Source organism: Cyclobacterium qasimii M12-11B, from assembly GCF_000427295.1.
GTDB classification, from domain to species: domain Bacteria; phylum Bacteroidota; class Bacteroidia; order Cytophagales; family Cyclobacteriaceae; genus Cyclobacterium; species Cyclobacterium qasimii.
Map to the genome: position 1 here is coordinate 1 of NZ_ATNM01000137.1, position 57,671 is coordinate 57,671.

Consider the following 57,671-nt stretch of genomic DNA (forward strand, 5'->3'; position numbering starts at 1 on the left):
AAAAAAAACTAATCAAAGGGTTACCTTTTCAATAGGAGGCATCCCTATGCCCTTTGCGTCTTAGCGCCTTTGCGAGAAACAATAACTAAGTAGAACTTGAAAATTTCACGCAGAGCCGCGGAGTCGCAAAGAAATGATTTCTAAGTCCCAACGAGGGTTAAGAAAAAAACTAATCAAAGGGTAAGCCAAATTATTAACCCAAAACCTTAAAATTGAGAATTACAAATTCAATAGAATATTAAGACGTAGTTGCAAACTCGCCTAGTCAAAGCCAATTCTGGACAAAAAAAATCCGGCAAACTAACATAAAATGTTAATTTGCCGGACATAATCAATTTTATTAAGTTCTTAAATTTAGGTTAAAACCACCTGCTGAAAATATTGGTTCTAAGGCGCTTAGGCTTTTCTTGTTCAGCAGTCATTTCATAAGGCAACTGCCATACTTTGCCCTTACTGTCTCCAAAATAAAGTTGACTTTTACTAAAATCATTTGGATTTCCATCTGCCCAGAAATACAGAAAAGGATCTGTTCCATTCACTACCCTTCTAATGTAATTATGGTTACGCTTGCTCCCTTTGGTAAGTTTTTTAGTTCTGTCCCATGTTTTACCTGCATCTGTGCTTTTCCACATTTCTACTTCTCCACCAGCACCATATTCCTGAGGTGTATTGTTAGTGGGTCCTATTACCATCCAATCTTCACCTTCTACCCAAAGACTACCCATGTCATAATTTTGATCTGATTGGGTGATTATATTGTCTTGCCATTGGCTACCATCCCAGTGGATCACATGCCAGTTTCTAGGGCCATATTTGGGCCCTGGTTGATGCCCTTCTCCTTCTACATACAAAGCGATAGGATTTCCTTTCGCATCAAAATTGACATCCTTAAGGTATACATTGCGTTTTTGGCTAAAATACTCTTTGACCAATCCTGAAGTAGTAGGATCCGTTACGGGTAAAACAACCTTATTGCCATTGATATCAGTCCAGGTTTGGCCAAAATCTTCTGTCTGGTAGTAATATAGATTGGTTCTCAAATCCACATTGCCATTGGGATGCCAGTTGCTAAAGAATACAATTTTATTCTCATACTGGTTACTGATCTGATAATGACCACTGTTTTTATCTTCCGGCCTTTTTATACCCATTAGATGCTGGTCCTGAGACCAATTGGTACCATCAACACTTGTTTCAAAATACAACTGACGCACTCCGGTATATTTTGTAAAAAGATTTAAAAACCCTTTCCCAGCAATGTATTTTGGCTGTGGGTAAGTCATCTCCTCTTCGGAGACCTGCTCAAATGAAGTAATGCTATATGGCAAGGTACTTTTATACTTAAATCCCTTCCTTCGGCTACCTCTTCCACTTACAAATACCCACACATAACCCTCTTCATCCATAGCAAGACTCGGATTGTCATGGGGATCATCAACACCTAATTTATCATAAACGATTACAGGCTTTGAGACCAAGCCTGTATTGTGATCAAACTCACCGATCATGCAAAGAAGGTATCTTTCATCTTCATTTCTTGTACCTCCATAAACAAAAAATGTTCGGTTTACTTCCGGAGAATAAATAGCTAAAGGGATGTGCTTTGCAGTATAGGTGCCAAGGCCACCAGAGTACTTGTCTCCAAATTCAGATTTTTGGCCAAGGGTAAACCAAATTCCTTTGTAACCATCAACGCTAGGGAAGTTTTCCTGTGCAAGCACAGTGTTCGCTGAGGACCAAAAGAGTACTAATAAACTAATTATTAAATAGTTAAAGAAATGCTTCATAGAGGTTCGTTTTTTTAGTCCTAAAAATATACATTAAATGGAAGAAATGAAAACCAAAATGGATGGATGGGAAGGACTTTCAACGCACCTTTATTTAAAAAAATAGTGTCCTACCACCTATAATAGCATAAAAAAGGGATTTCGGTTTGCGAAAGTTTCGAATCCAGCCGCTTACTTGACTTATAATCAAAAAAAAGAAGGCCTTAAAATAGACCTTCTTTTATTGTATGACAACCCAATTTCAATTACATAATATTCATTTTCCTTCTCAGGGGGATATTATGACTTGAATTATAAATTAAATTCAGTTTTTAAATTAGCGAAATCTTGCAAACTGAAAGGTTTCACCCAAAAATCTACTACCCTTTCGTAAGACTTTGCTTTCAAACGATCAGAGTCTTCAATGGATGATGTAATGATAATTACTCTAAGTTCAAACGGTATTTCTATACTCTCTAATTCATCTAAAACTTCCCAACCTGATAAACCAGGCATATTAATATCAAGGAACATAAGATATTTATTCCCACTATCTTTTTTTTCAAAAAATTCTAAAACCTCCTCGCCATTATTAAATGAAATTATTTGATGAGAAATCCCTGCTTTCTCCATCAATTTCTTTTGTAATAAAATTACGATTGGGTCGTCGTCTACCAATAATATATCCACCTTCTGCTTATTTACTTGAACAAATCAAACTTTAACCCAAAATCAATCCTTGCTACCTAACAGTATTCAGACTTAAATCAGAACAATTATTTAATGTACAGTTTTATATATTTAAAATACATTTTTTCAAATGTAAATCAAGAATAACGAATTAAAAAAATATTGTACTCTTTTTTTCTTAAAATCACGCCTATTCCACTTTATGTAATAAAAAATATTTGTTGGATTATAAATTTATATTTTTAAAATTTAAATTTATTAAAAGGTTCAAGCCCCATAATCGCCAAAATCACCTAACCTGCTTGCAGAAGAACTCGATTGCTTTTTAAAATAGAGAATGGTTTTTTAAAATTTGAGTAAAAGTACCAAAACAGGAATGTTTTGGTACTTTTACTACAGATTTCTTATTGTTTATCAGATTTGTTAATGATTCTATAAACGAACCCAGTACCCTAATCGCTGTTAGTGGTCGAACATTTTTTCGTAATGAGGGATAGTTGCCAAGATTCCACCACTCTTCTCGTAGAAAGCTTTACCAGTTGGGTAAACACCATTTTTTGTTTTAACCCATTCTTCATTTGCCATAGGGTGATAGCTAACCATTTTATCCCAATTTTTGTAATATTGGTGCCCATTTGTTTCTTGTAATCCAAGCGGCATGTCAGGAAAGGAATGTAATCTTGCGGCTACATTTTTATTCCAATCTACCAAAATGGGGTTAACAGTTAAATCAGCACAAAAACAAGGGACATTTTTCTCATAAGCCGCCTGCGCAATTTTCATGGTCATGCTCATTGTTTTTGCAATGGCTTTAAGTGCAATGGCAGAATAACCCTGTTCGATTCTTTCAAGTGCATCCTCTACGGTATGCGCACTTTCATCTGCGGCTATTCGAACGCCTAAATCACCAACAAATACCTTATTGTTCTCGCCAAAAGGCTCTTCAATTACAGCAATTTGATCAAATGCTCCAATTTTTTTTGCATGGTCTAAAAAACGCTCCAAGGTTTCTTTTTTCTCATACCTTTCGTTCACATCAAAATAGTAAGGGATCTTACCGTTTTTGGTGTAGGGCGTTTCCCTATCTCCCAAAGTCTTATGGACTTCTGTAAGGAATTCAATGTCCTTGGCCAGCATTTCCTTTTGAGTTCCTGCCGCGCCAGTTTTCAACTTCATAATAAAATGACCCTCGTCAGCTGCCGCTTTAATGTCTTTAATTGAGGCACCAACACTAAATGAAGGGATACTGGCTACTTTGTCGTGTTTTTGAGACAATCCTGGTTGATAAGCTTCAGGTATCATTTCATCAAAAGTCTTCATTCCATTTTCTTCTCCATACAATAACCAGATGGCATTGTCTACAGGAACAAGTGAATTAAGCGCAAAGGTGGTTTTCAAATCTGGATTGCCAGTGATTTTAACGCCATAAGCATATACTTCAGGCAAAACATCATCAAGTAGGCTTATAGGATCTACAAAACTATTCCCTTTAATGATTTGTAAAGCCCTTTCTGTCATTGCATACATCAGTGCATTTCCTCCTGTAGTAGAATGACTTTGAAACACTGCTTTGTCTGACCACAAAGTACCTTGTGTACCAATACCGATTTTATGAATCCCACTATCCGACCCCATTAAAGCAACGGCCTGCCAAGCCTGAGTAATGGCACTGCCCTTAAAACGATAAGGGAATAGTGGTTCTCTTTCAAAGTTTGAATCAGTACGGGTTATTTTTATTTTCTTCATTGCTTTGTTTACTTTTTTAGAATTACCAAAACTTATCGAAGGGCTAAGACCTAATCCACCAGCAGCTAGGGCTATTCCTGACTTGTTCAAAAATTCTCTTCTGCTAAATCCGTTATTTTCGTTCTTATTCATGGTTGTTAGTTATTTGGGGATTTTATTTAAGGTATACCAGGCCTCAGAAGACCATAATGAACTTCCAGTATTACTTTTTAGCTCAATAGGCAAATTAAAATATACGACGTTATTCTCCTTTAATCCAGGGATTTTAAGTTCTATTTTCATGCCATCATCAGCCAATTTAATATCGGTCGGCTTCAAAGTTTCCAAATCCAATTTTGGGCCACCATAAGCAGCTGTAGCCTCATACCTATACTGCTCAATGACAAGCTCGTCTAAAACTGTATTTAACCCCTCCTTCTTGAGTGGTTCTGTAAAAGAAATTTCAAAACCATCCGGTTTGGCCTTGATACTTAACATCTCGAAGGTACTTTTTCCGTTAAATTTAATTTTCTCTAACCCAAACTGGTTCTCCTTCCAGCTCCAGCCCCCAACCATACCAACTTCACCAACATACAAAGCCCCATCAGGACCCCAAACAAGTCTATTGACACCTGCTGTGAAGCCTTGTGAAAATCTAAATACCACACCTTGGTACTGTCCATCGATTTTCTCCAAAAAGTCACGCTTGATTCCACCATTGCTGACATCACCATGTAACATCTGCCCTTTATAAGGGCCATCCTTCATTAGAATAGGTTCGGAAGGTGAATTTCCAATTTCATTGTCCGGTAACCATATCGCCGGTGGACTGGCAACTGGTGGGTTTTGCTCTTGCGCTGCGCTCAAGCCCCATGCCATGCCATTGTAATTGTCTTTTTGGATATGTATTAATTTATTGGCAGGTAGCCATTGGCCCTGGTTGTCTGTAAGAAATAATTCATCGTCTACCCCTACCCCAATTCCATTTGGCGTTCTAAGGCCATAATCTAACCTTTCGATACTTCCATCTTTGCTAATTTTAAGCGTTCTTCCTCTGTCAGGTAGTTGTCTGTCCGTAGACAATAACCGCATGGCCATGGATAAGGTAATATAAAAGTGGTCATCTTTATAAACCAAACCAAAGGCAAATTCATGGAAATCATCCGATGCTCCCCAAGCATCACAAATGACCTTGTATTCATCCATTACCCCATCTCCATCGACGTCTGTCAATTGGGTAAGTTCATGCTTTTGAAGCACATAGATTGATCCGTCCACTACTTCCATTCCAAGTGGTTCAGCCAAACCTGAGGCGATACGTTGTATTTTAATTTTTTAGGATCACCCCCTTCCACTCCTTCTAAAGCATAAATCCCACCTATAGAATCCCAGGTACTTACTAAAAGTCTACCATCTGGCATAAATGCCAAACCTCCTACCCTCGGTTGAAAAGTCTCATTGTGCAAAACAGTCAAGTCATAACTTGGATGGATGCCTTCCAGAGGTGCGCCGAAACCAGGTTTCAACGGAACAGGCTCCTCTTTGGATAGCTTAACCTTTTTTGCTTTGGCAATAGGCTTTTCAGAACTTAATACAGCCTCTTTAGGCCTAAAAGTAAACACATAATCCAGTATGGTTTTAATTTCATTCTCCTTCAAGTCTGGGTGTGGATTCATGGGAGTCGTTCCCCATACTCCTGCACCACCACTTATAATTTTCTTCGTTAGATAAGCTATATTGCTTGGATTCTTCTCATACTTCGTCGCAACCTGCTTGAATGAAGGCCCTACCATTGCGTTTTCTTCCTCATGACAGGTATAGCAATCACTGTTTTCCATCCACAGAATACCCAAGTGATCATATCCTGCACCAATTGCTGGTTTCTCCTGCTTAGGGAAAGGCTCAAAGAAATCAATAATTTTAGATTGGTCAGCCACTATTAAGAATTCTTGGGAATCAGAAGCCTGAAGCAATCTCACCTCCAGGTCAGCTGAAGGACTGTCTACAGTGAAATTCCTTTCAAATCCTGTTTTCCCGTTTTCATTGATTGTGAATTCCGGGTTTTCCTCAATAGAAATAGCTTCCCCGTCAGGTAAAATCAGCTTGTAGCTAAGCGTAATATGATTGTCCAAAATCAAATACCCCTCATATTTCAATTCTATGGGCAAAGATTCGCCATTTCTACTTACTGCCCATTGATTGAAAAGCTTTCCTTCTTCATAATAAGGGGCACCCCAGCTGGTGGGTTGTATGTTTTTTTTATTTGTAAATACCGTCCCTTCTTTGGTAATTCCACCGTTCCAAACTTTATAAAGTTGCCCGACACTCAGGTCATACGCGGCAAAATTAACACTGTCAAAGGCCAGGGATAACATGCGTGGTTTCTTATCCAACACAGATCGAAATGCCCACGGATCCATAGTCCTGATTGCTGGTTCACTTTTTGGAGCCTGGCAACCATTAAAGCCCCAAATGAGAACGATAAGGGCCAAAGGCATTAAACCTTTTTTAAAGTTTAAATGATAAGTTTTAAAATTCATTGTTTATTTATTGACTAAAATGGACCTTTTTCAGTTGTTAATAGCGCATTTGAACCACCAGGCATTTCACCTCTGACCCTTGGAACTTTTAGTGCCGTACCATCTTCTTTATTGTACCAATCCTGTGTTAAATTAGTAGGAACTGAATCATCGGTCTCCATAGACCACTTTTCTAAAGCAAACCTCAGCTGGACCATTGCATTGTTATCATCGGTCATCGTTGCTCTATTCAACAACTGGTATTTGTCATCAGCAATTAAATAGAACTCCTCAAAAGGACGAGGTGATACGAAAACATCTGCTTGTGCGGGGTTAAGCTTACCCTGATCCCTTACCTTTCTAAGGTCTGCATAAGAATCACTGGCATTGGAATCTGCAGGCCCTGGGTTGGCAAATTGAGAACGGTTGTTTTTTATGTATAAATAATCTTTTGTTCTTACCATTCGCGCATGGGCTTCATGATCATGCCAATTGTGCTCAGCAAAAACATAATTCCTAAAGGGTAAATCTGGATTCTTTAGAACAGATAGAAAACTCTTTCCTTGAAAATTACCTGGTGCTTTTACTCCTGCAAGTTGCAGAAAGGTTGGGGCAAGGTCTATACTACTAACCATGGCATCGGCTACTTGACCACCCTTCAAAGCCTTTGGCCATTTCACTAACAAAGGCGATTTAATCCCTGAGTCAATGAGTCGTGTTTTACTTCTGGGAAACGGCCGGCCATTGTCTGATAAAATAAAATAATTGTGTTATCCAGTTGACCTTGACGTTCCAATTCTTCTTCCACCTTACCTATGAAATAATCAAACCTGCTAATTTCATCGTAATAATTCGCCAAGTCTTCTCTAGTAGCTGCTTCATCTGCCAGGTAAGGAGGTACCTCCACCTTGTCCGGATCATGTGCTCCTGTGAAATCATTTTCTCCCCAAGGCCTGTGGGCATCCAAAGCCGCCAACCAAAGGAAAAAGGGCTTGTCAATGGGTCTTTCTTTTAAAAGAGGTACCCAGTAATCCTCCCCTCCATGGCCTATTTCAGGTTTTTTGTCATAAATCAGGTCAAAACCCTTACGAGGGACAACACCCATATGCCATTTCCCAGATTGCCCGGTAAAATAACCTGACTCCTTCAGTAACTCGGGAAAGGTGAGTATATTCTCTGGCATTGCGGTATGTAACTCAGCAGCTCCTGTATTATGAGGATATCTGCCCGAAATAATACTGCTCCTACTAGGGCTACAGGAGCTTGTCGTTAAATAAAAATTATCAAACTTGATTCCCTGAGAGGCGATCCTGTCTGTCACAGGCGTGGAAGCAATCGCATTCCCATAGCTACCCAAATCTTCATAGCCTATATCGTCAGCGATGATCATTATGATATTGGGTCGATTGTCTTGAGCCCAGGTCAAAGTATTAGTGGCCAGAAAAGCCAACATCACAAACAGCAAACTACCTTTCTTTATCATTTCTCGTTAAAGTCTACTTCGTAATCGCTTTCGTTGACCCAGCGTGTATTAAATTTTTCCCCTTCCATAAATCGATTGTAAAAATTTCTTAGAATGTCTTGAGAATATTCGTAATTATCAAAAACAGGACCATTGCCAAACATCCTTGGGTCTTCTTGTGCCTTCAATTGTTTGAATAATTCATCTTTTAGGGCATCCTTGACGTTTTTATATTCTGGATGCAAAGCGAGATTATTCAAACCATAGGGATCTTTTTTTCTATCGTAAAGCTCCTCTTGAGGTCTTTTACCGAAAGAGAGGTTCCAATACTTTAATTCACCTGAAACCCTTCTTTGATTAAGGATCACTGTTTTGGTAGGACTTCCATCAGTATTGAGGTAACCAGTTTCTGGGTTTCCCCCTGGCCATCTATCCGTTTCAAAATTATGGATATAGGTATACTCCTCATTGACCATTCCACGAATAGGATATCCTTGATCATCTGGCCTACCTATATCATGTCTTTCTTTCCCAATCAACACCGCATTTCTGGAAGGATCCGTTTTCCCTCCCTCTTCGGCTTCAAAAATTGGTTGAAGACTTTTCCCTGCAAAAGCAGCCATTCCGGAACTGTCAAAATCCACCTTACCAACTTCCAGAAAAGTCGGTGAAAAATCTACAAAACTTACAAAATCATCAATTACCCTACCTGGATTCTTTATTCCTTTCCCCCATCTTATGGCCAATGGAAGGTGGTTTGAATATTCATATCCTTGCCCCTTTACTCTTGGGAAAGGCATGCCATTGTCTGCTGTAACTACAATCAAGGTATTCTCTAGCAACCCTCTTTTTTCCAGAGAAGCTAACATCTTTACCAAATGCTGGTCAAAGTATTCTGTTTCAAAGGCATAATCCAGCAGGTCGTTTCGGACAGAATCATTGTCTGGCCAAAATGGTGGCACCTTGTCAATCATGTCTATGGTTTTACCTCCCAGCGCTGCTCCAGACCCGTAAGTATAAGCACGATGTGGTTCAAAAGAGCCGTACCAAAAATAGAAAGGCTCTTCTTCTGGTTTCTGGTCCAAAAACACTTCAAAATTACCAGCATAATCAATTGGACTAATATAAGGGGTCGGGGCATCCATTTTTAAATCACTGAATCGCTTTCCTGTCAGCTCTCTTTGTCCTGCATCCCCCGGTGCCCATCCTTTGCCAGTAAACCCTGTAAAATATCCATTGTCACCCAAAACTTCTACATGTGACAAGAATTTCTCGGGAAAAAATGGCACATGATTGGCCGCTTCTTCCAATTGCCAGGAATTCCGTCCTGTTATAATGATAGACCTTGAAGGCGAACATTTTGCATTTGGTGTATAGGCTCTGGTAAATAAAAGCCCTTCTTTTGCCACCCTATCAAATCCTGGCGTTTTGATCCAATCTGTTCCATAAGCTCCTGTATGTGGGAAAGACAAATCATCTGCTATTACAAATAAAATATTGGGAACTACTGGCACTTCCTCCTTTTGCTTACAGGAAACAAGGGAAACATAAACAGCCACCAACAATCCTCCCCAAACACCGAATCTCATAGACATAAAATTTAAGTTAAATTAATTGGAGGAAACGGTTCTAAAACCAGTGTGTTCCAAACCAGTATCGGCAGAAGATTTCATTTTACCACTTACTCTATAGCCTTCACAGTAAGACACATTGCACAAGAAAGACCCACCTTTTACTACTCTTTTGGGAACAGTAGGTTCTTGAGGATCATAACTGTCTTTTGGGCCTTGAGGATTCACGGAAACTTCATCCGTTATCTTGCTATAATAATCTTCACGGTACCAGTCATTGGTCCACTCCCAAACATTTCCGGCCATGTCATACAATCCATATGGATTAGGGTCAAAGGATTTAGCTGGAGCCAAACCTGTAAATCCATCTACACCTTTATCCGTCACTGGAAAATCTCCTTGCCAGATATTCGCCATAAATCCACTTTTTTCTACAGGATCATCTCCCCAAGGGAAAGATTTTTCTTCAAGCCCACCTCTGGCGGCATATTCCCATTCAGCTTCTGTCGGCAATCTTTTCCCTGCCCATTTTGCATAGGCCATGGCATCGTCCCATGCCACTTGTACCACCGGGTAATTTTCTTTACCTTCTATACTACTTCCTGGGCCTTGAGGCATTCTCCAACTTGCTCCTGGCGTCCACTCCCACCACTGCGCAGCATTGTTTAGCGGAATGGGTTGATTTGGCGAATGAAAGGTAAGAGAAGCAGCTACAAGTACGTCATCTGGTGGCCTAGGCGTTCCGGGAGGCAATTGTTTTTTATTTCTTCCCAATCTGGTTTCTTTTCTGCTATCGTTACATATCCGGTAGCTTCTACAAATGCTGCAAATTGGGCATTGGTCACTTCTGTTTCGTCTATCCAAAAACCATCTACCTTGGCTTTATGAGCAGGAAGCTCATCAGCTCTACCGCGATCATCCGTAGATCCTCGGGTAAATTCGCCACCTTCAATCCAAACCATCCCATCGTGTGTAATGGGTGCATCCCGCTCTTCGATAGCTCCTGAGGCAGCATTAGCAGAAGGGTTAAACCTATCTGGAATAGTACCATGACAATTTTCTATTTCTCCACTTTCTACTTCAACTTCTTCTTTATTATTCGAAGAAGAACAAGAAAATAGCGTAAAGGCCAAAAGGCCTATTAGAGGCATAAATTTTAATCTATTGATCATTTCTAGGTAATTAAATTAAATCAACTTACAATTTAAAGAAGTTAAGGGCAAACACCTATACTTCCATCTATTTTTTGATGAACGCACAAATTATACATTTTGGATACGCTTACCATGTTCCATCCAAGTAAGCTAACCTACGCTTGACTTCGTCGTTTACTACTTTTAGCTCCAAAGACGCTGAAGAAAATCTTTTACCATATGGACTATGGTCTTTAAAGTAAACCAATGTATTCAAGCCTATCAAACTCGCTACAGGGTCGGTTGATTCATTAAGCCATCGGGTCAGTGCTGGCATCGGGTTTCTTAGCCCTATCCTCCCAGAAAGTTCAATGGCCTTTAATTGTACGATAGCAGATGTTTCATTTTTAAAGTCAGGAAGCCGGGCATAATCAACCCCCATTTTTTTACCAAAGGTACAAGCCACTGTATAAGCCCAGTACCTTTCCAACTCGTCTCCACTATTTATGCTTTCAATAACCTTGTCATTGACTTCATCCCAGTCCCTGGTGGCCCAGTCAGAAATAGCTATTAATTCCTTAAGTTTTTCGTGATGCTTCTCTCCAAATTCAACAGGATTTTCCATGGCACTATTGACCAAAATGTTTTCAGGGAAAAATCCCAAGTCATTTTTTTCAAGCATCCATTTATCAAGTCGTCTCCGCAGGTCTTTTAAAACTATCTTTTGATTTGCTGCCAGGTTTTTTGTTTCGAAGGGATCTTCCTCCAGATTATAAAGCCTTTCTACCGGTTTGCCTTTGAAGAATGCTGCCTCTTGTGGATTCAATTCTCCTTCATTGAAAAGCGTTCTCCAGGAGGCAAAAGCCATCATCTTATAACGGTAATTGTTTTGCAAACCATCTGGATAATAGGGTTGGTAGCTTCGGATGTACTTCCATTTCCCTTTCCTTACAGACCTCACCATTTCATACTTTTCATCAAATCGATCTGCATGCCCATAGGTTTCATCCCTTTTTTCAAGCGTTGTCTTATTCAAGCCACCACCCAAAAACGGTTGGCCATCCATTTGTTCTGGCACTTCCAATCCTGCAAGCTGTAAGACGGTAGGTGCGAAATCAATAAAACTCACAAATGCCTGTGGTTTTTCTTGTACCGCATAAGGCACTAGCTCTTTGAAGTTTTCAGGGATTCGGACAACCAAAGGAACGTTAAGGCCCGTCTCGTTCAAATAGCCTTTACTACCGGGCAAAACTCCACCATGGTCTCCGAAATAGAAAACAAAAGTATTTTCAAGTTCCCCTGCTTCAGCTAATTCTTCGATTTTCTTTCCAACCCATTCATCTATCTCTCTTATTTTATCTCTATGATAAGCAACAGTGTACCTAAACAAGGGTGTATCTGGGAATTGAGGAAATAAAAACACTTGTGCAGGATCATCCTGGACCTTGTGCTCCATCATCACATCGTTTGTAAAGTGCAACCTGCTTTCATGGGTTTCATGAAAGGTTTCCTGATGGAAAAACGGCTGATTTTCTTCCGGCCTTTTTTGCCAGGTGGCTTTTAATGAAGAGTTGTCCCAAACATTGTCCTTCTCCACCGCATTGTAATCCTTCTTCGCATTGTTTGTGGTATAATATCCCGCCTTTCTAAGGTAGGCTGGAAACATTTCCAATCCCTCAGGCATAGGTGCAATTTTGATTTTCCGGTGCAGGTGCATACCTGTTCTCGTAGTAAGTGTACCTGTGATAAGCGTACTTCTGGCCACTGAACATACCGGTGCATTCGAAAATGCATTGGGGTAAAGCAGGCCAGACTCCAGCATTTTCTCAATATTTGGAGTTTCCACACCATTGGGATCAAAAAGCTTCATAAAGTGCTTTGAGTTGTCTTCAGAAATTAGAAAGACAATGTTCGGAGTGGCGGGTACTGGTTTATCTATTTCATTGGCTTTCACGCTTTCACTATCCATAAATGCCATGGACAATAACAAGCCTAGGGTGAACTGAAATCTGTTTTTTGACAAAAGTTTTAGTGAAACCATTTTTGAATTATTATGAGATCTTTATGCTGTGTTGAAAAGGCGTGAAACCTGTAAGAAACACGGTAGGCGATTCCATTTTAGGCAATGCTCCTCTAATGGCGATCCATTTGTGCTGGTATAATCCAGGTCCAAAATTAATGGTAGAACCATTTCCTGTATACTTACCCATTCCTTCTTTTAGAAACACAGCATCCTCCACGCCTTCATGAGGAACCGTTCCTGAAAATGTGCCTCCTTGCCTGAATATCAATTCCAGGGCAACCGGAACCTTGTCTGTCCCAGTAATTTCAATGTCAATTAAAAACCCATCCCCTTCTTCCTGTATGGTGACCGTATTGGTCAATTCCTGAATTTCAGATTGTCTACGCTGACTCCTAGGCATATTTGACCAAACCCCATCCCCAGGGATATCTTCTTTTGGGAATGGTTGATAGTAAGGACCTGTCAATTTACTAGTGAGAATATATTTGCCATTCTCCACTTTATAAGAGTCAGCTGAGAACTGCCCCTTCCCAAAGAAGGCACTTGCAAACCTCATGCCCTGAAGCATAAGCTCCTTTTTGTGAAAAGTAAAGAAAACAGAACTACCGGAAAGAATTGAGGCATCATAAGGCCCTCTCCTAACCCTCATTAAATTGGAATTGCTAAATTCTTTGGCATAATTTATAGGCAAAGCTTTTGCTGGTGGCAATTCCTTCCAAAGAGAGGGGTCTTCCAGGAAATAGTATAGAAAACCAGTGGCTCTTTTAAAAGAAGTTTCCTCAATCAACCTACAAGCTGCCGCAAACTGACCGTCTCCGGTTTTCAAAGCCATATAACGAAAAGGATAATAATAATTCTGCAAGAAGCCAATGATAGAATTGTCCTGTCTTCCTGAAGCTTCTGTTACAATCTCTCCATTAGGATGAATGAAATACAGGTTCATTTTCAGGTTTTTGAACACATAATCTAAAAGCTCCGGTTTATCAAAGCCTCTGGCAATGCTTATCAATACCCTATCGCTTAATGAAGAATAAATATAACTACTTTTCTCCTGAAATTGTCCATCTTCATCCAGGTCTATCTGCTCAGCAAGCCATTCTTCAGCCCTTAAACGATAGCCTGGATCTGGGTTGATTTTATATAATTCTGTCAGTCCCGAGCTCACCACCCAACGGTGATTGGGCGTATGGATGCCACCAACTTTTAATGCTTCTCCAGCATTCATAAGAAATTGCTTCAGTGGTGTCAATACACTTTGCTTTTCTACAACTTCAGATTTGTCCAGAAGTCGCCAAACAGGTGCTAGCCACTTTACTATAAAACCTGTATCAGGCGTGGAGTGAAAATTAGTAGACACCAGGTCAATTGTTCCATCCTCATGCTGTAATGTCAAAAAATAATCACAGGATAAAGCCAATTTTTTCCGCAATTCCTGGTCATTGTAAAAGGCGGATTCCGGGCTAACCAAAGCGCAAATACCGGCTCTCAGGAAAGAGGTGATAGAATGGGCAGTAGCCATCTCATAGCCGTCTAATACGGCCCCATAGTGAGGAGAACTTTGGTCATTAATGTATCTTTCCAAGATACTTCGAACTCCAAGATCATTGTTGGAGATCATCTGAAGTAACCAATCAGGCTTACTGTTTTCTGGATTTTGAGAAGAGGAATTAAATGGATTTATGGACAAAGAGGCAAATGGAGCCAAAAGTGTTAATGTTCCATTTTTCCTAATGAAAGCTCTGCGCTTCATAAATTATCGTGGATTTTGGTTGATTTTGGGAAACAATAAAGGCTAAATATACATTATTTTTAGAATAGGAAAAGCCTAAAAAGTTTCTTTTTAAAGTGCTGCCTATTACTAGAAATAAGCATAAACCAGTCTTTTGAATATTGCTTTCAAGCAAAAAAAATATCCTTCGCTACTTTTCAACTAAAGCCATTCGTGCTGATCCACCGCCAACGCTCAACCTAACTATCTATGAAAATTTATAAAAATCAGGATCCTAAACTTATCCCTTATTAAAGAATTAATAACCCACAGGCCCTGAGCTCATCTCTCATTGTAGCAGTGAAGAACTGATCAAAATGCTCAAATTTCTCTTCATAGCTATTTATAAACTGTCCGTAGGTAATTGGTCTACCCGATTTTTCCATCTCACCGAGAATTCTAAGCAGCCAATCAGCCACATTTTGCACTAGGGTAAAGTCTACAATGGCTGATGTAGTATGAAAAGTAAGCAAAACCCTGGTGTAGGTTTTCTTTTTCTTTCGAATAAGTTTTTCTGAAACAATTGGCATATTCCCTAACCAGACCATCTTCGCGCCATTTTTCGGAGAATTACTGTCCTCTTTTTCAAGACAGGTCACTATGTATTCTGGCCCTATCGTTGGTCTTGGGACATTGAAGTCAAACCAATCCTGTAAAGGAAAATCAAAACCAATTCCGTGCATGAAGTTGAACAAAGACTTCTTCAATCCATAACTAAATTTGGAATGGTCGATCCCAGTTTTGTCTTTGAATGCAATGTCATTGTTGGCAAAAGAAACCGGGTTTTGATTTGGAATTATGTGGTACTTCTCTGGTTCCAATCCAATTGGGCTGTGGGCCGTCAAAGCAAATTGATGCCAAAACCCAGACCTCAATACCCCTTCTTCAAAAAGTTGCCTAACCATTTCCAGGCTGTCAACGGTCTCCTGAATAGTCTGTGTAGGGTATCCGTACATTAAATAGGCATGCACCATTATTCCAGCTTCGGTGAAATTCCTCGTCACCTGAGCCACCTGCTCTACTGTAACCCCTTTGTCAATCAATTTCAACAGCCGGTCAGAAGCCACTTCCAAACCTCCTGATATGGCAATACATCCTGAAGCGCTTAACAAAAGACATAGATCAAGCGAAAAACTCTTTTCGAACCGAATGTTTGTCCACCAGGTAAGTGTAAGTTTTCGCTTAATAATCTCCAATGCCACCGCCCGCATCAACGCTGGTGGTGCGGCTTCATCCACAAAATGAAACCCACTTTCACCGGTTTCTTTTACCAATTGCTCCATGCGATCAACCAGTATATTTGCTGTCAGTGGTTCGTACAATTTAATATAGTCAAGAGATATATCGCAAAAAGTACACTTGCCCCAATAGCAGCCATGCGCCATGGTGAGCTTATTCCACCTGCCATCGCTCCACAAGCTATGCATGGGATTGGCAATCTCTATAACAGAGATATAATGGTCTAAGGGTAAATCACTATAATCGGGTGTACCCAATTCACTTTGCTTGTAATCACTTTCAACGGATTTGTTGTTGTAGATTACTTTCTCTCCATCAAAATAAAAAGTACGTTTTAACTTAGTGCCCGCCTTTAAAGGAAATGCATCATTCTCGATGAGTCTCAAAAGTATTTCTATTGGTCTTTCGCCATCATCCAGGCAAATGAAATCAATAAAGTCAAAGACCCTGGGATCAGAAATTGTTCTTAATTCGGTATTTGGAAAACCCCCACCCATTATAATTTTCACCGATGGGTACTGCTTTTTAATGTATTGTCCACAGCGAAAAGCACTGTACAGGTTGCCAGGAAAAGGAACAGAGATACCAACCAGCTTTGGCTGCACCTCTTTCATTTTGCTATCTAATATGGATAAACTTATTTGATCAATATAGGTTAACTCCGCATTCAATTGTTCATGAAGACCATCGAAATTATTGGCACTTTGACCCAAGGACTCGGCATAACGGCTAAATCCAAATTTAGGATCCACACACTCCACGATAAAGTCTGACAAATCCTCCAAATATAGGGTAGCGAGGTGCTTCGCTCTATCTTGCATCCCCATGTTCCCAAAGGCATAATCAAGGTCATCCAATTGCTCAAACCTGGATGCTTTGGGTAGAAAATTATCCGTGCAAATCTTCCTGGCCAAAGTGGCGTTATTTCCCTGAAGGAACAGTATCACTGCATCTATAGACTGAATGTAAGTTTCTTTAAGGGCAAAGATCCTGTGGGCATTTTCAGAGTCTATTTTCTTGTTTTGATTGGCTAATGTGAAGATTTCACCCAGTCCTTTTTTACAAAAAACAGCCTGAATAACATCTATACCAAGATCCATCTGGTAACTGCTAATCCCTTTGGTATTCAAAAAACCTTTAAGGTAAGCAGTGCCCGGGTAAGGGGTATTTAATTGTGTAAATGGAGGGGTAATTAAAAGCAATTCTTTCAATGGGTTTGTTTTTTAGCAAATACAAAAGTAAGTGAAAACAATTTACTCGGCTATATTTATAGAAATAAAGGTAGCAATTCCAAAGCGGAAGCCTCCTGAGCTGTATTTTCTATTCTCAAACCCTGCTCCCACCTCAAGTCGAAATATCCTGAATAGATTGTCTAGAGAGTAACCCAGCTCCCAATAATGGGGCGAACTGTCTGTTTTCAGGTAATTAAAAAATAGGTTTTCCCTAACTCCTGAAAACCTCAAACCTGGCAATTGGGTAAACAAAAACTTTCTAAACTGGTAGTGAAACAAACCTCCAACATATGAATCGGTAGTACTAAAAGTATAATAGTCTAAAAACCTATAATTGCTGGCTGCCCCCATATTGCTAAAGATCGTTCGGTTTCCTCCAAAATGCTTGTAATCCATAAAATAGACCTTGTCTTTATTTAAAAAAGTACCTGCATTTAAGTTAAAGGCCAATTTCCCACTCACTCCAAAGGAAATAGCATGTTTTAAGCCCAATTCGACTTGCTGAAAATCGGCGACCTCGGCCCCTTTATAAATGATGGGAAAAGCTTGCTTATAGTTCATGAAAATTAATGGGGTTGAATCCATTATTGGGATTTTACGGCCATTTCTTACCTGGTACTTTAAGCCTGGCCTCCAATCAATGTTCAAATCAAATAACAGTCCATTGTTGGCTAGAAAACTGGCTTCTTCATCCCCTTTAAGATTGGGCTGATTTGCGCTGTATTCTTTTTTCTCGGAATAGAAAAAACTGTAATCACTGTGATTGGTCAATGGGCTTCTCTCTTCAATACTGAAACTTGTCCTGTAGGTAAACTTGTCACCCATCCTATGCGCCCAGTAAAGTTTTGCAAAAGTTTTCTCATACATCTTCATGTAATTCTCTCTTAGGAAAAGAGAATAAACAGCATTTACCTGTTCGCTAATAGGTTCATTGGCGTTGTACTGGTATATGTATTTTCCACCATCTACCCCCCAACTGTACCCTTCCCTACCTTTGGTTACTGACCTACGGAAATCCAAAGTCATGTAGGCTATTTCACTGGCAAAACCATACCTAAATGCTGGCCTGAAATTCAAGGACTTCACATGGTTTGTGACACTATCCGCGAGCTTAGTCACTTCCTCTTTGCGATAGAAACCTGAAAAACCGACTTTAAAGCCCTCCACAGTATTAAAGGACATCTTTGTCCAATTCGTATGAAAACCTGCTGATCTTCCTCTGCCAAAATTGTACCTCCCTCCAGTCAAAAAATCAAAAGGCTTAAACCTCCTTTTGGCTTTTTGAGCAATGCTATCCACTTCGCTATTCCTTGCTACCTCTACCAAGGCCAAACTATCATCTCTAACATAACCCAGGATTTCTTTATCGGTCAAGGGTGCTGGTCGAATACTATCCCAATAAGCACTGTTTCTTTTGGTAGCCAGTGAATCGATGATGTGTGACCTTACAGATAATATATCTTTATCTTCTCGTTCCTTGTTTGCTTCTTTTTCATAAGTAGCGAGCAACTTCCGATACTGCTTTCTACTCAGTTGGTCGGCCTCTTCCAATTGCTCGATTGGTGATTGCTTAGTAGATAGGATTCTAATTTCTTCAGGGATCTCAGTGATTTTTTCGTCAAGGATTTCGGTTTCGAAGATCAGGTCTTGATTGAGTTGTAATTCATAGTCTCTGGTAGAAGCCAAGTATTGAAATTCGCCGGCAAAGCCAAAGAATTTCCCTCCAAAATTATAGGTATGGGTAATGGGCATCCAAACGTTTTCCATTACTGGTGCATATTGCTGCCTGACGCGAATGTCAAAGCCCAAAAGAGAGGTTTTAAGGTCCAGACTGTGGATAGTCCATAAATCCTCTATGATATAAATATAACCATCAAAAACCCTTTCCCCTTTTGATCGCGGAATAACCCTGATTTTATTGACAAGGACCTCGTTTTCAAGAAAAGTACCTTCAAGGCGAAACTTGTAATAGGCAAACGCTGACCTTGCCAGGGGAGAGATAATTTCATTTACCTTGTCATCATAAAAACTGGCACCTATATAGGGAGCAGGAGATGTTTGGTTATTGTCTCCACTGGAGCGAATGCTAATAACTGTCTCCTTGATTTCATTTGGTTGTTTGAAATCGATTTTAGAAACTGACTCTGAGGTATAGGCCTCATTTAGACCGATGCCTTCCTTGGCCAACTTCTTCTTTAGAAAAAACGGCGCATCAGTAAGCTCTCCTGTACCTTTAATATACACCATCATGCTATAGGCATCCACCTGAAGCTTATGGTATTTGGCCTTGGCAATGGCTTTTCGGATGACCGTTAAAGCAGGATCCTCCGCTCCTTCTCGCACTTCCACTACATTAAGCCCGTAAGTTTGCATCTCCAAACGCACATTGACTTCTACCCAGTCGTCTTTAACTTCAAAGGTTTGTAGTTGAGCAGTATAGCCTAAATATTGAAATAGGATGTCGTAGTGGCCATTTGGTAGCTTCCATTCAAAATAGCCATCTTGATTGGTGGGAATACCATCATTCAGGTTTCTTGCAAATACAGTCGCAAAGGCCAAAGGTTGACCATCTTCGCTAGAGACGAATCCTTTTATCCCTTGCGCATTTGAAGGAGGGCTTGCAATGACTAAAACCAATGTCATAAGCGCTATCCTAAAAATACATATTGAAGCTTTTTTCATTCCTTTATAGCTAACCGAGGAAACCCTTCTTAAACGAAAAATTCACCAACCTGCAACAAGCATAAGACTACCTGAATAATAGGTCAAGGATAAACTTAGCATTTATTCATCAAATAACCTTCGTAACTAAAAATAGGTGAAAATGGTTAAATAATTAACGGATAAGCGCAAGCACTATTGTGCTTCGTAAGCCCATTCAACCTGCGGCCATACTTCAGGTCCATCATTTTTAAGTTTTGGCCCAGCCGTACTTCTACCGTTTTTTATTAGGCTGATCATTTCCTTCTTTAATAACGAGGCCACCTCTGGGAAATCATTGATTAGGTTAGTCTGCTCACCTGGATCTTTAGATAGATCAAAAAGCTGCATATCTGGTAAACCAACAAGTTCTTTGGCCGATCTTGGAGCCGTCCATCCACCAGAACCTGGCCAGGCAATTAGTTTCCAATTGCTTTTTCTAATGGCAAACCTGCCTTCAATGGAATGGTGGATTACCGAAGGTCTTACCTCTGCCTCCATATCACCATTGAGTACTTTCAAAAAACTAAAACTATCTTCTCCCGCATTTTCAGGCATTTCCTGATCCAAAATAGCTGCAACAGTAGACATAAAATCTGTTGTACAGATAATTTGGTCTGTGGTTTTCCCTCCTGCAATTTTAGCTGGCCATTGAACAATAAAAGGAACACGGTGTCCACCTTCATAAATGTCTGCTTTATGCCCTCTAAAACCATCACTAGGATCATGCCCAACCTTGGCCAATTCAGCAAAATTGGCTTTGGGAGAACAACCATTGTCTGAAGTGAAAATCAAAAGTGTATTTTCCAATACGCCTTTTCGTTCTAATTCAGCTACAATTTTACCCACCACATCATCTACTTGCAAAACAAAATCACCATACATATTGGTATTGCTCTTTCCCATAAACTCGGTAGTTGGTAATATAGGGGTGTGGGGTGCTGGAAGAGGGAAATATAAAAAAAACGGTTGCTCTTTATTTGCGTTTTCATCTATAAAATTCACAGCTTTTTCAGTCAAATGAGATAAAACCTGAACATGTTCAAAATCAGGCGCTGTAGGACCTTTTCTCCAGAAGCCCTTGTCATCAACATTCACTGTCATTTTCTCCGGTAATGCGGTAACCCTATCATTTTCAATATAGACATATGGTGGAATGTCCAGAGAACTGCTAAAACCATAAGCATAAGTAAAACCTACTTGATTGGGCCCATTCTTTATTGGTTGCGAATAATCAACCTCCAGAATGGTATTCAGGTTATCAATGTTTTCATATTCTTGCTTAAATGCCCAGTCCCAGCCCAAGTGCCATTTACCTATAAATCCAGTATGGTATCCTGCACCTTGAAGAAGCTTCCCAACTGTAAAACGTTCTGAATCTATCAAAGGCGCCGAAAACCCTCCCAAAACACTGCTTTTAAGTGTAGACCTCCAATTGTACCTACCGGTAAGAATGCCATAGCGTGTGGGCGTGCAAACCGCTGAACTGGTATGTGCATCTGTAAACTTTATTCCTTTGTTTGCCATTTTATCGATATGAATGGTTTCAAGTTTGCCTTCAGGATTGTAACAAGAGGCATCCCCTATCCCCATATCATCGGCCAGGATATAGATAATATTTGGAGTTGAATCTCCCTGCGAAAAGCCATTACTTAAGTTAAAAATCAATAAAAATACTGGAAGGATATAGGTTTTCATAAAGTAGTACATTATCAAAAGATTTCGCTTAATGATGTTTGCTCTGAGTCAAAATCATTTTGTTGGGTTAATTATTAATGTCAAACTATTAAAGCGTCAACAAAGGTATTATTGATCAAAATAAACTGAAGGCATTGATCATATTATCAAGTCAGGCAATTTATTCAAAAATGTTTTAGATAAGGAATAAATTCAAATATTTAGATTATTTTTTATCCACTCAATTTACGAATTCCCCGATAGCTTCAGTCTTCGACCCTAATAGACCACTTTAATTATCACATTGAATCAAATCCAAAGATTCAGCCTTCATTTCTACCAACAAAGACTTAAATCCAGGGTATATCAATCAAGAAGCGTCCGAATTTCTAGCAAAAAATAATTTTACGGAATCCAAATACTTTTAATTCTTCGTAAATGCCTAAAATCATCGGTTTATATTAAAAAAACTTTTATCGTACAAATTAGTTAGAAGAATAATTCATATTTAAATAATATTATTTTTAGTGCACTATTAAATTATTTATATTAATGTTGTTTCATATCTAATTGAAACATAAAGGAAAAGTCAATTTTCGCATAGTAATTTAATAGATGTATGAATGATCATATTATAATTCGATGAGTAACTCTTTAACCCTACAGGTACTTGAAAACATGTATTTATGATCAATCCACAAAAAAATGGGAAAAACATACCACACTAAGCCTAAAATAACCAAAAATAAAAACGACTCTAATACTACAACTTCAAAAAATATACCTGCACCTTTTGTTTCTTCGGTAAGTTACCCAAGAAACAAGACTGTTGTTGCACAATTAGAGGAAGTAGTTGCCAAGTATCCTGAAAAAATCGCCTTTGTATTTGAAGAGGACAGTTTGACTTTTGGTGAACTAAATGAAAAGTCAAATCAAATAGCAGCCTATTTGGTTAATAAAGGCATTTCTCCCGAAAGCCTTGTTCCTTTTTGCATGGAGAAATCCATTGATATGCTGGTCACAATCTTTGGTATTTTAAAAGCTGGAGGTGCTTATGTTCCCATAGACCCAAACTATCCTTTAGAAAGAATTCAGTATATTCTTGAAGATACTGGTGCAAGCCTGTTATTGGTGAACAATTCTTTAGACAAAAAATTAAATTTGTCCGACACAATTGACCTAGTGGATTATGCCTCTTTTCCAATGGAGTCAATTGAAAATTTTATTTCAAAAGTCAAGCCTACTCCCGAAAACCTTGCTTATGTAATCTACACTTCCGGTTCGACTGGCCGTCCAAAAGGTGTAATGGTGCCACACAGAGGATTGATGGATCATTGTTTTGGTTTGATAGAAAGTGCTAACCTTAAAGATTGTGAATCTTATGCTGTCACAGCGCCAATTGTTTTTGATGCAGGGCACTCCCTTATTCATACTGCAGTAATTCAGGCAGCTACTATCCACCTTTTGTCCGACCGAATAATTTTAGACAGCGAGAAAATAACTGCTTACCTGGAGCATCAGAAAATAGATTGTCTGAAAATTGTCCCTTCCCTTTGGTTGAGTCATACAGAGAGTGGTTTAACTCCTGTTCCTCAGAGAAAGTTAATCTTTGGAGGGGAAAATTTTCCGAAATCGATAATTCCAATTCTAAGAAAAAGTGGTTTTAAAGGCGATGTTTTTAACCATTACGGTCCTACTGAAGCATCAATTGGGAAATGTATCTACCAAATAGACCTAAATCGAACTTATAGTCGGGTGCCAATTGGGAAGCCATTCTCTAACACCTTCATATTACTCTTGAATAGCAAGCATGAAAAGGTGGGCAAAGGGGAAGTAGGTGAAATATACATCGGTGGAGACGGCATTGCCAGAGGTTACCTTAATTTACCATTGGTTACTGCCAAAAACTTTATTCCAGATTTCATTTCAGGGAAAAATGGAGGCTTTTTATATCGAACTGGTGATTTAGGAAAGACTTCTGAGGATGGAAACCTCCTTTATCAGGGCAGGGTTGATGATCAGGTAAAAATTAATGGATACCGCATTGAACCCGGAGAAATTGAGGCTTGTATTTACCAATTTGAAAGCATTAAACAAATTGCTGTAGTGCCCAAATGCTACAATCAAAAGTTTTTCTTGATCGCTTATTTCGTATTTGAAAAAGGCAGAACCGAAGAGGGAATTAAAGATAAACTTAAAACAAAGCTTCCGGCACATATGATCCCTCAATACTGGATTCAAATGGAGGAAATGCCTTTGACAAGCAATGGTAAAATTGATAAAAAAGCCTTGCCTGAACCAGAATGGACAGCCTCCCAAACTAGTAAAAACCCTCCGCAGACTGAAACAGAAAAAATACTCTTTGGGATATGGCAAAAATTATTGAGCTGGAATAATATTGGTATAAATGATAATTTTTTTGATCTGGGGGGAGATTCGTTACTTGCTATCCGATCTATTGCCGCAATTAAGAATTCATTAGGAAAGCGGCTTATGATGAAGGATTTTTTCGATTTCCCAACCATTTCCGCTTTAAGCGAGGTGATCGATAAAAAGAAGAATGACTTGGATGTAATCGCACCTTCAAAAGAAGTAGGGTTTATTCCACTTTCCTTTAATCAGGAAGCCCTATGGATCATCCACAATGCAGCTGGAAGCTTACAGTACCATTTACCTATGGTTTTCAATATTTCGGGAGATTTAGACATTCAATCCTTAAAAGCTTCATTAAAGGAAATTGTCAAAAGACATTTACCTCTTCGAACAATAATACACCCTTCAAATAAAGGATTAGAACAAAAATTTCTTACCCCAGAATCCTGGACAATTCAAGAATTTATTACCCAACAAACAACTGAAGAGACAATAAATGATTGGCCTTTTAAATCCATGATTGAAAGGCCTTTTGACCTTACAAAAGATTTCATGATCAGGGCTGCTTTATTTCATATTGAGCCAAAAGAACACCTTTTTTGCATTTTGGTTCACCACATTGCCTGGGATGGCTGGTCTACTGTGCTTTTTAAAAATGAACTAGCCCTTCTTTACGATCAATTTAAGCAAGGAGTGGCAATTCCAGATAAGTCATCTATATTGGAATATTCAGACTTTTCTATATACCAAAGAAGCCTATTAAGAGGTGATCTTTTAAAACAATCCTTATCCCAATGGCGAAAGAATCTCGAAGGGGTTATTCCTAGCCAGCTTAGAACAGATTTCCCAAGAACCTTAGAGGTAAATACTGCAGGCTCCAGCCATTCATTTACCATATCCCGGGATACCACAGCGAAATTAAAAAGCCTGGCTAAAAAGCATAATGCAACTTTATTCATGGTCCTTTTAGCTGGATTCTATGCCTTGCTAAAGAGGCACAGTAGCCAGGAAGATATCTGTATAGGCATACCAACAACTGGTAGAGAACATGAGGGATTAGATGCATTGATTGGTTATTTTGTAAATACTTTGCCCGTCCGAACAATGGTTAATGGTACATCCAGCTTTGAGGATTTGCTTAAGCAGGTAAAATCCAATACCCTTGAAGCTTTTGATCATGGTGATGTTCCTTTTAGTGAAATAGTAAAATTATCCGAGGATTTTAGATTTTCCGGGAGGAACCCAATTTTTCAGGTGCTATTTGTCATGCAAAACAATCTCCCTACTGAACTCATATTAAATGGACTAAAAACCACACCTTTAAAAATATTCAATGATGTTTCAAGTTTTGAGCTGACATTAGAAATCAAAGAAGCTGATGATCAGCTGCATGCAGTAATGAATTATCAATCTGCTTTGTTTAGTGCTTCTACCATTGCCAGAATGTCGGATCATTTGGTTGAGCTATTAAAATCAGCAGTGTTAACTCCTCAAGAAACGATAGACAATATTAATCTCCTAAACGCAAAAGAAAGAGATTTTATATTAAATCCTGATACTGATTTCGCGCTTTCAGATGATTTGGAAAAAGCAACGGTTTTAAATCTAATTGACGAACAAGTCAAGCTATTTCCTCAAAAAACCGCCATCCGTTTTAACGAAAATGAGGTATCCTACGCTGAGCTAGATAAACAATCCAACAAAGTAGCCAATTATTTAATCAATCAGGGAGTAAAAATTGGTGCTTTGGTTCCAATCTGCTTGGACAATTCCCCCCAAATGATACTTGGAATTTTAGGTATTTTAAAAGCTGGTGCAGCATATATCCCTATAGACCCAACATTCCCAAAAGACAGAATTAAATTTATTCTCGAAGATGCCAATGCTACCTGGGTCATAACTGATCAAGACAAGGAACTGCTTTTTAGAGAGAATTTTATCAATTTATCCATTTTAACCCTTGATACTGAACTGAGTGTTCTATCTGAAGAAAATGCTGATAAACCGAATAAAGTTAACTCTTCTGAAAATACTGCCTATCTGATTTACACGTCAGGCACTACTGGAAAGCCAAAAGGAGTAATGATTAGCCATAAAAGCCTGTTCCTTTCTACCCATTCAAGAAACACCTATTACCCAGACAAAACAGCTGTCTTACTTATCCAATCCTTTTCTTTTGACTCCTCCATAGCTGTTATTTTTGGTGCTTTGACGACTGGTAGTGAATTGGTTTTAGGTAGGGCGCAACAATTGAAAAATCCGAAAGAACTCAAAAAATTATTGACCTTTTCAGAATCAATTCTATGTGTACCGTCATTTTATAGATTTTTACTTTCTGAAAATTTGATTTCAGGCAGTCAGATAAAAAGGGTTATTTTAGGAGGAGAAAGATTGGAACCTTCATTGGTTGCTTCACACTTTGAAAAAAACGAAGGGGCGAAATTATACAATGAATATGGCCCAACAGAAGGCACTGTTTGGACAACAGTTTGTGAATTAACTTCTCCTAACGATCCAATAAGTATAGGAAAGCCTATTCCTCATGCCAAAGTATATGTAATTGATCCATCTGGTAATATTTGTCCAATAGGCATTCAAGGAGAACTTTGTATCGGTGGACAGAGCTTGGCCAAAGGCTATTTAAACCTGTCCGATTTAACTGCTGCAAGTTTTGTTTCAGATCCCTATTCGAAAATTCCAGGAAGCAGAATGTATAAAACCGGAGATAAGGCCCGATTACTGCATAATGGAAACCTTGAGTTTTTGGGCAGGTTAGACAACCAGGTGAAATTAAGAGGTTATAGAATTGAATTAGAAGAAATTGAAGCCCTAGTTGAACAACTAGATTTCGTTAATCGAGCAATTGTCTCCATAAATGGGGAGTCCTCCGATAACCAAAGGCTTGTTGGTAATTTGACAACTGGCAGCAACTTTAACCATCTTTCTGAAGAGCAAAAAACACGGGAACTTAACGCCCACCTAGCTGTTTATTTACCTGTTTACATGATTCCTAACCATTGGGTATTTTTAAAGGAAATGCCTCTTACGGCTATAGGGAAAATAGATAGAAAAAAACTTTCAAAGCTTGTCCCTCAACCAAGCTACAAGACACCTACTCCACAAAGTGAAAGCCCTACAGAAAAGAAGTTAATTAATATCTGGAAAGCCTTACTAAAAATTGATCAGGTTGAAGTTCATGATAATTTCTTTAAAATAGGCGGTCATTCCCTCCTCGCCATTCGATTGATCAATGCCATTAGAGAGCATTTTAAATATGAAATAAAGTTCAACCAAATATTTCATCAACCAACAATCCATGAACTGGCATTATTGATAAATGAGCAAACCTCCACTCCGCCTCTTTCCAATCCCATTACAAATGCTTCGCGGGCTAAAGTATTTCCACTTTCATTTGGCCAGGAAAGCTTATGGCTAACAGATAGACTAGAAGGATCACAGCATTACCATATTCCTTTGGTTTTAAAACTAAAAGGGAACCTGTATATCCCTTCACTAGAGGCTACCTTGAAGGCAATTTTAACCAGGCACGAGGTATTGCGTTCTACCTATCGTTACGATGGTGAACACGTTTACCAGGAAGTTCAGGAATTTGCAGACTGGCATTTGGAGGTAAATGATTTATTAATGGAAAAACAGTCCCTACCTGACATCATCCAAGAGCAAACTGACCTACCTTTTGACCTGACTAAAGAAGCAATGTTCAGGGCATTACTAATTCGTCAAAGTGATGCAGTCAATGTCCTCATCATGACATTCCATCACATTGCTTTTGACGGGTGGTCTGTAGGGCTATTGATGAATGAACTTAAATCGTTTTACCTACAACATAAAAATCAAAACAAAATAGAGGGAGCTCCTCTTCCAATTCAGTTTGGCGATTATGCCATTTGGCAAAGAGAACAATTCCAAGGCAATGCATTTGAAACCAAAATTGATTTTTGGAAAACAAAGCTTAGAGGTGTCCAACCAACAAATATATCAAAATCAAATAATGATTCTGATGCGATAGCCGGGCAAACCAAGACATTTATAATACCTTTAAATGTCGCCAAAAAATTAACAGAAATGGCCAATAGTACAGGTACTACCTTGTACATGGTTTTAATGGCCACATTTAAAACTTTGCTGTATCAGTTGTCGGAAAAGACTGATCTGTGTATCGGAACTGTTGTTGCAGATCGACAAAACCAGCATACGGATAGGTTACTAGGTTATTTCATCAACACACTACCTATTCGATCCAGGTTAAACCCTGAAACTAGTTTCCTTGATTTTTTAAGTGAGGTAAAATTCAACTGCCTTGAGGCATTTGAATATCAGGATGTACCTTTTGAAAAAATTGTAGCGGCAGCAAAACCTGAAAGGAAGCTAGGCAATAACCCTATCTTCCAGGTAATGTTCTTAATCCAAAACACCCTTGACGATAATGAATGGCAAATTGATGATTTACGGGTAGAGAAAATTGATAACAATCCCCAAATTGCAAAGTTTGACCTCACCTACACAGTGAAGCAAACTGAAAATGAACTTAAGGGATTATTTGAGTACAAGACTTCTTTATTTGGGGAAGATGAGATGGCTAAAATCATTAAAGACTATCTCCATTTGTTGGAAACTATTTGTCAACAACCTTCAGTACCAATCAGTCAATTCTCAAAAGTAAAACAGCAAATCGAACCCTATCAACCCCTAGTAAAACCTAATAAGTTTAAAGAAGAATTCAAATCTGTGCAACTCCTTATAGAAGCCGCAGCCTTACAATTCAGTGGAAAAGCGGCAATAATTTCAAAGGATGAATCCTGCACCTATAAAACATTGAATGAAACTTCCAATCAATTGGCCGACCTGCTAGTCCAAAATGGCATTGGAAGAAATGATATCGTTGGAATTGTCATGGATCGATCAATTAACATGATCCTATCCATAATGGCTGTTTTAAAAGCAGGAGCTGCCTATCTGCCAATTGATACCGACTTTCCAGAAGAAAGAATCAATTACATGCTTAAAGATGCTGCAAAAGTTCATATAACGCATCGCAAGTATAATGGAAAATTCAAATCTCAATCCAAGGAAATCCTTTGGGAGGAATTTATAAACGTTCAGGAAAGTTTTTCGAAAGAAAACCCATCCCCAAATAACGAAGCCCACGATCCCGGTTACATCATCTATACCTCAGGATCAACAGGAAAGCCAAAAGGAGTTATTCTTACCCATGGAAACTTGTATAATTTCCTTAAAACGGTAAGTGATCAACCAGGGATTGTTTCCGAGAATAAATTCCTAGCTGTAAGCTCAGCCTCTTTCGATATTGCACTTCTTGAATTAATTTTACCTTTTGTTCATGGCGCTCAAATAGTAATTCTGGATCAATATGAAAGAAAAGACCCGCGAGTAATCCTAAAATATTTGACACAAAAGAAGGCAGACATTATGTTTGCCACCCCTACCCATTGGAAAATGCTTCTGGAAAGTGGTTGGGATGCAACAGTAGAAAATCTGCAAATAATCAGTGGTGGTGAAGCTTTAAGCAAAGAATTAGCCAAGCAATTATTGCCTTTATGTCATAGTCTGTGGAATATTTATGGACCTACAGAAACCACGGTTTTCTCCACAATAAAAAAGGTTGAGGCAGATCAGTCTCAAATTACAATAGGCCGAGAAGTACTGAATACTAAAATTTATTTGCTGGATGAAAACAAAAAGCCTGTACCAAAAGGAACAGAGGGAGAAATTTACATTTCCGGTAAAGGAGTAGCAAAAGGATACCTCAACCAGCCAGAATTAACAAGTCAAAAATTCACTAGAGACCCGTTTAAAACGGAAACCAGTGAAATCATGTACAAAACTGGTGATCGGGCAAAATTATTGGCCAATGGAGAGATTCAAATTCTAGGTAGGATAGACAATCAAATCAAACTCAGAGGGCATAGAATTGAACTTGAGGAGATAGAACAGGCCTTAAACATGCTATACGCTGTCAAGCAAAGTATAGTGCTTTTTAGAAACACTTCAAGTGATGACAAAGGACTGGTTGCCTACCTTTTACTCAAAAACGATTTTAAGGAGGAGGATATAACAAGCATAGGAGTAACAAGCGCTCAGGTCAGAAGCTGGAAAAAGGAATTGTCCAAAACCTTGCCAGGCTATATGTTGCCTTATGACTTTGTTATTGTTGATCATTTCCCTCATACGGCAAGTGGAAAAATAGATCGCCTAAAATTACCTGATCCTATCGCTTTGGATCAAAATGCTATTGTGCCTCCTCAAACAGATGAGGAAAAGAAAATAGCTGAAATATGGAAAGAAGCTTTGCGCTTAAAAGAAATCGATATTACAGATAATTTTTTCGAAATAGGTGGCCATTCTTTAATCGCCGTCAAGGTCATGACCTTGATTGAAAAAGAGATGGGTAAACTGTTACCGCTTTCCATACTATTTAAATATCCTACGATAGAACAGTTAGCTGCATTTTTAAAAACAAAAGTGGTTTTAAACAAAGAATGGAAGTCTCTTGTCCCTATTCAGCCAAAAGGAAAAAAAGCCCCTATATACCTGGTTCATGGAGCGGGTTTGAACGTACTGCCTTTTCAAGCCCTTGCAAAACACTTTGAACATGACCAGCCTATCTATGGCATTCAGTCAAAAGGAATGAATGCTGAAAGCATTAAATACGAATCCATTGAAGAGATAGCAGCATCTTATATAGCCGAAATAGTGCAAAACAATCCGTCAGGGAAAATAATTCTTGGAGGTTATTCCCTGGGAGGGATTATTGCATTTGAAATGGCCAAACAATTAAAGGGAACCGATATAGCTGTGGACCTCCTTTTATTACTTGACAGTTTTGCGACTTTTTCAAAAGGTAAACATTCACCCCAAAATAGGCTCTTTGCAAAATTGCATCGTGAATTCAATAAAAAATCCTTCGATCTAAAATTATTAACCCAGCATCCAGGGATCTTAAGAGATATAAAATCCAGGTCTATAAGCAAAAAAATAGATGCCCTGCTCCTTAAGCTAAGGTTAAAAATTAAAGAGCCGGAAAGCCCAATTATCGAAAGAATTAATAATATCAAGGCCATGCATGTAGCGGCCTGCAAAAATTATAGCCCAGGATTATATGAGGGAGAGATCGTAATGCTACGGGCCAAAATCCGAACAAAATATTTCCATGATCCACAAAATTTGGGATGGAAAGGTTTGTCAAAATCCATGCGGATCATAGAAGTCGAAGGGATTCACTCAGACCTATTTTCAGAACCTTATGATGGCGAATTGGCGTCTAGGATAAAGGAAGTGATTGATGGAACTGGGGTAAGTGATCAGTGATCGGGTGATATGTGATGGGGCGATGGGGTGAGCACGTTCTTAATTACCTTCATATGGAATAGTTCATTTGATCATCACAGATCACTAAATCACAGATCACAACATCACTAAATGACGGATCACAGATCATTGTTATGAATTGCCTTCATGTTGGTATTTTCATAAGATAACCACGGATGAGGGGTAATGGTAGCATGTGGTGCTCGGGTGAGCGAGTTCTGAATTGCATTTATGTTAGGATTTTCATAGATCACAGATCGCAACATCACTAAATCACACATCACAGATCATTGTTATGAATTGATTTCAATTTGTTATCTTCATCTGATAATCACAGCTTCATTTCCTGACAAATAAACCCTATATAACATGCTTCGAGTATCTTCTTTTTTATTTAGCTTGGCCATCTTGTTTTGTACAAGCATGCTAACCATTGCTCAAACCGACCCTATAGACGAATCCATTTCCCAACATCGAAAAGGAAAGTTAATAGTCAAGGCCAAGCCAGGAGCAAAGGTTTCTATCAAGCAGCTTTCTCACGAGTTCTGGTTTGGAGCAGCCATTGCCAATGGGCTGGGATCTGGGAACATGGCCCCTGAAGACCTAAGCCAGTATAAGAAATATTTCCTGGAGAATTTTAACAGTGCCGTTACAGAAAATGCGCTGAAATGGGCCAGTATGGAAAGGGAAAAAGGAAAAGTCAACCACCTGACAATAGAAGGAATTCTGGATTGGACGGAAGAGAACCAAATCCCCCTGCGAGGACATAACTTATACTGGGGCATAGAAAAATTTGTACAGCCCTGGATAATGGAGTTAAGCGATACTGAACTGGAAGCCACCATAAAAGAGCGGGCTATTTCCATTGGCCAACGTTATAAAGACCGTTTTGTAGAATACGACCTGAACAATGAAATGATCCATGGAAATTATTATGCAGATCGTTTAGGTTCAGATATAACCGCCAAAATGGCCAAATGGGTACTAGAAGGTGATCCGGGTGCCAAACTTTACCTCAATGATTATGATATCCTAACAGGCAATCGGCTTACTGATTACCTGGCCCAAATCAGGGAATTGCTGGCACAGGATGTACCCCTTGCGGGAATAGGTGTACAAGGTCACTTGCATGCAAGTACTTTTGACAGGCAGGAACTGAAACGCAGTCTTGACTCCCTTGCCCAGTTTAGGTTACCCATTCGTATCACTGAATTCAATATGCCCGGACAGCGCTCCAAATTTCATAAAGACACCCAGTTAAAAATGAGTCCGGAAGAAGAACAGCAGAATGCCAAAGAATTGGTAGATTACTATAGAATCTGCTTTGCCCATCCAGCAGTAGAAGGAATCCTGATGTGGGGATTTTGGGAAGGTGCCAATTGGATCCCTGCCTCTTCGCTATATACCCGAGATTGGCAACCTAAACCAGCAGCGCATGCTTACCAAGACTTGATTTTTGATACTTGGTGGACGGAAACAACAGTTACCATTGACGCTGAAGGCTATTTTATTACTTCTGCATTTTATGGGAATTATCAAATAACCGTTGATGGGAAAACGAGAAAAATTTTACATAAAAAAGTGCCTGGAGAAACCACAGTTGATTTCTCCAAGCCCTAATTCATTTAAGGATAGTCATTCCCTATCAAACTTTCCAATACGGATTGTTGCCAATTTTTAAGCGTCTTTTCCATGTCTCCGGCAATTTCTGGTTGATCGGATAGAATGTTATTTTCCTCTGCCGGATCTAAATTGATATCAAACAATTCCTTTCTGGTATCTCCATTCTTTCCATCGTGTATAACCAATTTATATTGGTTGCCCAGCAATGCCCTTGCACCGGAAAAATCTTGTTCCTGAATGTCCGGATGATGAAAGTTTTTGAAATTTCTGGTGGGAATACCATTCGCCAATTTCACCAAGGGAGTGGTCCCTTTTTGCAATTCAGGATCTATATAATCCACCAAACCTTCACCGTTATTTCTTGGCCTTCCATTCCAAAAAGCAATGGGTTCCCGTCTACTGTCCATTTTCCCTTCCAACATAGGCAGAAGACTTATACCATCTATAGGTCGATTGGGCAATGGTTGACCTGTAATCTCACAAAGGGTAGGAAAGACATCACTGGAAACACCATGCATAGCTGTAATAAAAGGAGTTTTGATCCTTTCTGGCCATTCTAAAACAGAAGGAACACGAACACCCCCTTCATAAACCAAGGCTTTTTGCCCTCTAAAGGGAACAGTAGCATTTCCTTCTTGGGGAGTACCATTGTCACCAAAGTACCATAGCAAAGTATTGTCCCGTACACCCTCCTCTTCAAGAAATGATCTTAATTGGCCAATGGACCTGTCCATGGCAGTGATTTCGGCGAATCTTTCTCTCAATACATCCCTTTGAAGTCGTTCTACCTGGCTGCCGGTTTCATTTGAAGTCAACCTTACCATGCGATTGCCGAAATCTTCAGGTAAGCTATCATACAATGCCAAATCTTCGGGTTTTGCACTATAAGGCTCATGGGGCGAACCATACCAAATAACGATGAAAAAAGGTTCTTCCTTTTCCTTTGATCTCTGGATGAAATCTATGGCTTCAGCAATCAATATTTCAGAGCTTTCTCCTTTAAAAACGACGGGATCTGCACCATTTCTAGAAAGATGAGGATTCATTTCAAAAAAATTGTCGTGAGACAAGTACTCATCAAACCCAAAATGGCGAGGGTTAGTGGGAGATGCTTCTTTGACTGGACCAAGGTGCCATTTTCCTAAATGAGAGGTAACATACCCCGCATCTTTCATGATCTCAGCAATACTAATTTCCTCAGGTCGAATGGAAAAACCTGGGGTGAAGGTTCCATATCGATTGGGATGCCTTCCTGTAATAATACTCCCTCTAGTAGGAGAACAAACAGGAGAAGCTGAATAAAAGCGATCCATGCGAACCCCATTTGCTGCCATTTCATCCAGTACAGGGGTATGGAGAAAAGGATGACCATTGTAACCCGTTTCATCCCAGCCATGATCATCCCCCAAGAGAAGCACCACATTGGGAAGGACATCGGTTATTACTTCCACTTTCTTTTCCTTACAAGAAATTGTAAGCGCAAAAGCCAGTATTACGATACAATAGCTTTTATAGCTGAAATTCTTTAGGTTATCCATCGTTAAATTATTTATTTTTGCACTTGTTTCTCTGGCAAATCATTGTTTCTGATGACCGCTAATTTCTTTTCGACCTCCCCCTTAAGTTGGGCAACAATGTTCTGGTAAGCGGGGTAATCTGCGAGATTATTGTATTGTTTGGGATCATGCTGCATATCGAACAATTCTATACCATCACTTCCATCTTCATTGTAAAGTGTAAAAGCCCATTTGTCATTTCTCAAAAGAAAGGCATGCTTTCCTCTCCACCTATTGACTGAAAAAGCCATGTCTCTGATTTTTATGGTTGGATCCTCTAAAGTAGGTACAAAGCTAATCCCTTGAATAGCATCTTTAACCTCCACACCTGCCAATTCAGCAATTGTCGGGTACAAATCAATTAACTCCACAAAACTATCAGAAATCTGGGCTTTCTTACCAGGAATTTTCACAATCAAAGGGACTCTGACAGATTCCTCTTTAAGACTTACTTTCATCCAAAAATCATGTTCCCCCAAATGAAAACCATGGTCAGATGTGAAAATTACGATGGTATTGTCTTCAAGCCCTTCTTCCTTTAAAGTAGCCAAAATCTTGCCTACCTGGGCATCCATATAGCTGACAGAAGCATAATAAGCCGCAATGGCTTTCTTCTGCTGGTCTTCTGTCATTTTCGCATTGAGAGTAGTCACGTAATTAATACCACGAGCAGGAATATCGTCCCAATCTCCTTTGACTTTTGGTGGGAGGACTACTTGCTCAAATGGAAACCTGTCGAAATAAGGTTTTGGTGCAACAAATGGCACATGGGGCCTTACCAAGCCAACTGCTAAAAAGAAAGGTTCGTCTTTATGTTCCCGAATCATGGCGGAAGCTTTTTCTGCTGTTTTACCATCAGAATGAACCAAATCATCGCCATCTGCCTTCACGATAGTCATCACGTTCCCTCCTTTTCTTGGTAATAAGCCAAAGGGATTGTTTTGAACCAATTCAGCTTCCCCATCTGCAGTCCATTCCGGGCCCTGACTATTATACCTTTCGTTCCAGGAGGCCTCATCATCTGTCCCATTGGATCCCTTTTCGATATCTATAGGAACTCCCATATGAAAAATCTTACTTACCCTTGCGGTAAACCAACCATTTTCCTTAAACAGCTGAGGCCACATCTTCTTGTCAGGCCCAATATTCTCCCTCCCACTTACATAGCCAAAGGTGCCAGTAGCATGGGGATAATATCCAGACATCATGGAAGCTCTGGATGGCCCACAAACTGGATACTGACAATAAGCTCGGGTAAACCTTGTACCCTCTTTGGCCAACTGGTCAATATTTGGCGTATACCCAGCAGCATTTTCATAAGATGAGACAGCTGTTGTTGTGAGGTCATCAGAAATAATAAAGAGAATATTGGGCTTCTTTGTTTGCTGCGCAAAGGATACCATTGGGACTAAAATCCCAATGAAATAGATTCCAAAAGCTAAAAGAAGTTTATATATCATTTTCATAAGGTCAATTTAAATTTTAATTGCCGAGTTTAGCGTTGCTTTTTTCTCGTTCTAAATCACTATTAATCTCTTCTTCCGTTAATTTGAATGGTTGTTCTAATTTTTTAACTAAATCTGGTCTCTTTTCAGCAAGGTCATTTGATTCAGAGATATCTTCACTCAGGTTAAATAACTTCCAAGGTTCCAGATTACTTTCCCTAAAAATTTTATAGTCACCCCAAATCAAAGCCTCTTGTCCCTTGTATTTAAAAAACATGGAAGCATGAGGTGAATGAGTCGTTTCACCTGTCAACACAGGTAAAGGGTTTTTGCCATCATAATACCTGTCTTGTGGCAACTCAGCCTCTGCGAGATCAGCAGCACCCACCAACAAGTCCAAAGACCATAGGCGTGTGTTGATGGTAGAATTGGCTTTTACTTTACCTGGCCATCTAACCAATGCAGGCACGCGTATTCCACCTTCCCATAGGGTCACTCCTGCTCCATTCAGTGGTGCGTTGGATTGTATGTCCAGGTAAGGGTAAAAAGCACCGTTGTCTGAATAGAAAAACACAAAGGTATTGTCTGCAATCCCAAGTTCATCCAACGAAGTCATCAATCTCCCTACGGCCATGTCTATTGCGGTAACTATAGCATTGAACCTTTTTTTAGGGTCTTTCTCATCTGGTTTTAGGCCATAAGGTTTAAAAGCATAATCTGGCGCTTTCCAAATGTTCTCTTCCCCTGGCTCAATATTTCTATCTCCAGGATGATGTGGCGCATCAAATGGGAGGTAGACCATCCATGGTTTTTCTTCTGCCGTATTCTTATTAATGAAATCAATGGCTGCATTGGCAAATAGGTCCGTACTGAACTCCCCATGTCTATTGATAGAAGTGGTATTATGGTAAAGGTCGTGTCTCCCCGCATAAACATGTGAAAAATGATCCACATTTCCAGAAGCAATGCCCAGAAATTCGTCAAAACCTCTTTCAGTAGGTCTGGAACCAGGTGCAAAACCAATGTTCCATTTACCAAAGGCCCCTGTTGCATAACCATGAGGACTGCTTTTTAATACCCTTGGAATGATGATTTCTGTTTGAGGAAGTCCTATTCCATAGTTACCAGCCAAACCACCAAGTTGGTAATCCAATTTGTTTCTTTGAGGTATTCTTCCCGTAAGCAAACTAGCCCTGGAGGCTGTGCATGTTGGGGATCCCGTATAGAAATCTGTCAAAATCGCACCTTGTTTGGCCAATTTATTCAAGTTAGGTGTCAATATTGGAGAAGCCTCATTCATAAAACTAAAATCCCCATAGCCTACATTGTCAACGGTTATGATAAGGATATTAGGAGGCGCTTGGGTGTTGTTTTTTTGCCTGCCAAAGGAGGGAATAACAATGAGGTTAGCACAAATAATAAGGAGCGCAATTCCTTTAAAGGATTTCAATAATTTTGTCATGGGGTTGTTTGATGATTAATTGATCTTGATAAAACAACAAAAATCTAACTCGTTCGATGTCTCTTTCCGCTTCAAATTAAATAGTTGTTCCACAAAATTTTAAATGGTCTTTAGACAGTGCAACTATTAACAATTGCTGAATTGGCAAAATCCCGAATGTAAAAGCCAATTATTTTCTTTTGAAGCTGATATTAATCAAATTTCAATTGTCCCACAAGGCATATCTATATGAGGCTTCAATTTCATACCGTAATAGGATTTGACAGGTACTAAAGGTCTTTTACTAATAAGCCACTAAATCCAAAAGTTTGGTGTATTGCCCTACAGAGTATAATCATAACACCCCACTTTTCATAGTCCATAATTTAAATAAAAGAGGTAAACTCTCCCGGGAATTTCCAGGAGAGTTTACCATTACCAACCTGGATTTTGGGTCAATTGGGTGTTCAATTCTCTTTCTCTATTAGGAATAGGCCATAAATAATCTCTCCCTGTGTCAAAAGATCTATCAAATCCTTCAAGGCTGATTTGGACAAGATTATCGTTATCCAAATAAGTCATCCCAAATGGAACTCCTGGCATTACTTCTTCAGCTATTTCCCATCTTCTTATATCAAATAACCTAAAACCTTCGAATGCAAGTTCAACTGTCCGTTCATTCCTAACAATTGATCTTAAACTCGCTTGAGTATTCGCTACTTCAGAGGTAAAAGGTGGAAGCATTACACTTTCTCTTTGTCTAACAAGGTTAATTGCAGCATAAACCGATTCGTCAATTTCACCTAATTCTATTTTCGCTTCGGCATAGGTCAATAGCACTTCAGCATACCTAATTAGAATAATATTAAGACCAGAGTTTGAAGGATTACTATAATCTTCATCTGCAACATACTTCCTAACATTGTATCCAGTAGCCGTAGAGTAAACGGTAATTTGAACCGCATCAGAACCATCCGTTTCAGGTGTGGAACCATAAATTCCGCCATCTGGAAGAGGTGTTATTTCTGTTAAAAAAACCGATTGAGCCAACCTCGGATCTCTATTTTCATAAGGATTTAATGGGTCAAAGCCACTTTGAGGATCAGAAATAGCTAACCCATTGGACATTGGGTAGGCATCTATAATCGATTTGGTAGGCACATACAAACTTCCATTACTTCCAGAAATCTGACTCCAAGGGGCTACACTTGAATAAATATTATGGGAATTAACATCCGGGGCATATTCCCTTGCAAGCATCACCTCCGCATTGTTTTCACCTTCGTATTGAAACAAATTAAAGTAATCAGGATACAAACTGTAAACATTGCTATCTATTACTTCTTTTGCTGCTTCGGCTGCTTCGCTATATCTTCCAGCATACAGCATCGCTCTGGCTTTTAAACCCAAGGCTGCCCCTTTTCCTATCCTTCCATTGTTTTCATACGGCAACCAAACTGCAGCCTGAGTAAGATCATCTTCTATAAAATCCCATATTTGTGAAACCGGAGTTCTAGTGACTGTTCTTCCTTGCGGAATATCAATTCCTGTTGTAAGCAATGGAACATCACCAAATAGCATTACCAGCTTAATGTATTGGTAAGCCCTCAAGGTCATTACCTCTGCTTTGTATTTATTGATAGCCTCCTGGTCACTCTCTTCTACCTGATCCACGTTGTCCATGAAATCATTGGCTCTTCGAATACCTTGATAAGCATCTTCCCACTCAGAAAAATACCTACCGGAAGCAATGGTTCCAAACCCACGTTGTAATTCTACATTGGCATTAAAAGGATGATTCGTCATTAACTGATCCGTCAATCCATCATACGAGAAAATACTTGTGCCATCCAAGGAGGGATATACTGCATTGGCAGCAAACTCTACATCATCCAAAGTTATCCAAAAGATTTCTTTTGAAATTCTATCATTAGGAATGGTTTCCAATAAATCACTTTGGCAAGAAACCATTATGATGACAGCTACTTGCAGAAATATATATTTTAAATTCTTCATGTTTTCAGCTATAATTTATTAAAACCTAATGTTTGCTCCGAGAGAATACATACTTACCTGAGGGTAATATTGTCCTCTTCCTGAAGGAATCTCAGGGTCCAAATCCCATCTATTGAGTTCTGAAAAGGTCAATAAGTTGGTCGCTCCAAGAAATACGCGAATACTACCAACCGAAATCTTTTCGATTACTGAAGCGGGTAGCGTATATCCCAACACTACGTTTTTAAGCCTCAAATATGAAGCATCAATTAACTGTTCATCAGAAGTTTGGAAATTTCTCGGATCTCCTTTGATTGGCCTAGGGAATTCTGCATTAGGATTTTCAGGTGTCCAATAATTATCCGTATAAATGGCATGTGTAAATGTTTCATAGGTGGCTATTTGTTGAAATGCACCATCTAACCTTGTTTTATGACCTGCGGCTCCTTGAAATTGCAGAAACAGGTCAAAATTGCCGTAATTAAGTGTTCCATTTAAGCCGAAATCAAATTTAGGAAATGACAATCCCAAGTTCTGGTGATCATTTTCATTTATAATTCCATCTTCGTTAACATCTACATACTTGACATCACCAGGGGCACTATTGGGTCTGAGAGTAGGGTAATTGTCAACCTCCTCTTGGGTCTGAAAGACGCCATCGGTGATATATCCCCAGTGGGAATTAATAGGCATTCCTTCTTGAATGATAAATCGAGGAGCGGTGGTACTTCCAGAAATATATGGGCCAGAATTCACCAGGTCTATCACTTCATTCTTGTTCTGGCTAAAATTAAGCCCCAGATCATAGGTTAGTTTATTACCTCCACGGTAATTCAACCCAATTTCATAGCCTCTATTATTAATTATTCCAGCATTTTGAACAGGAGCTCCCAGACCTATTAGTGCTGGTATGGGTAACTGCAACAAAATTCCATCAGTCGTTTTATTGTAGTAATCAAAAGTCATTGAAACCCTGTCTTCCAATAAAGCCATGTCAAAACCAATATTTGTTTGATAGGTAGTTTCCCAAGTCAGGTTTTGGTTGGCAAGATTTGATTGGGAAAATCCTTGCACAGGGGAATCGTTGAAGGAGTAATTAATAGCACTAAGTGTTTCATAGAAGGAATATAAACCCACAGCTTGGTTTCCGGTGGCACCATATGAACCTCTCAACTTAAATTCATTTACCACTCCTTTCCAGTCAGCCCAAAATTCCTCTTCAGATAGCCTCCACCCAGCTGAGAATGAAGGGAAAAAACTGTATCTGTTATCCTGATTAAACCTGGAAGAACCATCATATCTGCCGTTCAATTCAAGGAAATAACGGTTATTGTAATTATAATTTAGCCTGGCAAAATAAGACCGTAGTCCCCATTCCGCATCCACTCCTGTAGCATCACGATTCTCATTTGACCCCTGACTTAAAGATTGAACATCATTGTTGTAAAACTCTTGTCGAAACCCTGTGATGATATTGTTTTGATTTTCAACGGTAGAATATCCCAAAAGACCAATAAATTTATGGGCACCAAAATCCTTGGTATAGGTCAATAGACTATTTAAAGTCAACTCCCTAATATTTCTCCTGGATTCTGTTAGCGTATTAACAAATCGTTGAGTCACTCTACCATTGATTGGATCTTCATTGGAATACCTGTCTGAAAACGTTTTTATTTGAATATGGGTATTTCTAAGCGCATACTGGGTGGAAAAATTTAATCCAGGCAGTATTTCGTAATCAAATTTCACACTTCCAGTAAGGTAATCATCGATGGTTCTACTGTCACCTGTAAGTTCTGCAAATAGAAGTGGGTTATTTACCTGAGGGCCTAAGCCATATTCTCCTGTTTCGTATTTCGGCCATGAGAATTTACTTGCGTGTAACATGTATTGGAAAACAAGTGATTCCCCATTACCTGAGGCAGATGAACCTGCAGGTTGATGTGACTCTTTGGTTCTGTAATTCAAATCTCCTGAAAACTTGATTTTCTCTGAAGCTTTCAGATCAAGGTTCATTCTAAATTCATTCAGTTTATCACTGAAATTCGGTGCAACACCGTCAATAGATTGGTGCCTTACACTGAATCTGCCTGTGAAATTTTCACTCCCTCCACTTACAGAAAGTGTATGGTTTTGCTGTGGAGCTGTTTTCAACATGCCCAAATCATCTTTTCTCCAGTAGGGAAATGGAAGTGGATACTCAGGGCTAGGGGCATTGGCCACATAATTCTGAATGAAATCATCAGTGTAAGGGATACTCCTCCCAGCATTGGCATATGCATCATTCTCTAAACGAAAATAATTTTCGAGATCCATGTGTTCGGGTCTGTTTGTAACTTCCTGAAGAGCAAAATAACCATCATAGCTAACTGAAATTTCACCTTTTTTACCTCTTTTTGTGGTTACCAGAATAACTCCATTTGCTGCTCTAGAACCGTAAATTGCTGATGATGAAGCATCCTTTAATACAGTAACAGAGGCGATGTCATTTGGGTTAATGTCATTGATCCTTTGCTCTATTCCATCTACAATTACCAGTGGATTATTATTCCCGAGTGTAGTAATACCTCTAATTCTAATATTAATATTATTGTTTCCTGGTCTTCCTCCCTGATCTACAACGGTCACGCCTGGTGCTAGACCTTGCAAGGATTGTTGAAAATCTGCAACAGGCCTTCTTTCCAATTTATCCCCAGATACTTGTGCAAGAGAATTGGTGACAGAAAGCTTCTCTTGCACCCCATAACCAACCACAACAACCTCATCGAGGGAAGTTTGGTCTTCTTTAAGAACAACAGAAATCTGACCTTGATTATTAGGAACAATTCGCTGAGACTCGTAACCAATAAATGAGATTACTATTGCTTTACCAGTAGGAACATCCAAACTGAAATTCCCATCAAGGTCTGTCACTGTGCCAGTATTAATTCCTTCAACAACAACCGTTGCACCAGGAATAGGAAGTCCATTAATGTCTCTAACAATTCCAGTTACAACAGCAAAAGAATTATCTATGTTAGGTATATTCTTTGTCCCAGATAGGGTACCTACATAAATAGTATTGTTTACTTGTTTAAATTTCAGCACAGTATGCGTTGAAATCTCATACAAGATGTCATAAACGGATCTATTGCCCTGCTTTAATTTAACTTTAGTCTGTGCAATTAATTGATCATCAGCAAAAACCACCTTGTACTCGGTCTGTTTTTCAAGAAGTTGAATGACATTGCTTATTTGCCATTCGGATTGTTCTATGTGGATGAAGGTTTCGTCTATAGGCTTTATTTGCGCATTTGTATCATTGGCAAGCAAAGTACTTAAGAAGATCACCTGCAACACTAATCCATATAAGATATGACGTGATACCATTTTGATTAGGTGAAGTATTTTTGTTTTCATATTTTCGTATGTTTTTATAAAATTAAAATGTTATAGGAACGGTCAGGATGAACCCGGTCATTTGGCGATGGAGGGTTTGTCCTGCATTTTTTGTTACATAGGCTACAATGATTTCAGTTTGACACTTTTATTTTGGATAGAATGTTTGAAGTTTAATGTAAAACCTAAACCTGTAAGTACATTATCTAGGTTATCATTATTGAATGTCCCCGTCACAGTTCTATTAATTTTAATTCACTGTCCAGAATAAAAGTTACCCCATACCATTGCTCCAATTTTTGAAGTATTTTCTGAAGACTTTCATTCTGAAACTTTATTTGCCCTTCTTTCCAAGCCATTTCGTTTTGGTAAATAAATGGGTGAACATGTAGGTGTATATTGTTGTCGAACACATACTCAACCATCTCTCCTGGAGAGAGAAAGGTGTTTTCACTTGCACTACTAATTTTTACTTTCCCTTCAAATAAAGCCACCCTATTGTTGTGAAATCTTGAAACGATATTAAAACTCGTCCCAAGAACCTCTGCCGTCATTTCACCCGCATGGACTTTAAATGGGCGCCCCTTCTCTTTTTTCACTTCAAAAAATGCTTCCCCCTCCAAATAAACTTCTCGAGACTTTTGGCCAAAAGAAGAAGGAAACCTAATTTTCGAATCACTATTTACCAGAACTTGGCTTTTATCAGGTAAAATTAAACGAAGTTTCTCGCCGGGTAGAACGATCCGTTCAATCCAGTTGATTTCGGCTATTAACTCTTTCTCAATAGGCTTATTGTCCCAAATAACTTTAAGCGTAACCGCAAGGAAACCTATTAATATCAACCAAACAGCTGCAACTTTTAATTGTAAAAAAATTGATTTTTTAGCCTGAGTTGGCCTGCTTTTATCTTTAATCTTTTGGTTGATCTTTACCAATAGATTTTTTTTCCTTATATCAGTTTGAGGGGTGGTATTTGATAATTCCCAAACTTCTTCGAAAAGTTGGTCTAGTTCTTCACCTGCCTCATGCCGATTAAGCCAATTTAACACGGCTAATTCTTCTTCTTTCGAAGATCGACCATTTAAGTACCTTACTAATTTACTCTTATCCAATTTGCTTTGCCTTTTTTTATAATACACAGGCAAAGCAATATTTACTTACAAGATTCTGAGAAAAAAAATGCAGAAACTAGAATCACCTAATTTGTGACAATTTATGACAGAATATTATTCATGATTATTGTGAAAAATACAATTCTGTCGAAATTTTTAATTACAAAACACTTTTTAGCTTGATAAATATGATGCTCCACGGTTCGGATTGAAATACTTAGTTTTTTGGCTATTTCAGGATTAGAAAACCCATCTACTCTGCTAAGTAAAAATACTTTTTGTTGGGTTTTTGGCATTTTCTTGATAGTTGCCATGGTTTCAAGAGTGATTTCCTTTAAACAAAGTTGCCTTTCGATATCATTTTTATCCAATGAATTATCACCTGAAACATCCGAAAGATCGCACATTCGCTTAGCATCTCTAATTTTATTCAGCATCCGATTTTTGATGGATTGGTAAAGATAGGCACCAAAACTTTTAGTAGGATCTAAAGACTTTCTGTGTTCCCAAACACTAATGAAAACTATTTGAACAATCTCCTCCGCCTCTTCAGGATTTAATAAAAAAGCACCTGCAAACCCAAGCATCCTGTCTATATACTGGTGGTATAGCTCTTCAAATGCAGATTTGTCTCCTTGCTTTAATAGCAGGACTATATCAGCTTCTGTATGTTGACATAGTTTTCTCACTCCAATCCGCTGTTTTATAAAGAAATTTCTATTTCAAATATAGCAGAAATTAAAAGAGATTGCTCATATATCCACTATCCAATAAAAGATTGCTCATTCACAACCTTCCCAAAAACATCTCTATGGTTGAATCTGATTTTTGGTTCACCTGATTCCCGGTCTACTTTAATAGATAAAAAGCCACCTATCAAATTGAGGTATTGGTGTTCTGGACGAACATCGCCTTCATCCCAACCCTGTACATGATAATCACTCACAGGACCGGAACCAAATTCCACCAACCCAGTTTCAGCATCTTTGGAAACGTATTGCCAATGTCGATCTCCATTGACTACAAACATGTTTTCCTGACTGGAAAGATAACCTCTTAACCAATCTCCTTCATTCTGAAAATTACTATTAGAGTGATTGTCTTTCTTTCTTTCTCTATCTGGACCGACTATAGGTGTAGCTGTGAAAAGAAGTTTGAAGGTGGCGTCTGATTCATCCACGGACTTGGTAAACCAATCAATTTGCTCCTTTCCCCAAATGCTTTTTTCACTGCCATCTTCCATGTCATTTGGAGACCTGTATTCTCTACCTTCTACCATCCAAAATTGCAAGTCTTTTCCCCATCGAACGGTACGGTAGGGTTTGTCTTCGATTGGCACATTTTCATACCATATTTTCACACCATCCTGAAAGGTTAAATCTCCATAAGGTCCTTTCCCAAGATAAGCATCGTCCTTCAATACATCGTGATCATCCTTGATCATGTATATTGGGACTTTCTTGAAAAAATCCCTCAAAGATGGCCAGCCATTCATCGCATGCCATTTATGACGTGCTTTCTCGAAATTTTTAGCCAAAGGTCCAGGTTTATCATAATAAATGTAATCACCCGTATGTACAAAAAAGTCGGGATTGAGCTTGGCCATACTGTCATAGGTATGAAAGCCCCTTGTCTTGTCATCAAAACTCCAAAAATACTGACAGGTAGAAGTGGTCAATAACACGGGAACCTTGTCTTTTTTTCCAGGGGCGGTTGAGAAAGAACCTTGTTCAATATTCACTTCACCGGAATCCGTCTTTTTTGCTTCCAAAATGATTTGATAAGCATGCCCTGATTTAAGGTCCTTGATTGGAATTTGAGAAGTAAAATCATTTGCAGGTGTAGCTTTCTTCCATGACGAAGTGTAAACCGTTCTCCCACGCTTATCTTTCACCGTGGCCCTTACCATGCCCTCAGTTCCAGCTACTGCCCCATCCATTTTACTTACCTCCTGGTTTTCATCAAAATTTATAGGATGCCTAAAAACCTTTTCTATTCGCTCATGCCTAACGGGGTTGGGTTCTGCCTGGGAACAAAGCCTTGTCCAAAGCATGGTAGTGTTTGTGTCCACTTCTGCTATCTTAAAGCCATTCGTGAAATAGGGAACTTCAGCTCTTCTTTTCATTTTCAATGCAGTTGCCTCAGAGGCAATCTTAGGGACGATTGAAAAGGAAACAAGTCCTGCAATGACCTTCTTAAAAAACTTTCTCCTATTGTTTAAATTCATCTTAATTTTATTTTGGGTAAAGGTTTTGGAAGTTATTGGAGTCCTAACCAGGGATCCCATTGCTTTATTCGAACTAAATTTAGCTTAAATTCTAAAAAAGAAAAATAGCCTCCCGTAATAATTGGGAGGCTACCGTATTCTTTAAATTTAATACCCAGGATTTTGCTTGAATTCAGCGGGATTACTCGCCCTATCTATTTGCGTCTGTGGTATGGGTCTCACCAGGTGCATTTCCTTGATATTGGGGCTCGCATCCAGGTTGTATTCTTTAACCCTTTCCAATAGCGTACCCGTTCTTTTTAGATCGTACCATCTATGCTTCTCTCCTACCAATTCTCTGGCCCTTTCTTCCAAAATAAAATCCAGGTCAATATCCGAAGCATCAACTAGCATTTGAGCTTCCATTCCAGGAATAGCAGCACGTGACCTCAATACATTCATATAAGTAGCAGCTGCATTGGCATCTCCCTGGCGCCATGCTGCTTCACTTGCTATCAAATACATTTCAGCAAGCCTAACTACCGGGAAATCCCTACGTCCAGCTGTTTCGTTTGTACTCGGGCGCAAAGGATCCAGAAATTTTAACAAAGAGGGATAATTTCTTCGCTGGTTGGTACCAATTTCCTGGTAGGCATTTACATCACCTATCCAGTTTCCTTTGTAATCAATGATCCAGTAAGGTGCTGCTTGTTTCACTTCATCTGCTACAGGTTCCATGACTATATGTATGGCAGTGTCACCAGGATTGACTTGCTGTCCATTTATTTCACCAGGAATATTTGCATACCACACTGTTTTAAAAGAGCCATTCCAACGCGCATCTACTTCCCTGTCATAAAGACTGAATAAATAATTGGTTGGCAAAAATCGCTGAAAAGGCCGGCCATTTTCTGTATCTCTAACCATTGCTGGGTTGAAAGTATAGTCAAATATAAAATACAGGTGACCTGAATTGCCCGGACCATTCAATATTGGGTCATCGGTAAATTGTACTGTCCAAATAAATTCCTTATTGGTGTCATTGTTGACGTCCCAAAGGTCAGCATAGGGTGTAATCAACTCGAAATCATAATTATTGATTACATTGGTTGCGAGCTTTTCTGCCGCTTCCCAGTTTCCTAACGTCAATTGAACCCTTGCTAGAATGGCTTCAGCAGCCCCTTTAAAAGCCCGCCCAGCATCTGGGGAACTAGTAGGTAAATTGGCAACCGCAAATTCCAAGTCAGGAAGAATTCCATTGTTATAAATGGTGGTTACCGGAGTCTTGTTTGCTTCTGTCTCCACCCCTTTGGTTTCTTCAAGTGAAAAGTGAACATCCCCCCACTGCTGCACCAAATGAAAATAATAGAGGGCACGTAAAAACCTTGCTTCAGCTTCAACTTCTTTTCTTCGAGTTTCAGAAATCCCCTCTACATCAGGAATTTTACTAACCACTGTATTGCACTGGTTTATGCCTACATACAAGGCATTCCATATATTGGTTACCGTAGAACTTGTACCTAGAAAATTTGAAGAATAATTGTTAATGTCTGGGTTGTTAGCGATCCCTCCAAATCCATTGGTGAAGATATCCGTCCCTGTTACGGTCAGGAAAAAGCCATCTTGTTGGCCGTAAAAATCTCTAAGGGTTGTATAAGATGCCTTGAGGCCATCTTCAATTCCTCTTTCTGTGGTATAGTAGCCATCAGATGTGGCCAAACTCAACGGGTCTTCTGTTAAAATTTCGCTACATGCACTCAATACAAAGCCCAGGACGAAACAAATAATTATATTATAGCCTTTCATGTTATCGACAGGTTAAAATTTCAAATTAATTCCAAAAATATAAGAAGCGGTAGTAAGCGGGCTTCCACCACCGACACTGCCATTTGATGTTTCAGGATCCACTGTAGAATAGGGAGAGAAAATAAATGCATTATTGACAGTAGAATAGATTCTGGCAGACGTTAAGCCTAATTTCTGAATCAGTCCTGCATTAATATTATATCCCAAAGCTATATTTCTGATTTTAATATAAGAACCATCAAAATAGCGAACCGCATCTGAATACAAAGGCGCCTCACCGGCATTGGGTCTTGGGATGGCATTTGTAGGATTATCCACAGTCCAGTAATCCATTGTTATGGCATTGAGCCTACCTTGCCAATTGTTACCTCCAAGGTTATGGTAACCGCTGTTTAGCATTTGTCCCATGCGCGCATGAACCAATACCGATAAATCAAAACCTTTATAGCTAAGCCTATTTGTCAGGCCACCGGACCAACTTGGAACCGTTGATCCTAAAACTTTTCTATCTTCTGAATTGATATTTCCATCAGGTTGCTTGGTGAGTTCACCATCAGCTCCTCTACCATTCACATCATTGATACGAATATCACCTGGTAGCTGTCCATTGTTTGCTGCAAGGTCAGCCTCATTTGTTTGCCATATACCACCTTGTTCAAAACTATAGAACACATTTATCGGCTCACCTATAAACCAGTTGTTTCCCACATCATCACTTTCTCCATCAAATAGCTCGGTGATTTGTTCCTTATTGGAAAATACATTCATGTCAACATCCCACTTCAAACCATTTGGTCGATTGATAATATTGGCATTTAAGGACAATTCCCAACCTGAGTTTCTAGTGCTGCCAATATTTTGAAGTACAGAATTGTAGCCTGAAGTAATTGGCAATAATCTATTTAACAACAAGTTGCTCGTATTGGTAATGTAATACTCCAAACTACCGTTGATACGGTCAGCAAACAAACCATAATCAACACCGATATTAATCGTTTTGGAAATTTCCCATTTCAGATCCGGATTTGGAATTAAGCTGTTGGCATAACCAAAAGCAGCAGTAGATCCAAACAGATAAGTCGTTCTTTCCAGTCCTCCTAAAGTCTGATAGGCAGAAATTGCCGTATTGCCTACTTCTCCATATCCTCCCCTAACCTTTAAAAAGGATATTTTAGAGTCTTGCATTAATTCTTCCTCAGACAATATATATCCAGCCGAAAAGGCAGGGAAAAATGCCCACTTGTTACCTTCTGCTAGCCTTGAAGAGCCATCTGCTCTACCTGTTAACGTAAATAGAAACTTGTCATCGTAACGGTAATTGGCCCTTCCCATATAAGAAGTAAGGCCCCATTCACCTAGAGAACTTCCTATCCCAGTAATAGTAGAGGAACTACCCAGATCATAAAACAATGATTTCTCTATAGGAATGTCTTGTCCCGAAAGTGAGGAAGTTTCAAACCTACTTGACTGTACTGAAAACAGACCCACCAAGTTAAGAGCATGTTTCCCAAAGATTTTATCATAAGAAAGGATATTTTCTTGGGTATAAGCAAAATCCATTTGGTTGTTGATGGCCCCTTGATTAATATTTCCATCCAACATCCCTCCATAAGTTCCTCTTCTTGATAAGTTAAAGTCAGGTCCATAATTTACCCTGAGTTTTAAATTGTCATTGAATTGATATTCGGCGTAAAGATTGGCAAAAATCCTATGTCCTCTTGTCTCATCTACATACTGGTTAGGTTGATAATTCAATAAGGGATTGGAAAGCAAGCCTTCTCTTGGATTTGGAAACGCAAGGAAATTACCCTCTTCATCTGTTGGACCTACCAGTGGAGAATATCCAATGGAGTTCGAAAAGGGTGTACTCGCCATTTGGTTTCTTTCACTTAAACTAACGGTAGCACTCAATCCTAATTTAAGTTTTTCAGTAAGCTTGGATTCGAGGTTTACACGAACCGCTGTTCTTTCAAAATCAGTTCCAGGGATGTAACCGTCTTCCTTAAAAAAAGAGCCTGAAACGTAATAATTGATTTTATCGGTTCCTCCACTGACAGAAACCTGATGGTCTTGCTGGCTACCAGTCTGCAAGGCCAAATCGAGCCAATTAGTGAACCTACCCGCTTGAAGGTTTTCTATTTCAAGAGGAGCTAGAAAATTACCATCGAAGGATGGATCATCTCCATCATGCCCCCTGGCAATCCGGGAATAAGCAGCAAAAGCGTCCCCATCCATAAGGTTAAGGTTTTCAATAGGCTGTTTCACCCCATAATAGCCATCATAGCTAATAACCGCTTTACCAGTTTTACCTCTTTTGGTGGTAATTAAAACAACTCCATTGGCCCCTCGGGAACCATAAATGGCTACTGAGCTCGCATCTTTTAAGACCTCCATTGATTCTATATCATTGGGGTTAAAATCATTGATATTTGCATTGGTAGGAATACCATCAATTACATAAAGTGGCTCATTACTGGCGTTTATAGATCGATTTCCACGGATCCTGATTTGTACAGGTGATCCAGGAGAGCCATTGGCTCTAACTATATCAACACCTGCAAGCCTTCCTTGTGATTGCTCCAGGAAATTACCGGCAGGCGTTTCTTTGAGGTCTTCGCTTGTTACAGAGGAAATGGCCCCTGTCAAATCACTTTTACGCTGGGTACCATACCCCACAACGACTACTTCTTCAAGTGAAGAGGTGTCTTCCTGCAAGGAAATGTTTAAAGTGGTTTGATTGCCTACGGTTACTTCGGTAGATTGAAAGCCAATGAAGGAAACCCTTATAACCTGTCCTGAAGTAGCATCAATATTAAATTTCCCATCAATATCGGTAACGGTTCCTGTAGTCGTGCCCACTACCACAACGGTAGCACCTGGGATGGGTAAATTATTCTGATCTACCACTGTGCCACTAATTGCAGCGGGGAGTTTGTTAGTAGGATTGCTCTTTTCAATTTCCGAATGGAAAGTGAAAGGAGAATTTGCTGTATTTGCCCTTCCCTGTGTATAGGTGCAAAATAGCAGCATAGAAAATGCCACCAGCCTAACCAGCCGGTTTGTTGTAAAGTTTGTTATCATGGGTTTATTGATTAAGGTTATTAAATGAATGCTATGTTTTACTGCCAAAATCTACATTTATTTTTGGCAGTAAAACCAAAATTTTGATTGCTACATTTTAAGTCAGGATTTAAATATTTAGTTACTTAAGATAAATTACTGCCCAACAATCTATAAAAAATTACATAATTGTTTTACTTTAAAGATGCAAGCGGTTAAAAAAATTGCATAATTGGAATTAAAAATTCTTAAACAAAGTCCCTTACTTTTCCAACTGATATTAAGCTGTAAATTAAGTTTCAAAGTTTGCTTTTATTAATTCATCCCACTCCTTGATATTTATATAATAGTGAATTCATGGCGTCAATTCACTTTTTCTGACGGTTTTTTCAAAGAGGTTTTGACCATCTTCTCCCACCAAACGAAAAACAACCGCCGGATCTTTATCGGAAGGGAGAAAAGTGAACTCTCCAAAAGCAATTTTTACTTCCTCGCTTTGATTGTCTTCTGGTAAAGTCATTATTGTTTGTTCAACCTCTGGTGAAATGGTTTTTCCATTAACAATCACTTTATAAGCATATTTTATAGCTGGCTTTAATCCATCAACCTCAACAACTGCCGACAAATCAGTTTCCTCTGTGGTATAGACTGGTCCGAAAACTAAATTTCCTTCCTCATTATCTATCCTTACCTCAACTTTAGAAGGAGCTAAGGTTCTTACCCAAACTGATGCTCCGTTAGCTTTAATCTGGCCTGGCATAGGACCTGCAAGGATGCCACGTTTTTGTTAATTTATCAGGTCTTTAAAAAACGAGGATTTCATTGAATCAGCGAAGCATCAACCCTAATAAATATTCAACCTTACCATTTGACATTGATGCCTATTTTTCGAGCGTAGCGGGAATTTTTAAGTCGTATTTTTTGGTCAGGCTATTTTCGACTGAAATTTATAAATTCTTTATTAAAATTTTCAAAGGTTCGGTCCCCTTCATAAATGGTTACTCTGAATTTGAACTTTGCTTCTTCCCCTGGTTGTAATGTTAAGGTACGCTTTTCAGGTTGTTCTATATGGCGACCTTTCTGGAAATCAAACTGCCCAATGGGGTTTGCTGCAAAACATCCATAACCTCTTGCATGCCAAAAGGTTGGGTAATTCGTGCTTTCGGGATGGTGATAAATAGCGATTCCTATTCTTTTGCCATCATTTTCTCCTTCTAGTCTTACCCAGCTTGAACGTTTTCCCCAGATGTTTTTTTCTGTTCGATCTCCTTCTGCATTCAAGTATTCACCCGTGTTTTGAATTTCGGATTGGTTGGATTTTTCTGCCAGCCAATCTGCTACCCGGACAGCAAACATCCCCTCTTTGGTGTCTTCAAAAGTTACCGGTAGGTTCAAGGCCTTCAAAACAATGTCAAAATCAAAAATGTACCTGTCTTTTATAAAGGAAAATTCCATTTTACGGGTTTCAGAAAGTAGCGCTTTGTGGTCCTTACCTATCCAATGGCTTAAGGTGGTCAAATACCCTTTATTTTTCCCTCCTTCATTTCCAACACCTCCATATGTTTGATTTGAGGGGGGATATCATGGAGATTCCAAAAACTGTTGCCATTGACCTCTTCGTTACTTCCATAGGTAAAATAAAGTCCGGTATGGTGAGGATGGTCTTTGCTCTCTCCCTTCCTTTCCTCAATTGGAAAACCTCTCGTTACCACTACACCTGAAGGAGATAAAATTGGAAAAAGATAGGGCTTCAGTAAATTTTCTCCGATTTTATAACTGGTAACCATTTTATCGCCCAGAAATAGGTCGATTTGATCTTCGGTTTGTACAAAGTTTACTTGTTGGGAGAAGCCCCTTTGTATTGTCAGGGTGCAAACCAACATCACTAATAAAAGAAAATTTTTAGGGTTCATCATTTGTACTTTTAAGTATTGAAATTTACGGCCGTCCCAGTAATTTAAGAAAACAGAATTAAAGTACCTCCTATAGGTAGATAAAGTTTTTTATGGGTTCCGAAAGCTACCCCCAAAAGGTCCAAAACAGGCGCTATTGAATGTTTCCCACCCTTCAGATGTGATTTATAGGCTTCGATTCCGCTGACTTCCGCTCTGCTAAGTCACCTTTAAGGAAATTGGAACTGGCCTTTACATAAAAAAAGCAATACCCGAAAAAGGTATTGCTTTTTAGAAATCGGCCATATTACTGCCAAAATCGTGTCGTAATCGTTATTTTATGGAGGCTCACTGCCATGGTTAGAAACACTTCAACCTGCCTAGGCTTCTTGAGATTTATTAGATAGTCTACAACTGACAAGAAACTACCTAATTGGTTTAACAGGTACAATCCCAAACTCCTCGGCATGTTCCATTGCTGTTACAATATCATTGACCAAGGGGAATTCTATTCCCAAGTCAAACAATTGTTTAAACATGACAGGATCATCTGTACCGAAAAAATTGATACCAATGCCTTTTTCATGAAGGCTTTTAACATAATTTTTAAAGTCAGGAGTTACGGGCCCTTTTAATTGAATAAAATCTGCATCCATGGCAATGGTTCCTTCCACATAGTCTAAAACACCGGATTGCCTTTCCATATTGCAGATCAAAATTTTATCTGAGACTGACCTTGCCCCATTTGCTGCCTCTTCCTTTACGGCCATTACTGCCTGATGGGTTTTTCCCATTTCCAGAATAACTTCAGCCACTTTTTTACCCAGCTCAAACCCACCTTTCAAATGAACATTTAACCATATATTGGCTGGCATCATCTCCAAAACTTCGCTCAAAACAGGTACCTGTGTACCAGAAAAAGATTTGTCTTTCCAACTCCCGGCATCCAGGCTTCTTATCACTTTTGAATCCATCATGGCAACTTCTCCACTCCCATTGGTAGTCCTGTCCACAGTACCATCGTGCATAATGATAAGTGCAGAATCCTTGCTAAACTGAACGTCAAATTCTATCATTTGAGCTCCAGATAAAATGGACTGTTCAAATGCTGGAAGGGTATTTTCAGGGTGACTGGTCATGGCTCCCCTGTGGGCACAAAAGCCTTTACCAGGCATTTCAATGCTTTGGGCAATGGTGCTTTGAAGAAAGGTTGTGTTCACCAAAAATAATAGAATAATAAGGGCTGGGATAGCTTTTCCACTAAATGCCTTAAGGGAAATTTTGTTTTATTTGAATGTTGAATGGGCATGTTTTCTTCTGATGAATTTAATCAAATTTCTAATTTGCGATGAATTGACAAGGTAATCCCCTTTTTTGAAAATTTCAAAGGATTAGTTCAAGGACTAAACCCTAAAACCAAATTGGTAACAAGGACTTGATAATTATATAAACTTGGTTTCTAGGGTTTCTACAGCTTTTGTAAAAAGTTGAAATTTCAGAAATGGTTTAATTAGGTTAAGTTACCTATCCAATCCTATTTCCAGCCCCCTGAGCTCAGCCAAACCTTTTAATCTCCCTATTGCAGAATAGCCTGGATTGGTTTGCTTATCGAGGTCATCTAAAAGTTGATGACCATGGTCAGGCCTATAAAGGATAGGCCTTTTTCGGTTCTTATTCAACTTGATTAGCTGCTGCATAATGGTCACCATGTCTACATCACCATTCAAATGTTCCGCTTCATAAAAGTCTCCCCTATTGTTCTTTTTAACATTTCTAAGGTGGGCAAAATGCACCCTCTCTCCAATCTTAGCTAGAATTTCAGGTAGGTCGTTGTGTCCGCCGGCACCCAGTGACCCTGTACAAAAACAGACACCATTGAAAAATTCTGGGACTTTGTCCATAATGTATTTTAAATCCTCAACATTTGAAGCAATTCTGGGCAAACCTAAAATTGGAAATGGGGGGTCATCAGGATGAATGGTCATCGTAATCCCTTCCTCTTCACAAGTCTGCTGTATGGACTTAAGAAAGTATACCAGGTTGTCTCTAAGTCCAGCTTTTCCTATTTCCCTATAGATAGCAATGCTATTTATAAGGTCTTCTTTGGTCATGCTTTTTTCAGTGGGCACTCCCATAAGGATGATATCAGAAAGCTCCTTTTTCCTTTCTTCAGTCATGTCGGCCCACCTTAGCTTTGCTAATTCGACTACTTCATCGGAATAGTAGGAAAAAGCTTTCTCTCTTTGCAATATATAATGGTCAAAACTCGCCAAATCTGCCCAATCAAAATAAAGTGCTTTGGCTCCATTCTGTAAGCGATAAGAAAGGTCTGTCCTGGTCCAATCCAAAACAGGCATAAAATTATAGCATACAAGATTAAGACCGGCTTTCGATAGGTTTCTTAAAGTTGTTTTGTAATTATCCAGGTATTTTTCATTTGCATTGCCCCTTGTTTTAATGGCTTCATGAACAGGAACAGACTCAACTATTGACCATTTTAACCCTGCAGCTTCTATCAGCGCCTTCCTTTCTAAAATATCTTCCAGTGGCCATACTTCTCCATGAGGAATATAATGCAAGGCAGAAACTACATCTGTAGCTCCTGCCTGTAAAATATCCTGAAGACTTACTGAATCATTGGGGCCAAACCAACGCCAGCTTTGAATTAATGACATAAACTCTTAATGCGAAGATTTAAAGAACATTTGAAGTACCATAAGGGAATCTTTGTGGGCGCGACAACATCGCATTGGCCTCATCGTCATTTTTGAATTTTTCTCTGACAGGATCCCAATACAGTTTCCTCGGAAGTTTCATGGCTATATGCGAAACCAAACAAGCACTGCAGGAACGATGCGCCACTTCTACTGGAGCGATGGTTTGCTCCCTGGAGATGATACAGTCCAGCCAGTTCTTGTGCTGTTCTTCACTTTCATAAAGGTGTACCTCGTCAGGCCCTATTACTGAACCTAAGATTTTTTGATCACTGGCTTTAAAAGCATCGCTGGCCTTTCCACCAGGAACAGGATCACTGGCTGTTACGCCAACGTTTCCACGTGCAACGAAAATCCAACCTTCTGTACCTTCAAAGCGAACACCATTGGGATAATCCCCACTTACTTCCATGATGACATCATTGTCGTATTTGGCTTTCACTTTAAAATCACCGTGAACAGACCAAAGCCCTTCTGTTGGAAAGGAAGCTGTTGCTTCAACTTCAATTGGACCTGAATATTCTTTACCCATGGCCCAATGTGCAATGTCTAAATGGTGAGCTCCCCATCCGGTAATCATTCCTGCACCAAACTGCTCACAACGCAACCAACCAGGTCTGGAGCTAATATCATCCTGAGAATGCACCCTGTCCAAAGTATATGGAACCCAAGGGGTAGATCCTAACCACATTTCATAATTAAGATTTTTAGGAATTGGCATCTCTGTAGCTGTTCCACCTGCTGGATCTCCCGGCAAACCGATAAATATTTTTTCAACCTTCCCTATTCGTCCATTTCGAACCAACTCACAAGCCCTTTTAAATTGTGGCCAGGGATTTTGAGACCTTTGCTGACTTCCCATTTGAAAAACTGCGCCTGTCCTATGAATCGTATCACTCATCATCCTACCTTCCTCTATTGTTAAAGAGGTAGGTTTTTGAAGGTAAACGTCTTTACCAGCTAAAGCGGCTTCCATTGCTGGTTGTGCGTGCCAGTGGTCAGGAGTACTTACGATAACCGCATCGATATCTTTGCGGCTTATCATTTCCCGAAAATCATCGTAAATGCTAACATTTACATAGTTAGATTTGCCAGTTTTTTTCTCATAAAAACTTTCTATCCCCTGTGTGCCTTGTGCTCCACGGTTACTGTCCACATCTGCTACAGCAATCACTCTAGCGATATCATTCTTTAATGTTTCAGGTAAATCATGCGTCATGGCTATTCTACCAAAACCTACTTGACCAATATTGATCTTATTACTTGGGGCATTTTTCCCCAAAACAGAAGCAGGAACAATGGTAGGAAAACCAGTTACGGCCAAAGAAGCAGCTAATGCCCCCTTCCCCGTTGATTTTATAAATTTCCTTCTTGATTCATTGGTATTTTTGGCGTTTTTCATAGAAGCACTCTTTAAAATTGTTCTATTGTCTATTGTTAATTATTGAAAGTCTAATGCTTATTTAAAATTTACAGGGCTATCCCAGGCATTGGCATATGCTTTTGAGTAATCTTTTTTAGAAATGCGGCTGGCAATAAAATTCATGCCTTGGTAAATATGTTTTAGAAAAGTAGGGTCTTCATAATCTTTCTTATTGTGTCCTAATGCTGTAATCCAAGCAACTCCTCCATCGAAATCCTGGTGCCAAACTGCTGGGTAATACCTGTGAAATGGAGCGGTTTTCTCCATTACCATCTCATGCTGCTCCCCATTTAAGGAGGTCAAATCATGCGCCATTAAAACCTTTGCCCCAGGATATAGCTCCTTCATCAAATAGCATTCATCTTCCTTGACCCATATATTAGGGATACCATCCATTGAAGGGTGACTTTTATCTATTTTATTAATGGCTAGTTTTTGGTATTTAGGATGCCCGACAAAAGTGCCTCCAATAAGCATCTTAAACCATTCCCAGTTTCTCTCTGTACCTATTACTGAGTGCAGCCCCACTAGTCCACCACCAGCTTGAATGTATCTTCTGAAAGCTAATCTTTGCTCATTGTTTGTAAACACCTCATTATTGGTACTTGGAAATACCATCAAATCTATGCTTTGAAGATTTTCCTCGGTAAAAAAATTTGGGTCGTCTGTTACCGTTACTTTAAATTTATATTCAACGGCCAATTTCTCTAAACTTGCTACTGCAAATGGGACATTGTCATGGACAAAACCCTTTCCGTTTTTGGTAAATACCAGAACATTTTTATTCTTTAA

The 57,671-nt window shown here is 39.2% G+C and carries 31 protein-coding genes and 2 pseudogenes (1 of these 33 running past the window's edge); 2 read left to right on the forward strand and 31 right to left on the reverse strand.

Annotated features, from left to right (window positions below; all coding sequences use genetic code 11):
- Window positions 1-359: 359 nt before the first annotated feature.
- The 14 genes and pseudogenes from ADICYQ_RS16940 to ADICYQ_RS16995 all read right to left on the reverse strand — a co-directional run bounded on the left by ADICYQ_RS16940 (window position 360) and on the right by ADICYQ_RS16995 (window position 21,526).
- Complete coding sequence (locus ADICYQ_RS16940) at window positions 360-1,787, reverse strand: BNR-4 repeat-containing protein (RefSeq protein ID WP_040416830.1); 1,428 nt, start codon at window positions 1,785-1,787, stop codon at window positions 360-362.
- A gap of 291 nt (window positions 1,788-2,078) precedes the next feature.
- The gene (locus tag ADICYQ_RS16945; RefSeq protein WP_020891269.1) at window positions 2,079-2,456 is read right to left on the reverse strand and encodes a response regulator; all 378 of its coding nucleotides are present in this window, start codon (window positions 2,454-2,456) and stop codon (window positions 2,079-2,081) included.
- Between the two features lie 462 nt (window positions 2,457-2,918).
- Entirely contained in the window at window positions 2,919-4,334 is a 1,416-nt protein-coding gene (locus ADICYQ_RS16950; protein ID WP_020891270.1) for an enolase C-terminal domain-like protein, read from the reverse strand.
- 9 nt (window positions 4,335-4,343) lie between these two features.
- Window positions 4,344-5,468, reverse strand: coding sequence for a PQQ-dependent sugar dehydrogenase family protein (locus tag ADICYQ_RS28900; protein ID WP_020891271.1), 1,125 nt, complete (start codon window positions 5,466-5,468; stop codon window positions 4,344-4,346).
- Complete coding sequence (locus tag ADICYQ_RS28905) at window positions 5,459-6,721, reverse strand: c-type cytochrome (protein ID WP_235114768.1); 1,263 nt, start codon at window positions 6,719-6,721, stop codon at window positions 5,459-5,461. Before ADICYQ_RS28905 ends, ADICYQ_RS28900 begins: the two co-directional genes overlap by 10 nt.
- Before the next feature lie 14 nt (window positions 6,722-6,735).
- Window positions 6,736-8,183, reverse strand: a pseudogene (locus tag ADICYQ_RS30380) (sulfatase family protein).
- A complete protein-coding gene (locus ADICYQ_RS16965) occupies window positions 8,180-9,751 on the reverse strand; it encodes a sulfatase family protein (protein WP_040416833.1) in 1,572 nt (523 codons plus the stop codon). The pseudogene ADICYQ_RS30380 and the gene ADICYQ_RS16965 overlap by 4 nt, the downstream one beginning before the upstream one ends.
- 21 nt (window positions 9,752-9,772) lie before the next feature.
- Complete coding sequence (locus tag ADICYQ_RS16970) at window positions 9,773-10,507, reverse strand: formylglycine-generating enzyme family protein (protein ID WP_235114777.1); 735 nt, start codon at window positions 10,505-10,507, stop codon at window positions 9,773-9,775.
- Entirely contained in the window at window positions 10,444-10,905 is a 462-nt protein-coding gene (locus ADICYQ_RS28920; RefSeq protein ID WP_235114780.1) for an SUMF1/EgtB/PvdO family nonheme iron enzyme, read from the reverse strand. Before ADICYQ_RS28920 ends, ADICYQ_RS16970 begins: the two co-directional genes overlap by 64 nt.
- A gap of 109 nt (window positions 10,906-11,014) precedes the next feature.
- Entirely contained in the window at window positions 11,015-12,889 is a 1,875-nt protein-coding gene (locus tag ADICYQ_RS16975) for a sulfatase family protein (protein ID WP_020891279.1), read from the reverse strand.
- 28 nt (window positions 12,890-12,917) lie between these two features.
- Window positions 12,918-14,639 carry a hypothetical protein gene (locus ADICYQ_RS16980; protein WP_040416838.1) on the reverse strand — a complete coding sequence of 574 codons (1,722 nt, stop codon included), beginning with the start codon at window positions 14,637-14,639 and terminating at the stop codon, window positions 12,918-12,920.
- A gap of 269 nt (window positions 14,640-14,908) precedes the next feature.
- On the reverse strand, window positions 14,909-17,107 hold the full coding sequence (locus ADICYQ_RS16985) for a B12-binding domain-containing radical SAM protein (RefSeq protein ID WP_040416841.1): 2,199 nt from the start codon (window positions 17,105-17,107) through the stop codon (window positions 14,909-14,911).
- Window positions 17,108-17,149: 42 nt separating this feature from the next.
- Window positions 17,150-19,810, reverse strand: a complete 2,661-nt coding sequence (locus ADICYQ_RS16990; protein ID WP_040416848.1) for a DUF5686 family protein — start codon at window positions 19,808-19,810, stop codon at window positions 17,150-17,152.
- A 174-nt stretch (window positions 19,811-19,984) separates the two neighbouring features.
- Window positions 19,985-21,526 carry a sulfatase family protein gene (locus tag ADICYQ_RS16995; protein WP_020891284.1) on the reverse strand — a complete coding sequence of 514 codons (1,542 nt, stop codon included), beginning with the start codon at window positions 21,524-21,526 and terminating at the stop codon, window positions 19,985-19,987.
- 684 nt (window positions 21,527-22,210) lie between these two features.
- Here ADICYQ_RS16995 and ADICYQ_RS17000 point away from each other — a divergent pair.
- Both ADICYQ_RS17000 and ADICYQ_RS17005 read left to right on the forward strand, forming a co-directional pair.
- Entirely contained in the window at window positions 22,211-31,228 is a 9,018-nt protein-coding gene (locus ADICYQ_RS17000) for a non-ribosomal peptide synthetase (RefSeq protein ID WP_020891285.1), read from the forward strand.
- A 369-nt stretch (window positions 31,229-31,597) separates the two neighbouring features.
- Window positions 31,598-32,848, forward strand: coding sequence for an endo-1,4-beta-xylanase (locus ADICYQ_RS17005; protein WP_081652379.1), 1,251 nt, complete (start codon window positions 31,598-31,600; stop codon window positions 32,846-32,848).
- Window positions 32,849-32,853: 5 nt separating this feature from the next.
- Here the strand turns inward: ADICYQ_RS17005 and ADICYQ_RS17010 are convergent, their stop codons facing one another.
- The 17 genes and pseudogenes from ADICYQ_RS17010 to ADICYQ_RS17090 form a co-directional block, all read right to left on the reverse strand.
- The gene (locus ADICYQ_RS17010; RefSeq protein WP_020891288.1) at window positions 32,854-34,389 is read right to left on the reverse strand and encodes a sulfatase family protein; all 1,536 of its coding nucleotides are present in this window, start codon (window positions 34,387-34,389) and stop codon (window positions 32,854-32,856) included.
- Window positions 34,390-34,400: 11 nt separating this feature from the next.
- Entirely contained in the window at window positions 34,401-35,867 is a 1,467-nt protein-coding gene (locus tag ADICYQ_RS17015; protein ID WP_316929321.1) for a sulfatase, read from the reverse strand.
- A gap of 22 nt (window positions 35,868-35,889) precedes the next feature.
- Complete coding sequence (locus tag ADICYQ_RS17020; RefSeq protein ID WP_020891290.1) at window positions 35,890-37,314, reverse strand: sulfatase-like hydrolase/transferase; 1,425 nt, start codon at window positions 37,312-37,314, stop codon at window positions 35,890-35,892.
- Between the two features lie 414 nt (window positions 37,315-37,728).
- Window positions 37,729-39,309, reverse strand: coding sequence for a RagB/SusD family nutrient uptake outer membrane protein (locus ADICYQ_RS17025; RefSeq protein ID WP_040416852.1), 1,581 nt, complete (start codon window positions 39,307-39,309; stop codon window positions 37,729-37,731).
- An 18-nt stretch (window positions 39,310-39,327) separates the two neighbouring features.
- Window positions 39,328-42,687 carry a SusC/RagA family TonB-linked outer membrane protein gene (locus ADICYQ_RS17030; RefSeq protein WP_040416855.1) on the reverse strand — a complete coding sequence of 1,120 codons (3,360 nt, stop codon included), beginning with the start codon at window positions 42,685-42,687 and terminating at the stop codon, window positions 39,328-39,330.
- 102 nt (window positions 42,688-42,789) lie between these two features.
- Complete coding sequence (locus ADICYQ_RS31290; protein WP_498366135.1) at window positions 42,790-42,903, reverse strand: hypothetical protein; 114 nt, start codon at window positions 42,901-42,903, stop codon at window positions 42,790-42,792.
- The gene (locus ADICYQ_RS17035; protein WP_152520498.1) at window positions 42,900-43,778 is read right to left on the reverse strand and encodes a FecR family protein; all 879 of its coding nucleotides are present in this window, start codon (window positions 43,776-43,778) and stop codon (window positions 42,900-42,902) included. The genes ADICYQ_RS31290 and ADICYQ_RS17035 overlap by 4 nt, the downstream gene beginning before the upstream one ends.
- A gap of 101 nt (window positions 43,779-43,879) precedes the next feature.
- Window positions 43,880-44,467: an RNA polymerase sigma factor gene (locus ADICYQ_RS17040; RefSeq protein ID WP_051160264.1), complete on the reverse strand. Its 588-nt coding sequence runs from the start codon at window positions 44,465-44,467 to the stop codon at window positions 43,880-43,882.
- Window positions 44,468-44,541: 74 nt separating this feature from the next.
- On the reverse strand, window positions 44,542-46,005 hold the full coding sequence (locus tag ADICYQ_RS17045; RefSeq protein WP_040416886.1) for an alkaline phosphatase D family protein: 1,464 nt from the start codon (window positions 46,003-46,005) through the stop codon (window positions 44,542-44,544).
- 147 nt (window positions 46,006-46,152) lie between these two features.
- Window positions 46,153-47,790: a RagB/SusD family nutrient uptake outer membrane protein gene (locus ADICYQ_RS17050; protein WP_040416864.1), complete on the reverse strand. Its 1,638-nt coding sequence runs from the start codon at window positions 47,788-47,790 to the stop codon at window positions 46,153-46,155.
- 12 nt (window positions 47,791-47,802) lie between these two features.
- Window positions 47,803-50,871, reverse strand: a complete 3,069-nt coding sequence (locus ADICYQ_RS17055) for a SusC/RagA family TonB-linked outer membrane protein (RefSeq protein ID WP_040416865.1) — start codon at window positions 50,869-50,871, stop codon at window positions 47,803-47,805.
- A gap of 334 nt (window positions 50,872-51,205) precedes the next feature.
- A complete protein-coding gene (locus ADICYQ_RS17060) occupies window positions 51,206-51,625 on the reverse strand; it encodes a DUF7800 domain-containing protein (protein WP_438830483.1) in 420 nt (139 codons plus the stop codon).
- Between the two features lie 155 nt (window positions 51,626-51,780).
- Window positions 51,781-52,766 (reverse strand): annotated as a pseudogene (locus ADICYQ_RS30385) (DUF6807 domain-containing protein).
- Window positions 52,767-53,167: 401 nt separating this feature from the next.
- Window positions 53,168-53,962: a glycerophosphodiester phosphodiesterase gene (locus ADICYQ_RS17075; RefSeq protein WP_020891301.1), complete on the reverse strand. Its 795-nt coding sequence runs from the start codon at window positions 53,960-53,962 to the stop codon at window positions 53,168-53,170.
- 300 nt (window positions 53,963-54,262) lie between these two features.
- Window positions 54,263-55,417: a mannonate dehydratase gene (gene uxuA / locus ADICYQ_RS17080; protein ID WP_020891302.1), complete on the reverse strand. Its 1,155-nt coding sequence runs from the start codon at window positions 55,415-55,417 to the stop codon at window positions 54,263-54,265.
- Between the two features lie 19 nt (window positions 55,418-55,436).
- Window positions 55,437-56,858 (reverse strand): Gfo/Idh/MocA family protein, encoded by a 1,422-nt coding sequence (locus ADICYQ_RS17085; protein ID WP_020891303.1) that lies wholly within the window; start codon window positions 56,856-56,858, stop codon window positions 55,437-55,439.
- 57 nt (window positions 56,859-56,915) lie between these two features.
- Window positions 56,916-57,671: the 3' portion of a ThuA domain-containing protein gene (locus tag ADICYQ_RS17090; RefSeq protein WP_081652381.1), read on the reverse strand. 117 nt of this gene lie beyond the right edge of the window; 756 of the gene's 873 nt are visible here — the last part of the coding sequence; the start codon falls outside the window, past its right edge; its stop codon occupies window positions 56,916-56,918.

What these genes read in the sequence shown, in the direction of transcription:
- ADICYQ_RS17045 (WP_040416886.1), bottom strand. Translation starts at nt 46,005, where the DNA reads ATGAATTTAAACAATAGGAGAAAGTTTTTTAAGAAGGTCATTGCAGGA.
- ADICYQ_RS28920 (WP_235114780.1), bottom strand. Translation starts at nt 10,905, where the DNA reads ATGATCAATAGATTAAAATTTATGCCTCTAATAGGCCTTTTGGCCTTT.
- ADICYQ_RS17020 (WP_020891290.1), bottom strand. Translation starts at nt 37,314, where the DNA reads ATGACAAAATTATTGAAATCCTTTAAAGGAATTGCGCTCCTTATTATT.
- ADICYQ_RS17055 (WP_040416865.1), bottom strand. Translation starts at nt 50,871, where the DNA reads ATGATAACAAACTTTACAACAAACCGGCTGGTTAGGCTGGTGGCATTT.
- ADICYQ_RS16980 (WP_040416838.1), bottom strand. Translation starts at nt 14,639, where the DNA reads ATGAAGCGCAGAGCTTTCATTAGGAAAAATGGAACATTAACACTTTTG.
- ADICYQ_RS17005 (WP_081652379.1), top strand. Translation starts at nt 31,598, where the DNA reads ATGCTTCGAGTATCTTCTTTTTTATTTAGCTTGGCCATCTTGTTTTGT.
- ADICYQ_RS17085 (WP_020891303.1), bottom strand. Translation starts at nt 56,858, where the DNA reads ATGAAAAACGCCAAAAATACCAATGAATCAAGAAGGAAATTTATAAAA.
- ADICYQ_RS17025 (WP_040416852.1), bottom strand. Translation starts at nt 39,309, where the DNA reads ATGAAGAATTTAAAATATATATTTCTGCAAGTAGCTGTCATCATAATG.
- ADICYQ_RS16990 (WP_040416848.1), bottom strand. Translation starts at nt 19,810, where the DNA reads ATGAAAAAAGCTTCAATATGTATTTTTAGGATAGCGCTTATGACATTG.
- ADICYQ_RS17015 (WP_316929321.1), bottom strand. Translation starts at nt 35,867, where the DNA reads ATGATATATAAACTTCTTTTAGCTTTTGGAATCTATTTCATTGGGATT.
- ADICYQ_RS16950 (WP_020891270.1), bottom strand. Translation starts at nt 4,334, where the DNA reads ATGAATAAGAACGAAAATAACGGATTTAGCAGAAGAGAATTTTTGAAC.
- ADICYQ_RS17010 (WP_020891288.1), bottom strand. Translation starts at nt 34,389, where the DNA reads ATGGATAACCTAAAGAATTTCAGCTATAAAAGCTATTGTATCGTAATA.
- ADICYQ_RS28900 (WP_020891271.1), bottom strand. Translation starts at nt 5,468, where the DNA reads ATGGAAGTAGTGGACGGATCAATCTATGTGCTTCAAAAGCATGAACTT.
- uxuA (WP_020891302.1), bottom strand. Translation starts at nt 55,417, where the DNA reads ATGTCATTAATTCAAAGCTGGCGTTGGTTTGGCCCCAATGATTCAGTA.
- ADICYQ_RS28905 (WP_235114768.1), bottom strand. Translation starts at nt 6,721, where the DNA reads ATGAATTTTAAAACTTATCATTTAAACTTTAAAAAAGGTTTAATGCCT.
- ADICYQ_RS17050 (WP_040416864.1), bottom strand. Translation starts at nt 47,790, where the DNA reads ATGAAAGGCTATAATATAATTATTTGTTTCGTCCTGGGCTTTGTATTG.
- ADICYQ_RS16995 (WP_020891284.1), bottom strand. Translation starts at nt 21,526, where the DNA reads ATGAAAACCTATATCCTTCCAGTATTTTTATTGATTTTTAACTTAAGT.
- ADICYQ_RS16940 (WP_040416830.1), bottom strand. Translation starts at nt 1,787, where the DNA reads ATGAAGCATTTCTTTAACTATTTAATAATTAGTTTATTAGTACTCTTT.
- ADICYQ_RS17030 (WP_040416855.1), bottom strand. Translation starts at nt 42,687, where the DNA reads ATGAAAACAAAAATACTTCACCTAATCAAAATGGTATCACGTCATATC.
- ADICYQ_RS17000 (WP_020891285.1), top strand. Translation starts at nt 22,211, where the DNA reads ATGGGAAAAACATACCACACTAAGCCTAAAATAACCAAAAATAAAAAC.
- ADICYQ_RS16965 (WP_040416833.1), bottom strand. Translation starts at nt 9,751, where the DNA reads ATGAGATTCGGTGTTTGGGGAGGATTGTTGGTGGCTGTTTATGTTTCC.